This is a genomic window from Achromobacter sp. GbtcB20 (assembly GCF_019091095.1).
GTDB classification, from domain to species: domain Bacteria; phylum Pseudomonadota; class Gammaproteobacteria; order Burkholderiales; family Burkholderiaceae_B; genus Achromobacter; species Achromobacter mucicolens.
Genome location: NZ_JAGXJZ010000003.1, coordinates 208,648 through 263,493, shown reverse-complemented (window position 1 = coordinate 263,493; position 54,846 = coordinate 208,648). Strand labels below are relative to the sequence as shown.

Genomic DNA, 54,846 nt, shown 5'->3' with positions numbered 1-54,846 from the left:
GGTCAGCAACATCCTCGAATGGGACATGCCCAAGCATCCCGTCTACCTGTGGACGCTGCCGCTCTTTCATTGCAATGGCTGGTGCTTCGCCTGGACCATCGCGGCGCGCGCGGGCGTGAACGTCTGCCTGCGCAAGTTCGACCCGAAGACGGTGTTCGACCTGATCCGCGACGAAGGCGTCACGCACTACTGCGGCGCGCCCATCGTGCAGAGCGCGCTGGCCAACGCCCCGGCCGAGCTGCGCGCCGGCATCACCCACACCGTGCGCACCATGGTGGCGGGCGCCGCGCCCGCGCCGGCCGTGATCGACAAGATGCGCGAGATCGGCTTTGAGCTCACCCACGTGTACGGCCTGACCGAAGTCTATGGACCCGCCGCGGTCTGCGCCCACCAGGACGCGTGGGACGCGCTGGACCCCGAGCGCCGCGCGTTGCTGACCGCCCGCCAGGGCGTTCGCTATCACCTGCAGGCCGGCGTCTCGGTGCGCGACCCCGACACCATGCAGGAGGTGCCGGCCGACGAACAGACCATCGGCGAAGTCATGTTCCGCGGCAACATCTGCATGAAGGGCTACCTGAAGAACGCCCGCGCGACCGAGGATGCCTTTGCCGGCGGCTGGTTCCACACCGGCGACCTGGGCGTCATGACGGCCGACGGCTATGTCCGCATCAAGGACCGCAGCAAGGACATCATCATCTCGGGCGGCGAGAACATCTCCAGCATCGAGGTCGAGGACGCGCTCTACCGGCATCCCGCCGTGGCGGCCGTGGCCGTCGTGGCGATGCCGGATCCCAAATGGGGCGAGACGCCCTGCGCCTTCGTCGAGCTCAAGCCCGGCTGCACCGCCACCGCCGAGGAAATCATCGCGCACTGCAAGCTGCTGTTGTCGGGCTTCAAGGTGCCGCGCGCGGTGCGCTTCGGAGAACTGCCCAAGACCTCCACCGGCAAGATCCAGAAATTCGAGCTGCGCGCCGCCGTCGGCGCCACGTCCGCCATCGACGTGGCCGACCCCGGCAAGCCGGCCTGATCCGCTAATTCCATAAAACCAGGAGCGCCTACGCCATGACGTACCAAGCCCCCGTGAAAGACATGCTGTTCGTGTTGAACCATCTGGCCGGCCTGCCGCAAGTGGCAGCCCTGCCCGGTTTCGAGGAGGCCACGCCCGACACCGCCCAGGCCGTGCTGGAAGAATCCGCCCACTTCGCCGCAGAAGTGCTGGCGCCGCTGAACCATCCGGCCGACCGCGAACCCAGCGCCTGGCACGACGGTGCGGTGACCACCGCCCCGGGGTTCAAAGAGGCTTTTCGCCAATACGCCGACGCCGGCTGGCAAGGCCTGGCCCACCCCGCCGAATACGGCGGCCAGGGGCTGCCGGGCCTGATCGGCTCGCCGTGCTCTGAAATGCTGAACGCCGCCAACCTGTCGTTCGCGCTGTGCCCGCTCTTGACCAACGGCGCCATCGAGGCCCTGATGACGGCCGGCTCGCCCGAATTGCGCGAGCGCTTCATCGGCCCCATGATTTCCGGCCAATGGACCGGCACCATGAACCTGACCGAGCCCCGGGCCGGTTCGGACCTGGCCATGATCCGCACGCGCGCCCAGCCGATGGGCGACGGCACGTACCGCCTGTCCGGCACCAAGATCTTCATCACCTACGGCGAGCACGACCTGGCCGAGAACATCCTGCATCTGGTCCTGGCCCGCCTGCCGGACGCGCCCGACGGCGTGAAGGGCATTTCGCTCTTCCTGGTGCCCAAGTTCCTGGTCAACGAAGACGGCTCTTTGGGTGCGCGCAACGACGTGGCCTGCGTGTCCATCGAGCACAAGCTGGGCATCAAGGCCAGCCCCACCTGCACGCTTCAGTTCGGCGACGGCGGCGGCGCGCTGGGCTACCTGGTCGGCCAGGAGAACCGCGGCCTGGACGCGATGTTCATCATGATGAACGCCGCGCGGTATGCCGTCGGCGTGCAAGGCATCGCCATCGCCGACCGCGCCTACCAGCATGCGGTGGCGTACGCCGCCGACCGCGTGCAGAGCCGCCCCGTGGACGGCTCGTCGCGCGAGGCCGTGCCCATCATCCAGCATCCGGACGTGCGCCGCATGCTGGGCACCATGCGCGCCCTGACCGAAGCCGGGCGTGCGCTGGCCTACGTCACCGCGGGCCATGCGGACCTGGCGCATGCCAGCCCGGATGCGGACGAGCGCAAGCGCCACTTGGCGATCCAGGAATTCCTGGTGCCGATCGTCAAGGGCTGGTGCACCGAAATGTCGATCGACGTGGCCAGCCTGGGCGTGCAGGTGCACGGCGGCATGGGCTTCATCGAAGAGACCGGCGCGGCGCAGTACTACCGCGACGCGCGCATCCTGACCATCTATGAAGGCACGACCGCCATCCAGGCCAACGACCTGGTCGGCCGCAAGACGCTGCGCGACGGCGGCGCCGTGGCGCGCGCCCTGCTGGACGCGGTCCGCCAGACCGAGGCCGACCTGCAAGCCCGCAGCGAGCCCGCCGCCGCCCGCATGCTCAAGCCGCTGCGCGAGGCCCGCGAAGCGCTGGCCAGCGCGGTCGAGTTCATTCTTTCCAACGCGGCCGGCAATCCCAACGCGGTCTTTGGCGCGGCGGTGCCCTACCTGCTGCTGGCGGGCACGACCTTCGCCGGCTGGCAGATGGCCCGCGCGCTGCTGGCCAGCCTGGACCTGCAGGCCGAAGACCCGGACTTCCACAACGCCAAGATCGCCACCGCGCAATGCTTTGCGCTGCACAAGCTGACGCAGGCGCCGGGCCTGGCGGCGGTGGTGCTGGGCACGGCGGAGTACGAGGTTCAGCCGTAACACGGCAAGCGGGCGCACACGCCGTCAGACGCCCGCCCGCCCCTGCCCCGCACAGTTGGCGCGCGGCGCCGTTGCCGCCCAGAACACCAACGCCGTCACGCTGATGCCCGCGCCCAACGCGCAAACGCCCAGCCACCCGGCGCGCGCATACACGGCCGTCGCGGCAATCGAGCCCAGGCCGCTGCCCACGGCGTAGAACATCATGTAGCCCGCGACCAGGCGGCTGTGCGCCTGCGCGCTGATGCTGAAGATCATGGCCTGGTTGGTCACGTGCAGCGCCTGCGCCGCCAGGTCCAGCACCAGCACGCCCAGCGCAAGCAGCCACAGGCTGTGGTCCAGCAAGGCAATGGGAACCCAGGCCACGCACAGCAGGGCCAAGCCCAGCGCGGTGGTGCGCTGGCCGTGCCCGGCGTCGGCCAGTCGGCCGGCGCGCGCCGCCATCAGCACGCCCGCGACGCCCACCAATCCGAACGCCCCCACCGCCGTGTGCGACAGCGAATGCGGCGGCGCGCTCAGCGGCAGCACCAGCGCCGTCCAGAACGCGCCGAACGCGGCAAACATCAAGAGCGCGATCATGCCGCGCACCCGCAGCACGCGCTCGGTCGCGAGAAGCGTGAAGACCGAGCGCAGCAATGCGCCATAACCCAGCCCGGCCACGGGCAGGCGCCGCCGCGGCAGCCAGCGGGCCAGCACCAGCGCCAGCACCGCCGAAAGGCAGGCCGACACCACGTAGACCGCGCGCCAGCCCCACAGATCCGCCAGGGCGCCGGCCAGCGTGCGAGCCAGCAACAGGCCGATCACCACCCCGCCCTGTGCCGCGCCCACCACGCGCCCCCGCTCTGCCGGTGCGGCCAGGGCCGCGGACAGCGCAAGCAGACCCTGCGTCATCGCCGTGCCGAGCAAGCCCAACGCCACCATGCCGGCCAGCAGCCAGGGCGAACTTGCCGACGCCGCCACCGCCGCCAGAGCCAGCACCAGCAGTGCCAGCTGCGCCAGCATCAGTCGCCGCCGGTCCAGCAGGTCGCCCAGCGGCACGACGAAGAACAGTGCCAGCGCGCAGCCCAGTTGCGTGGCCGTGACGACGATGCCCACCGCCCCCTCGTCCATGCGGAACTCGCGGCCGATCGCATCGAGCAGCGGCTGTGCGTAATACACGTTGGCAACGCTCAGCGCGCAGGCCGCGGCCAGCAGCAGCACCAGCGCGGGCGGCATCGAGGGTGTCTCGTCGTATCCCGGCGCGCGGGATCTGGCGGTTGGCGTCATGATCTATCTGGTTGTATAACGAAACCAGAATGCTAGTTCATGAGGTTTTATAATGCAACCAACTTCACCCTCAGCCAGCGCAAGGAGTCCGCATGGTCAAACGCACCAGCCTTGAAGGCGCAGCCTGTCCGGTTGCCCGCTCGCTCGACGCCATTGGCGATTGGTGGTCGCTGCTTATCGTGCGGGACGCCTTCGACGGCCTGCGCCGGTTTGGCGAATTCCAGAAGAACCTGGGCATGGCCAAGAACATCCTGAGCGACCGGCTGCGCACGCTGGTCGCGCACGGCATCCTGGCCGTCGCCCCGGCGTCCGACGGCAGCGCGTATCAGGAATACGTGCTGACGGAAAAAGGCGAGGCGCTGTTTCCGGTGATCGTCGGGTTGCGCCAATGGGGCGAGGACCACTACTTCGGGCCGGACGAGGCACACTCGACGTTGATCGATCGCCAGCGCGGCCAGGCGGTGCAACGCATGGAGATCCGCGCGCAGGACGGCCGGCCGCTGCGCCCCGGCGACACGGTCGTGCGCAAGGTGGCGCAAGACAGCCGTTAGGCCGCGGCAGGCCAGCGCCCCGTCGCCAATGCCGTGGGCGACCAGGCATCGAAGCGCCAGCGCAAGGCCAGCGCGCCAGGCCGCCTGACCACCCGGCGCACATGCACGCGCCACAGGCGTTCGGCGCCTTGGAAGGCCGAGATTTCCGGGCTGTCCAGAATCACCTCCGCCCTTCCCGTCAGTTGCAGCACGTCGCCGCGTTCGAAGTCGATGAACAGCAGCCCCGCGACGGGATTGGCGGCCAGATTGCCCAGCGTATTGAAGAACCGGTTGCCCGAGAAGTCCGGAATGGTCAGCACATCGCCATCCACCCGCACGAAGCCGGGCTTGCCGCCCCGGTGCGAGACATCGACGGCGCGTCCGCCCACGCTTTCATCGCGGTCCGCATAGCTGGCCACAAAGAAGGTGTCGGACACCGAGATCAGGGCGCGCGCCGCGTCGTCCTGCCCCGCGCGCTCCTCCCGCGCGGCGGCAAAGCGCAGCGACGGCGAACGCGCAAAGAAAAAATCGCGAGACTGGATGTACTGCGGACAGTTGCCAAACGACTGCGCCACCGCCACGTCAAAGCGCTTGCCGTCCCACGCCGCAATGCGGCCGTTCATGCGGTTGCGCCGGCGGGTGTGCAATTCGATACCCAGCAATCCCACCGGCTTGCCCAGTCCCATTCCTGCGCGCAACGGGTCGTCCGCGTCCGGCATGGCGGCGATGCGCAACGTGTGCGGGTCCGGCGACACGGCAAAGCCGGGCTGCCCTTCCAGGATGCCGGCCCACGGATCGCCGTGGTCGTCGACCGCGCCGGCCACCACGAACGGCAACTGCGCGAAGAATTCGCGGTGTTGATCGGGCATGTAGTCGCGGATGACCTTGCGGCCGACCATGTCCATGCGCGCGGCAACGCCCGCGTGCGCTTGCAGTTGCAATTCACCCTCGTGCCAGGGCGACGGCATGGTGTTTTCGGGAAGGTTCATGGCAATGTCCTCGCGGTCGATTGGCGGGAATCAGGCGGCCAGCAGGCCCACTGGCGACGATTCCATGGGAACGAAGCGCGGCAGGTTCTCGATGCGGCTCAGCCACGCGCGGATCCGCGGATAGTCCGCCAGCGACACGTTGCCTTCAGGCGCATGCGCCACGTAGGCATAGCAGGCCACATCGGCGATGGTGGGCTCGCTGCCAGCCAGGAAGTCGCGCTGCGCAAGTTCGCTTTCCATCACGGCAAGCAGCGCATGCGCGCGCGCCAGCGTGGCGTCGACATCCAGCGGCGCGCCAAACAGCGTCACCAGCCGCGCCGACGCCGGACCACCCGCCAGCGGCCCGGACGCCACCGACAACCAGCGCTGCACGGCCGCGGCGCCCGCCGCATCCTCGGGCAGCCAGGCCCCGCCGCCGTAGCGCTTGGCCAGGTACACCAGGATGGCGGTCGAGTCGGCCACCACCACGCCGTTGTCGTCGATGACCGGCACCTGGCCGAAGGCGTTGAGCGCCAGGAATTCGGGACGCTTCTGCTCACGCTGACGCAGATCCACGTCGATGCGTTGGTGCGGCACGTCCAGCAGCGACAGCATCAGCGCGACACGATGCGCGTGGCCGGAAAGCGCGAAGCTGTAGAACTTGAGCGGAGCGGCGGCTTGCGCCGGGGCGGAGTGCGAGGAGGTGGATGGCATCGGAGGCTCTCAGGTGGATTCGAGCCACCATCTTGAGCCTGCCCGCGCCAATGGAGAACGGCCGGCGCCGGCAAGACACTCTTGCCGGAAATGAAATAAACCGGTCAGGCCGGCAGCGCCGCCAGGTCGCGGCGCAGCGCCTCGACACAGAAATCGACAAAGCTGCGCACCTTGGCCGAGCTTTTGCGCCCTTCCGGATACACCAGATGGACGGGCACGGGCGGCATCTCGAAGTCGCGCAGCACCATCTGCAAGGCGCCGCTGGCCAGGTGCGGGGCCACCTGATAAGACATCACCTGGGTCAGGCCCCACCCTTCCCGGGCAGCCGCCACGGCCGCCTGGAACGAGGTGACGGTCAATTGCGACTGCATGTTCAAGCGAAGGCTCTGGCCGTCCTGCAGGAAGCGCCATTGCGGCCCGCGGCCTTCCATGGCCGCGGTGATGGTGCAGAAGCGATGCAGCGATTCGGGGTCGGCCGGCTCGCCATGGGCGCTCAGGAATCCCGGCGCGGCGCACACCACCCGGCGCACGTGGCCCACCGGCACCGCCGTCAGCGACGAGTCCGGCAGCGCGCCGATGCGCACGGCCACGTCGATGTCCTCGTCCACCAGGTTCACCACGCGGTCCACCAGCAGCGCGCGCAGCGACACCTGGCGATGCCCGCGCAGATAGCCCAGCACCGCCGGCATCACGTGCAGCTCGCCGAACAGCGCGGGCGCGGTGATGGACAGCGCACCGCGCGGCACCGCCATCGCGCCCGCCGCGGCGTCATCGGCCTGCTCGACCTCGTCGAGAATGCGGCGGCAATCGGCGGCGTAGCGCTGGCCGGCCTCGGTCAGGCGCAGGCTGCGTGTCGTGCGCACCAGCAGCAAGGCGCCCAGGCGGCGTTCGAGCGCGGCGACGCTGCGCGTGACGCTGGGCGCGGACATCTCCAGCCGGCGCGCTGCCGCGGCAAAGCCGCCCGCGTCGGCAACCGCAAGAAATACCGTCATTTCGTGGAATCGGTTCACGGCGGGGCGCACTCCGTAGTCTGAAAACGCGAATGCCGCACACGGGCGGCGACGTCAATGTACCCGCTCGTGCGCCTCCTGTCCCGCCGCGCGTACGCGCACCACGGATGCCGCGCGCGGCCGGCCACTAGCCTTGGAAGGCCTTGCGCAACCATGCAAGGAATGCCTTGACGGGCGGATGACGCTCGCGCCCCGGCGCGCACAGCGCAGTGTAGGCCGCGCCCGGCACCCGGACCTCGGGCCGATAAGGCGCGAGCGTGCCCGCGGCCACGCTGTCGGACACCATCACCGAACTGGCCAGCACCAGGCCCTGCCCGGCAATGGCGGCCTGCAGCGCGTAGTGTTCCTCGGTGTAGGCGTGCTCCGCCACCGGCCGCTTCCATGCCGGCAGGCCGGCGGCTTCGCACCACGCCTGCCACCCCTGTTCGTATAAGGGCGAGTCGCGCCAGCGCACCGTCACCAGGGCCGGCGCCCGCCGGCCCGCACGGGCAACCTGCGCCGGCGCGCCGTATACCCCGAACCATTCGGGCAGCGCGCAGGCCGCGTGCAATGCGGGATAGCGCGCCCGGCTGTAGCGGATGGCGACGTCCACGCTGGCGTCCTTCAGCAGGTCCACGGGATCAGGCGACGTATCCAGACGCACTTGATACTGCGGGTAGGCCTCGTGAAAGCGCCCCAGCCGGGGCACGAGCCACAACGCCGCAAAGGAATGCGTCGTGGACACGGTGAGCGCGCCGGATTCCGGCGCGGGCCGCAAGGCGTCCAGCGTCTGCGCCACGTCCAGCAACGCGCCGTGCACGCCGGCAAAGAGGCGCGCCCCCTGGTCCGTCAGCCGCACGCCGCGCGGAACGCGATCGAACAGCGCGCACCCCACATGGCGTTCCAGTGCCTTGACCTGATGCGACACCGCCGTCGGGGTGACGGACAGTTCGGCCGCGGCCAGCTTGAAACTGCGCAGCCGCGCGGCAGCCTCGAACGTGCGCAGCGCAGTGACGGGAAGCGTGGCAAACATGGGCGATTCCTGGGATGAACAGGATTCATCTTAGTGAAGGAATCGTCAGTTGTCGCGGCCCTGCCTGGAGATCAGGATTACCTATCCGAACGTAGTCCCAGCATTTCACCAAGGAGCCAAGAATGAATTCAAATCACCCAAAACAGCGATTGCTGATCCTGGTGGGCAGCCCGCGCCGCAATGGCAACAGCGCGGCGTTGGCCCACGCCGCGCGCCAGGGCGCGCAGGCGGCTGGCATTTCGGCCTCCCTCTTTTTCCTGGATGACTACATCCAGGGCCTGCTGCCCGATCTGCGCCATGCCAAACCGCCCGCCGACCGGTACGCCGAACTCTTCCTGGACCATTTCCTGCCGGCCGATGGCGTGCTGTTCTGCACGCCGATCTACTGGTATGGAATGTCGGCGCAGACCAAGGCGTTCTTTGATCGATCGTTCAGCCACTACGCGGGTTCCGGCCCCGAACCCGAACGCGTCAAGACACGCATGGCCGGCAAGCGGCTCGGACTGACGGTGGCGTCCGAAGAGACCTATCCCGGCGCGGCGCTGGGCATCGTGCATCAAGTGCAGGAGTTTGCGCGCTACACGCATTCCGACTTCGTGGGATATGTGCACGGCGCGGGCAACCGGCGCGGCGAGGTGGCGCTGGATCCGCGGCGCCCGCTGGCCGCCGCGCAGGCGCTGGGCGCGGAATTCTTCACGCGCAAATATTCGGATTACCGGCTTGAAACGCCCCGCAGTCACAACGTCTGGGAGCCCACCGCGCCGGCTCTCACCAGCACGCCGGGCGGACTGCCGTAGACCTGCTTGAACACCCGCGTCAGGTGCGCCTGATCGGCAAAACCCACCGCCTGCGCCGCGTCCGCCAACGGCAAGCCGCCGCGCAGCAGCACCCGCGCGCGCGCCACGCGCCAGTTGCGCAGCCACGCTTGCGGCGGTAATCCGTAACGCCGCGCAAACTGCTTGACCAGCGTGGTCCGATGACGATCCTGCGCCTGCGCCAGCGCTTGCAGGTCGGGCGCGCAGGACGGATCCCCGGCCATGCGCGCAAGCAGCATGGCGCAGACGTCGGTGATGGCGGATAGGTCATCGGAGGGGGGGGCTGCGGGCTTACCGGCTTCGGGCGTACCGGCAGCGGGCGTCCCGCTTTCGTCCAGCGCCTCGCCGTGCGCGGCCAGCGTGCCGAACAGGGCCGCGGACAGGCGTGCGCTGCGTTCGGCGGGCGCGATCTCGTCGGGCGTCAACGCCTCCAGCCATTGCGCGCACAGGGCGGCATCCGCGATCACCGGTCCCGCCAGCCGCGCACCCTGCGCATGCAGCGCGCGAGCATGGTCCTGGAACCAGGCAGGATCGATGTACGCCATGCGATACGCGAGCGGTCCGGCGGCCGTGCCGCCCGTGTGTACCTGTCCCGGCGCGATCACCACCAGTTCGCCCGCGCAGGCGGCGTGGGTCTCCCCCTGCACGGTGAAGTCGCACCGGCCATGCTCGATGGCGCCGATGGACTAGGCGTCGTGAAAATGCGGCGCGTACCGGTAGGCGCGCAGGTCCGCGATCAGCACGTCGCCGGGCAGTCCCGCGCCGCAATGCCAGATGTGTTGAGAAACCGCCATGTTGCGCCAGCCAGTCGCGGCTATCCGAAGTAATGCCCGTCCGAGGTGAGCGAACGGGCCAGGAGCCACGCATTGCGAGGATTTTCGCCGACGCGGCGGATGGCATACGGCCACCAGTCCGCGCCGAACGGAAGATAAACCCTGACGTTATAGCCCAATCCGCGCAGCGCAATCTGCCAGTCCGGACGCACGCCGTAGAGCATTTCGAATTCAAATCCCTCGGCGGGCCAGCCGCGCTCGCGCGCCAGATCGACGATGGCCCCGGCCAGCCGGTCGTCGTGCGTGCCGAACACCGGGTAAAAGCCCGATTCGCGGGCCTCGCGCGACAACATGATGGACGCCGCGTCCAGATAGGCCTGGTCGATGCGCGCGCGCCCGGCGTGGTCCAGCGCACGCTCGGGGAAGGCGCCTTTCACCAGCCGCAGCGATGTGCGCTGGCGGATCGCCCAGACCAGATCCTCGGGCGTGCGCCGGCGCGGCGCCTGCAGCGTAAGGCCCGCCGGCAGGCCCTCGGCCAGCAGTGTCCGGTGCAGCGCGCACGTGCGGTCGCGAATGCCGGAATCTTCCATGTCCAGCACCAGCCAGTCCCGCCCCGTGTCCGAGACGGCCTGCACCGCCCTGCCGATACGTCGCGCGTTTTCCTCGCCCAGGGCATCGGCGTGCATGTAGCCGATGGCCGTGGGGTCGACGGAGACATGCACGTCCAGGCCCGCGCCCGCCAACGCCCGGCAGGCGTCGATGGCTTGCCCGACGTTGTGGTCGATGGCGGCGCGATCCGCCACGTACTCGCCCAGATAGAAGAGCGACGCGCGGATGCCGTGCGCCTCGCGCAGTCTCACGGCGGTGCGCACGGCTTCGTCCACGCCGGCGCCGCCGACGAACCGGCGCGCCAGCGATGTCCGGGCGGCCATCGCCCGCATCGCCTGGCCGACCGCCGGGCTCCGGGCCAGCGCAATCGTGGTCTTTTGAAAAATGCTCATCGCCTCACCGCGCAAAGCGGCCACTATGCGTCGGCGGCGGGCGCCTGTCTTGAACGCCCGTGAACGGCGGCGCTACGCCTTGCCGACCGCCAGCGCGCGCCCGGCGCCAAACAGCGGCCGCTGCACGGTCTGCGCCAGCAGCACGCCCGCCAGCGTGACCGCGCCGCCCAGGACGTGATAGCGCTGCAGGTGCTCGCGCAGCATCACGAAAGCGGCCAGCGCGGTAAAGAGCGGCAGCAGATTGATGAAGATGCTGCAGCGGTTCGGGCCCAAGCGGTGCACGCCTTCGATCCACAGGTACGACAGCAGCACCGACGAGAAAATACCGGCGTACAGGATCAGCGGAATGGTATTGGTGTCCAGCGCGGCCTGGGCGGCCGGCACCCGCAGGTAGAGCGGAAGCATATAGATCAGCGCAAAAATCGACTCCACGAAGGTGGACTGACAGGCGGGCACCGGCACCTTCCAGTGGCGCAGCAGCACGCCGTACAGCGCGTACGACAACGCGGCCAGCAGCATCAGGCCATCGCCCACATGCACGCCATGCTGGAACACGCTCAGCATGTCGCCCTGCCCCACCAAATACAACAGTCCCAGAAACGACAACGCCCCGCCCGCGGCCATGCCGAGCGTCAGCGGATCGCGCAGGATCACGACGCTGCCCAGCATGCTGAGCAGCGGGATCAGCGCAGTCAGAATGGCCATGTTGGTGGCGGTGGTGGTTTCGGCCGCCCGGTACGACAGCGCCTGGAAAACCGCCGACGACAGCGCGCCGTACAGCGCCAGCTTTGGCCAGTGGCGCAGGATGACCCTGCGATTGCGCCACGCGGGACGGGCCGTGAACAGCCCCATGAGGAACAGCGCCAGCAGCAGGCGGTAGAAGGTGATGGCGGTGGGAGAGATGGCGCTGGCGGCCATCTTGGAGACGATGACGTTGCCCGCCCAGAACAGGATGGCGAACAACGGAAACAGATAGGACATGATGGAAGGCTCGAAGGAGGGATCGGCTCCTTCGAGCCCGCAAGAATGCGGTCTGGCGAAGGAGTGATCCTCATCCTATTGAGCCCGCGTCAGCCCGTCTGCCGACGAAATGGCACGCGCTATCGCAAAATGGACATTGCCCTTGCCGGCGCCGCGTTCACGCTTCGAGGTTCAGGGCTTGAACGGCGCCGGATCCAGCGGCAGCTCCAGGCCGCCCATTTGCGCCGTCAGCAACGCCGCGCTGCCGCAGGCCAAGGTAAACCCCAGCGCCCCCTGCCCCACGTTCAGCCACAGATTGTCGGCTGCCGGGCTGCGGCCGATCAGCGGCTTTCCGGTGGGCGTGGCCGGGCGCAGGCCCGCCCACGGAATGGCCTGGCGCAGGTCCAGTTGCGGGAAAGCTTCGAGCACCTGTTTCTTCAGAAGGCCAACGCGAGCGGGGTCGATGTCGGCGTTGTTGCTGCCGATGTCCACCATGGCCGCGATCCGCAGCACGCCGCCGACACGGGCGTAGACGATGCGCCGTTCGTAGTCGGTCACGCTGATGCGCGGCGCCACGGCGTCGTCGTCTGCCAGCGGCACGGTCAGGCTGTAGCCCTTCAGGGGGTACAGCGGCACGTCGTGACCGAGGGGCCCAAGCAAGGCGCGGGTACCGATGCCCGTGGCCAGCACGACGGCGTCGGCGCCGATGTCGCCGTCGCGCGTGTTGACCGCGACGATGCGGCGGCCTTCGCGCTGCAGACCGGACACCGGGTTGGACATGGCGCACTGCACGTTGCCCAAGCCTTGCAGGCGGTCGAACAGCGCTTCGGTGAATTGCCGGCAGTCGCCGGCTTCTTCGCTGGGGGTATAGATGGCGCCCGCCAGGCTGGCGCCCATGCCGGCCAGCGCCGGTTCGCGCGCCACGGTCTGGGCGGCATCGAGCACCTGCTGGTCCGCGCCGTGCGCCGCCTGGTACGCCACCAGCGCGCGCGCCTTTTCCAGCAGGTCGGGGCTGCGATAGGCGATGAGCTTGCCGTTCTTCAGGTGGCCGAAAGCCAGGTCTTCCTGTTCCAGCAGCGAGTGCATGACATCGCGGCTGAGGTAGGACAGGGTCAGCATCTGGGCGGTGGACGCCTTGGCGACCGACGCGCGGCAGGCCAGCGCAAATTGCAGGCACCAGCGCCACTGATGCGGGTCCAGGCGGGGCCGGAACCGCAGCGGCGAATCATGGCGCAGCAGCCAGCCCGGCACGCTGGGCAGCACGCCGGGCCCGGCCAGCGGCGCCACATAGCTGTAGCTGAGCTGACCGCCATTGGCATAGCTGGAGACTTCCGCCGGGCGGGGCTGGCTGTCAACCAGCACCACGTCATGACCCTGGCGCGCCAGGAAATAGGCCGACGTCACACCGACGACGCCGGCGCCAATTACGCAAACGCGCATACCGTTATCCAAGTAGACCGCGAACACGGCCATTCTGTAACGGCCGCCCCCGCGCCGGCAAATGCCAAACGCCGCAGGAGCCATAACCAAACATCATGTCTCCGATTCAGGCGACGCGGTGCAGCTTGATGATCGCGGCGGCGGTCGGTTCCCGGACCAGATCGGCCAGCGTGTAGCCATTGAGGGTGTCGTAGAAGGCCTGCAGCGTCTGCGCCAGCACGCCCGACAGCCGGCACACGCCGTCCAGCGCGCACGGGGGTTCGCGGCAATCGATGAGCGGACCCTGCTGCTCGAGCTCGCGTACCAGATCACCGACGCGGTATTCCGTGGCGGCGCGGGCAAGGCTCAGCCCGCCCCCCTTGCCGCGCGTGGTGCTGACCCAGCCGCGCTGCGACATGAAATGCACGACCTTGACCAGATGATTGCGCGACAGGCCAAAGCGGTCAGCGATCTCGGGGATCGTGACGGCTGCGGACCGGTCGCGGCATTGCGTCAGATACATCAGGACGCGCAGGCCGAAGTCGGTGAATCGGTTCAGTTGCATGGTGGTCAGGACATGTGGACCGGGCGGCCCGGAAACGTCGGGCCGCCAGGATACACCGGTCAGCCGGCGACGCCGCCGGTGCCGAAGGCTTCGGCGTGGATGCGGTCTTCGGTCACGCCCAGCCCCAGCAACGCCTCGCGCTGCGCACGCATGAAGGCCGCCGGGCCACACAAGTAGTAGTCCGCGCCCGGCACGATGGCCTCGTCGCGAATGGCGTGCAGATCGACGCGCCCCTGGTGATCGTAGTCGCGGCCGGCCTGGTCGCCATGGCCCACCTCTTCGTAGAACACCGCCTTGCGCACGTTGGCGCGCTTTGCCGCGATGTCGTTCACGTGGTCGCGCATGGCGTGCACCGAACGATTGCGGCAGCCGTGCACGAAGCGGATCTGGCGCGCGTCATTGGCATGCACCAGATGGTTCAGGATCGACACCATGGGCGTCAGACCCACGCCGCCGCTCAGCAGCACGACGGGCGCATCGCCGTCCTCGCGCAGGTGGAAATCGCCCTGCGGGGGTGCGACGTCCAGCACGCCGCCTTCTTCCAGGCGGTCATGCAGCGCGTTGGACACGCGGCCCGCCGGCGTCTGGTCGCCGGCCGGCTCGCGCTTGACGGAGATGCGCAGGCGATCCTGACCGGGCGCGTCCGATAGGCTGTATTGGCGCGGCTGCATCAGGCCCAGTTCCGGCACGAACACGCGCACGGACACATACTGGCCGGGCCGGTAAGCCGGGACCGTGCCGCCGTCGGCCGGGGCGAGGTAGAACGAGGTGATTTCGGCGCTTTCGGGCTGCTTGCCCACGACGCGGAACGCGCGCCAGCCGGTCCAGCCGCCGGGCTTGTTGGCCGACTCCGCATACAGGCGGGCCTCTTCGGCGATCAGCAGGTCGGCCAGTTGGCCGTACGCCGCGGCCCACGCGTCCACCAGTTCGTCGGTGGCGGCTTCGCCCAGCACCTCACGAATGGAAGCCAGCAGATGCTTGCCCACGATGGCGTAGTGCTCGGGCCGGATGCCCAGGCTGACGTGCTTGTGCACGATCCGCGTCACCACCGGCATCAGCACCGAGGGGTCGTCGATGTGCTCGGCATAGGCGGTGACCGCGCCGGCCAGCGCGTGCTGCTGCGCGCCGCCCGCCTGGTGGGCCTGGTTGAACACGTGCTTGAGTTCCGGGTTGTGCTGGAACATGCGCGCGTAAAAGTGCTTGGTCAAGGCGACGCCATGGACCTTCAGGACGGGGGCCGTGGCTTTGACCAGCTCGCGGATTTGGGGGCTCAACATCAACTGCTCCTTGAATGGCGAACAGGATCGCCTTTAAACATATATTCATAATACATCTTTAAATGCGAGCGGCGAAACGTCAGGGCGGTTTCAAGTCGTATCGGGCGGCCAACAACCTTGTATCAGGACATCAGGCAACTGACAGCCGGCCGCGCCGGTCCACAGGGGTTGCGCCAAGTCCCCTGCTGATCCTTCTGGGGCCTGCCACACCACCGAGGCCATCCAGCCGGCGCCCACCCGATAGGAGCAGGCCCGCCAGCGTCCCGGCGGCGGGCGCAGCGCAAAACCGGACAGCGCCGGACACAAGCCCACCGACGCCATGTCAGCCGGAAAATCCAGGCCGGCGGCCTTGATGAAGGCCTCTTTCAATGTCCATAGCTGGTAGAAGCGGAGCAGGCGCGCCTCGTCGGGCAGTCCCGCCAACAGGTCGCGTTCGGCGGCCGAACACACCCACTGGGCCAGCCCCTGCACGTCGCGCGGGGAGATTGCCTCGAGGTCGGCGCCGATTTTCCAGCCGGCCGGGGCGGTGGCCACGATGGCGTGGCCGTTGCTGTGGCTGAGCGAGGCCGGGCGGGAATCGGGCTGGCGGCTGCGCACGTCATGCAACAGCGCGCGGCTGGCCTTCCAGTCGCGCAGCGCCTTGCCGCTGCGGATCGCAACCGCTCGGGCAGCGTCTTCGGCGGACAGCTGCTCGGGGCTATATAAAGAGGCGGCGCTTTGATCCGCCCACCAGATTAAAAGTTCCTGAATATCCAACGGAGAAAGTAACTATTTAGAAAATAATGCGAGAAATCTAAGCCAATTTGTGTGATGTGTAACTATTCAAAACAGTTTGAGCCGAGTTTGCCATAGTAGAATCGCGCGCTATGTTGACGTTCTCCATCGCGCATTGGCAAGGTTGGACACCAGGATTTCAAGACCCGAGCAGTTGGCAGCACTGGGCGGAACACCCGTATTGCCCCCTCGGAGATCAGGCCGCCGCCCGCCTCGACTTCTTGCCCCCCATGCAGCGCCGCCGCCTCAGCCCTCTGGCTCGCGGGGTGTTTGCGTGCGCGTGGCCGCTTGCCGACGGATACCCGGACATGCCGTTCGTCTTCGCCTCGCGGCACGGAGAAACCACGCGCAACTTCGGACTGCTTGAGTCGCTGGCGGCGGACGAGCCGCTGTCGCCCACGGCATTTGGCCTGTCGGTGCACAACGCGATAGCCGCGCAATGGTCGATCATACGCCGCGAAACGGCCGAGTCCGTGGCGCTGTCCGTCGAGGACGACGGCCTGGAGCACGCCTTCCTCGAAGCCGCCCTGTTGTTCGGCCAGGGGCATGACAACGTGCTGGTGGTGCTGGCCGAGGAAGTGCCGCCGCGCCCGTACGCGCCCTGGGTGGGCGACGCGCCGTTTTCCTACGCCGCCGCGTTCCGCCTGTGCCCGGGCACGGACTGGGCGCTCTCGATGGGTCCGGCTGGCAACAGTGATGCGCCGCCGCAAGTCTGGCCCAATCCGCTGAATCTGGTCCGCCACCTGACGCTGCAGACCCCAAGCTGGCGGCATGCCAACCGCAGCCGCCAATGGACCTGGACACGTAACGCATGACCTCCCCGGCTCAAGTTCGTCAAGATTTCTGGCTTTGGCGCCTGGTCGCCACCGGCATGGCCTTCACCATGTTCGGGGTGGGCGGCGTGCTGCTGCGCCTGATGGTGTTTCCGCCCCAGCGCCTGCTGCCGGGCGACCGCCAGGACCGCCAACGCCGGGCCCGCTGGGCATTGAATGGCACCTTCAGGCTGTTCATCCGGTTCATGGTGCGCGTGGGCATCCTGACCGTGGAATTCAAGGGCGCCGACCGCCTGGGCCGGCCGGGCCAGATGATTCTTGCCAACCATCCGTCGCTGCTGGATGTGGTGTTCCTGGTCGGGCACGTCAAGAACGCCAACTGCATCGTCAAGCATGGCCTTGCCACGAATCCCTTTACCCGCGGCCCCGTGGCCAATGCCGGATACATCACCAATGACGAAAGCTTCGACATGTTCGACCGCGCGGCTGATGTGCTGCGCAATGGCGAAACGCTGATCGTCTTCCCGGAAGGCACGCGCACGCCGCCGGACGCCATGCCGCAGTTTCATCGCGGCGCATGCGCCATTGCGCTGCGCGGCGCGCAGGTCGTGACGCCGGTCGTGATCCGGATGAATCCGCGCAGCCTCACCAAGGGCGAGCCCTGGTACCGGATTCCGCCCTCGCGCATGCGCTATGTCATCGAGGTCGGTGAAGACATCGACCCGGCGACCTGGAGCCAGGCCCATCCGCTGCCGATCGCCGGCCGCAAGATGAATGCCTACCTGCACGCCTATTTCGAAGCCAAGCTGGCGCCGCAGGCGCCGCAGGGCGCCCCAATGAACGCGCCGCCGCCCACGGCGGCGCAAGTGGAGTCAAAGCTGGATGAATCAACTGGAACTTGAGCTCAAGACGCTCGTCATCGAGTCCCTCGGGCTCGAAGACATCACGCCCGACGACATCGACCGCGAAGCCGCGCTGTTCGGAGATGGGCTGGGCCTGGATTCGGTCGACGCGCTGGAGCTGGGCCTGGCGCTGCAAAAGCGCTACGCCATCACCATCGATCCCGAAACGCGCAACATGCGCGAGCATTTCGCCAGCATTGCCAGCCTGGCGGCATTTGTCACTGCGCAACGCCGCGACTGACGCATACGGAGTCACCATGCACACCCGCGACGAAATCTTCAACACGCTGCGCGGCGCCCTCGTCGAACTGTTCGAAATCGAACCGGAACGGATCACGCCCGACGCGCATTTGTATACCGATCTGGAAATCGACAGCATCGACGCGATCGACCTCATCGACCACGTGCGCCGCCAGACCGGCCGCAAGCTGGACGCCAACGACTTCCGCACGGTCCGCACCGTCGAAGACGTCGTGCAGGCCATGTGGCAAAAGCAGGACCCGGCCGCATGAACCGTGGCGTTGCGGCCGCCTTGGCCGCCGCCGCAGTGGCTTACCCCTTCGTCGTGTACGCGATGCTGGGACGCGTGAACGCCGCCTGGCTGGCCTTGCCGCTGGCCCTGTTGTGGCTGGCCCGCGGCCTGACCGCGCGCGCCGCGCAGCCCGGCGACAAGCTGCTGCCCGCCGCCGCACTGGGCTTCTGCCTGATCCTGGCGGTAACCAATTCCGAGAGCTGGCTGCGCTGGTATCCCGTGCTGGTCAACGCCATGATGCTGGCCATTTTCGGCATGAGCCTGCGCGCCGGACAGCCCGTGGTGGAACGCCTGGCGCGCCTGCGCCACCCCGATCTGCCGCCCGAGGGCGTGCGCTACACCCGCAACGTGACCCGCGCCTGGTGCGTGTTTTTCGCCTTGAACGGCACGATCGCCGCCGCGCTGGCGGCCTGGGCGCCGTGGAGCTGGTGGGTGGCCTACAACGGCTGCGCCAGCTACGTGCTGATGGGCATGATGGCCGCCGGCGAATGGCTGGTGCGCCCCGCCGCCGCGAAGGCCGCCTGAAGCCATGGCCTGGACGCCCCTGCCCCGCCTGCTGATGCCCGCCCCTGGCGGCATGGACGCCGCCATCGCGGATGGCCCGGCGATCACCCGTGAGGTCTTTGCGCGGAACGCCCTGTCCGTGGCGGGCGCGTTGCGCGCGCGCCCGGTGCGCCGCGCCGCGCTGTGGTTCGACGACGCGGTGGAACTGGCCTGCGCGCTGCTCGCGTGCTGGCGCGCGGGCGTCGTGGCCGTCCTGCCCGGAGACAACCAGGGCCAGACCTGCAACGGCCTGGACTGCACGGTCGATGCGTGGCTGACCGACACCGATCTGCCCGTGCCTGCCGGGCGGCAATGGCGGCTGGCGGACCTCTTGGACCAGCCGCCGCTCGCGCCGGCCGAACTGGATGCATCGGTGACGCTGGTGCTGTGCACCTCGGGGTCCAGCGGCGCGCCCAAGCACATCGTCAAGCAATGGCGCCAGCTTGCGGCGGAGATCGACGCCTTGCAGCGCCAATGGCCCGACACGCACACGCCCGTGCTGGGCAGCGTGTCCGCCCAGCATATGTACGGCCTACCCTTCCGCGTGCTGTGGCCGCTTTGCGCGGGCCGCCAGATCGACCGCCGCCAGCGGCTGTACCCCGAAGACCTGCAACAGGCCAGCCTGCGCTTTCCCACATTCGCCTGGATCGCCAGCCCCGCGCTGTTGCGCCGGCTGGGCCAGCGCCTGGACGCGGCGCAACTGCGCGGGCGGCTGACGCGCATCCATTCGTCGGGCGGCGCGCTGCCGCTTGACGTATCCGACGACATCGAAAGTTCGCTCGGACTGCGCCCCACCGAGATCTACGGCAGTTCCGAAACGGGCGCGGTCGCCTGGCGCACCGGCGACACCGACTGGCAGCCGCTGCCGGGCGTCAGCGTCGACCTGAACGACGCAGGCGCACTGCGCGTGTCGTCGCCCTGGGTGCAGTCCAGCGAGGCGCAGACCGCCGATGGCGCCGAGCTCACAGCGACGGGTTTCCGGCTGCTCGGCAGGCTGGACCGCATCATGAAGATCGAAGACAAGCGCGTGTCACTCCCCATGATCGAACACGCGCTGATGGAACATGCCTTCGCGACCGACGTCCGGCTCGGCAAGGCCGCCGGCGCCACGCGCCTGGCCGCGCTCGTTGCGCTGTCGGCCCACGGCCTGCATGCACTGCGCAACCAGGGCCGCAAAGCCGTGGTGGACGCGCTTCGCGGCCATCTGGCCGCGCGCTTCGAATCGCTGGCGATTCCGCGCACCTGGCGGCTGCTGCCCCACCTGCCCGCCAACGCCCAAGGCAAATTGCCGCAAGCCGACTTCGAGGCCGCGGCCGGCCCGCGCCCCGTGGCGCCCGCCGCCATCCCGGCTGGCCTGCCCGGCCAACCGGACAACGAACGCCGCTATACGCTCGACATTCCCTACGACCTGGCTTACTTCAGCGGACACTTTCCCGCGGCGCCGGTCGTGCCGGGCGTGGCGCAGATCAGCTGGGCCATGTCGCTTGCCCAGCGCGACCTGCACCCCGGCCTGAACTTCGCGGGCATGGAAGCGCTGAAGTTCCAGCGTCTGCTGCGTCCGGGCGACGCCGCCGTCCTGACGCTGAAATGGGATACCGCCAAACAGAAGCTCTACTTCACGTTCACGGTGAATGACGCGCCGTGCTCGTCCGGGCGCATTCTCCACGGAGCAAGCCATGACGCCGCATAAGCTCTGCGCGGTCGTGCCCGTGTACAACCACGGCGGCACCGTCGCCGCGGTCGTCGCACAGCTTGCCGCGCAAGGCCTGCCTTGCGTTTTGGTGGACGACGGCTCGGCCCCCGCATGCGCCGCCGTGCTGGACGCCTTGGCCGAACGGCCCGACACCCACCTGGTACGCCGCCCCGTCAACGGCGGCAAGGGCGCCGCTGTGCAGGATGGCTTGCGGGCCGCGCTGGCATTGGGATACACGCATGCCCTGCAGGTGGACGCCGACGGCCAGCATGCGCTGCAAGACATCCCGCTATTCGCGCAAGCCTCGCGCGAGCAGCCGGACGCCGTGATCTGCGGCGCGCCCGTGTACGGCGACGACGTGCCGCGCAGCCGTCTCTACGGCCGCTGGCTGACCCGCGTGTGGGTCTGGATCAACACCCTGTCGCTCGACATCCCCGACGCCATGTGCGGGTTTCGCGTCTACCCGCTGGCAGCCGTGCTGCCGGTGATCGACGGCGCCCACGTCGGCCAGCGCATGGACTTCGACATTGCCGTGCTGGTGCGGCTGCACTGGCGCGGCGTGCGCATGGCCTGGCTGCCGACGCGCGTGGTCTACCCCGAGGGCGGCATTTCGCATTTCAAGGGCCTGCAAGACAACGTGCTGATCAGCCGCATGCACGCGCGCCTGTTTTTCGGCATGCTGGCCCGGTCGCCGGCGCTGTTGTGGCGCCGCGTGTCCCGGAGCGCCCAGCCATGAGCGTGGCCGATCCGCATTGGGCCGGGCAGCGCGAACGCGGCAGCCCCGTGCTGATGCGCCTGACGGCCTGGGCCGCGCGCAGGCTGGGACGGCGCGCGGTCGCGCCCGTGGTCTGGGTGGTGGTGCTGTACTTCTACGCGTTTGGCGCCCGCGCGCGGCGCGCGATCGCGGTGTACCAGTCTCGCGTGGCGGCCTCCGGCGAACTGGCCGCGCCGCTGCCGCGCGCCCTGCCCGTGTACCGCCAGTACCTCGCCTTCGCCACCGCCATTCTGGACAAGCTGGACGTATGGCAGGGCAAGATCACGATGGCGCGTCTGGATATCGCGGACCCGGACGGCCTGCATGGCCAGATGGGCCACGGGCGCGGACAGATTCTGGTGGGCTCGCACCTGGGCAACCTCGAAATCTGCCGCGCGCTTGCGGAGCAGACCGGCGCGCTGCGGCTCAATGTGCTGGTGCACAGCAAGCACGCCGTGAACTTCAACCGCCTGCTCGACGAGGCCGGCGGCGGGCTGCGCATGATCCAGGTCAGCGAGCTTGATGCCGCCGTCATGCTGGATCTGGCCGAGCGCCTGGAGCGCGGGGAATGGCTTGCCATCGCCGGCGACCGTGTGCCACTGCGCGGCGACCGCACGGTACCCGTGCAATTCCTGGGCGCCACCGCCCTGTTCCCCCAGGGCCCGTGGCTTCTGGCGGGCCTCTTGGGCTGCCCCGTGAACCTGCTGCGCTGCACCCGGCACGGCGGCCGCTATCGCGTCTCGATGGAGCGCCTGACCGAGCGCGTCGAATGGACGCGCGCGACCCGGCAGGCGCAGATCGCCGTCTGGACCCAGCGCTATGCCGACCGTCTGGCCGCGCATTGCCGCGACGCGCCGCTGCAGTGGTTCAACTTCTACCCCTTCTGGAAAGACGATGCGTAAACGTGGCGCGATCGGCGCGCAAGTCGAAATCCGTGTGCCCTTCTTCGATGTCGATTCAATCAACGTCGTGTGGCACGGCCATTACGTCAAATACCTGGAACAGGCGCGCTGCGAACTGCTGGACCGGATCGGCCACAACTACGACGCGATGCGGGCAAGCGGCTACGCCTGGCCGGTGATCGACCTGCATCTGCGCTACGCCCAGCCCGCGCAGTTCGGCCAACGCCTGGTCGTGCGCGCCGAACTGGTCGAATGGGAGCACCGCCTCAAGATCAACTACCTGATCCAAGACGCGGCCACGGGCCAGCGGCTCACCCGGGCCACCTCCGAGCAGGTCGCCGTGTGCCTGACCAGCCGCGAAATGCAGCTGACCTCGCCCAACGTCTTCGTTGATGCGGTCCAACGCGCCCTTCAATCCCAGGAGGCCGCGACATGCGCCTGATCCGATTTCTCTTTCTGCTGGCGATGGCGCTGCTGCCCCTGAGCGCCCAGGCGTTCGACCTGAACGCCCTGCAACAGCAACTGCGCGCCACGCCGATCGTGCGCGGCCAGTTCGTCCAGCAGAAATTCCTGCGGTCGCTGCCCCAACCCCTGACCAGCCGGGGCGACTTCACGCTGGCGGCGGGCAAGGGCCTGCTTTGGCGCTTGCGTACGCCCATCGCCCAGGACCTGCGCATCAACGCCGACGGCATCGCGCGCCGCGACGAATCGGGCGCCTGGCAGGCGCTGCCCCAGCACACCGGCGCGGGACGCGAGAACCAGCTGTTCCTGTCGGTCCTGGCTGGCGACACGCGCGGGCTCGAAGAGAACTTCGACCTGGCGCTGACGGGCGAGGCGACCGCCTGGAAACTGACGCTGACGCCGCGGTCGGCGCTGCTCAAGCAGATCTTCAGCACGATCCAGATCGACGGCGGCGCGCTGGTCGATCGCATCGAATTGCGCGAGACGCAAGGCGACCGCAGCGTCCTGCAGATGACGGGCGCGGTTGCGGCCGATGCGCTCACGCCCGAGGAACAGCGTGCATTCTCGGACTGAACGCTGGCTGCCCCGCCTCTTCAAGCTGGGGCTGCTGCTGGTGCTGCTTGCCGGCGCCTGGCAATGCCGCAATGGCTGGCCGGTGTCGGCCAACCTGATGGAGCTGGTGCCGCAAAGCGCCAGTGACGCCACGCGCCAGCTGGCCGAGGCCCGCATCCAGGAACCGCTGTCGCGCCAGCTCATCGCGCTGGTGTCTGCTCCGGATGGCGCCGACCCCGCGCAGCCGGCGCGCCTGCTTGCCAAACGCTGGTCGGACAGCGGCCTCTTTTCGGTCGTGCAGGTGGAAGTCAATGTGGACCTGGCCGCCCTGCGCGAACAACTGCTGGCCGGCCGCCTGGCGATGCTGCCGCTGGCGGACCGCCAACTGCTTGAGACGGATCCCGCCGCATTCGCACAGCGCCGCGCGCGCGAGCTGTCCGATCCTTTCTCCTCGTCGGGCCTCGTGCCCGCCGATCAAGACTGGCTGGGGCTCACGCGCCGCGCCGAGCAATCGCTCAGGCCCGGCGGACCCGTGCATTACGACATGGGCTCGGGCACGCTGCAGGCGCAGCAGAACGGCAAACGCTGGGTGCTCGTGCGCGCCGAGACGCGCGGCGACGCGTTCGATGCCGATGCGCCGCAACGCATCGCCACGCAGATCGCCAAGGACCGCGAGGCCCTGGAGGCCGGCGGCGCCCAGATGCTGGTGGCGGGCGGCGCGCTGTACGCGGCGGCCGGCAAAGCGCAGGCGGTCGCCGAAAGCAGCTGGATCGGGTCCGGCGCCACGATCGGCATCGTGCTCGTCCTGCTGCTGGCGCTGCGCCGCTGGCGCGTGCTGCTGGCCTTCGTGCCCGTGGCCGTGGGCCTCGTGACCGGCGCGGTCGCGTGCGTCGCGGTGTTCGGCTCGATCCACGTCCTGACGCTGGTCATCGGCGCCAGCCTGATCGGGGTGGCGGTCGACTTTCCCATGCACTGGCTGGGCAAGCGCTTCGGGATGCCGGACTGGCAAGCGTGGCCCGCGCTGCGCCGCGTGCTGCCCGGTCTGACGATCAGCCTGGCCGCCAGTCTGGTGGGCTATGTCGTGCTGGCGTTCACGCCGTTTCCGGCGCTGACCCAGACCGCCGTGTTCTCGGCGGCCGGCCTGCTTGGCGCGTATGCCTGCACCGTGTGCCAGCTTCCGGCGTGGATGCGGGGCTGGCAGCCGCGCCCCTGGCTGCCGCTGCTTCACTTTGCCCAGGCCGCGCTCGCCACGCGCGAACGGCTGGGCGCCCGGCGCGGCCTTCTGTGGGCCGGGGCGGCCGTCCTGGTGGCGGTGACGGCGGGCGGCATCGCGCGGTTGGGCATCCAGGACGATCTGCGTCAATGGCTGAGCCTGCCGGCGCCGCTGATGCAGCAGGCCCGGCAGATCGGCGAGATCACCGGTTTTGTGCCCACAAGCCAGTTCTTTCTGGTGCGCGCCCCCGATCCCGACGAACTGCTGCGCCGCCAGGCGCGGGTCGCGCAAGCGCTCGACACGCTGGTCCAGCGGGGCGGCCTGGCCACCTACAACGCGCTCAGCCAGCTTGTGTCGCCCGCCGCCGACCAGCAGGCCCTGGGCCGCCGCCTGGCCGAGCTGGCCGGACAACCGCAAGTGTGGAAGCCCATGACGGACCTCGGCATTCCGCTCGAGGCCGTGACACAGGAGCTGCAGTCGCTGGCGGCGCTGCCGGTCGTCACCATCGACGGCGCGCTGCAAGGCCCGCAGGCCGAACGCTGGCGCGCGCTGTGGCTAGGCCAGCACGACGGCGAATACGCCGGCATGATCTCGCTGCTGGGCCTGACCGATCCGGCCGCGCTGCCAACCATCGCGCAGGCCGCGCCGGGCGTCACGCTGGTCGACCGCAGCGGCGAGTTGAACCGCATGTTCGCCGCCACGCGGGTCGAAGCCGCCGAACTCAAGCTGCTGTCCTACGTGGCCGCGGCCGTGCTGCTGCTTCTGACGCTGGGACGCGCCGCCACCTGGCGCATCCTTGCCGTGCCGCTGGCGGCCACCGCCTGCAGCCTGGCCGCGCTGGGTTACCTGGGCCAGCCCTTGACGCTCTTCAGCCTCTTCGGCCTGCTGCTGGTGTCGGCCATCGGCGTGGACTACGCCATCTTCATGTATGAGCGCGTCGCTGGCGCCGCCGCCAGCCTCGTCGGCATTCTGCTGGGCGCCGTCACGACGCTGCTGTCTTTCGGACTGCTTGCCCTCAGCCACACGCCCGCCATCGCCAACTTCGGGCTGGCGGTGGCACTGGGCGTCGCCTTTTCGCTCCTGTGGGCGCCCTGGGTCGGGCCGCCCCGGCGGGCCTGACATCTGCCTCTTTCACCAAGGAATCATGGAAACCTCCAGCATGGAACATCGGGAAGTTGTGGTTATCGGGGCGGGCCCCGCCGGCGCGGTTGCCGCGGCACTGCTCAAGCGGCAGGGCCATGACGTGCTCATGCTGGAGCGCCAGCAGTTCCCCCGGTTCTCCATCGGCGAAAGCCTGCTCGCGCATTGCCTGGAATTCGTGGAAGAGGCCGGCATGCTGCCCGCCGTCCAGGCCGCGGGCTTCCAGGTCAAGAACGGCGCCGCGTTCGCCTGCGGCGACGCCTACACGTACTTCGACTTCCGCGACAAGTTCACCGCCGGGCCGGGCACGACCTTCCAGGTGCAGCGCGCGCATTTCGACAAGGTGCTGGCGGACGACGCCGCGCGCCAGGGCGTCGAGGTGCGTTACCAGCAGGAAGTCACCGCCGCGGACTTCGGCAGCGCCGGGCCCTTGCTGGACGTGCGCCGCGCCGACGGCAGCGCCTACCAGGTCAAGAGCCAGTTCGTGCTGGACGCCAGCGGTTACGGCCGCGTGCTGGCCCGTCTGCTGGACCTGGAACGCCCGTCCGGCCTGCCGCCCCGCAAGGCCATCTTCACGCACATCGAAGACCGCATCGACGATCCCGGCTTTGACCGCGAGAAGATCCTGATCACGGTTCACCCCGAACAGCGCGGCATCTGGTATTGGCTGATTCCCTTCTCCAACGGCCGCTGCTCGTTCGGCGTGGTGGGCGGCGATGACCTTTTTGGCGGCCCCGCCGAGGACCTGATGACCACATTGCGCGCCATGGCCGATGCCGCGCCCAACCTGAAGCGCGTCTTGAAGAACGCCGTCTGGGACACGCCGGCCAACACCATCGGCGGATACTCCGCCAGCGTCACCCGCCTGCACGGCCCCGGCTACGCCCTCTTGGGCAACGCCGCGGAATTCCTGGATCCGGTGTTCTCGTCCGGCGTCACCATCGCACTGCGCTCGTCCAAGCTGGCCGCGGACGCCTTGCACCGGCAACTGGGCGGCGCGCAGGTGGACTGGCAAGCCGAGTTCGCCGACCCGCTGATGATCGGCGTGGAAACCTTCCGAGCCTACGTGCAGGGCTGGTACACCGGCGAATTCCAGGACGTCGTCTTCTATCAGCAGGCGCAACCGGAAATTCGCCGCATGATCAGCTCCATCCTGGCCGGCTACGCCTGGGACACGGCCAATCCCTTCGTCGCCAACCCGCAGCGCCGCCTGCGCATGTTGAGCGAGCTGTGCCGCAGCGGCGACAGGCTCGCCCAGCCCGCCTGAACCCGTCATGACCGCCCATCCCGCCTCCTTCCTGTCCGCCTGCCGCGCCCTGGCGATGACGCTGGCCTTGCTGGCGCTGGCCGGCTGCGCGGGCGCGCCGCCCCTGCCCGCGCGCGACGCCGGCTTTTCGCTGCCGCGCCAGTTGCACGTGGTGCAGGCCGCGCCGGGCCAGCCCGCCCAGGACCTGCTGCTGGTGGTCCAGCGCGAAGACGCCGCCTTGCGGTGGTCGCTGTTCGACCCCATGGGCGTGCCGCAGGCGCGCCAGATGCTGGAGCGCGGGCAATGGCGCAACGATGGTTTCATGCGGCCCAACGCGCAGGCGCGCGATCTGTTCGCGGCGCTGATGTTTGCCTGGACCCCGCAGGCCGAACTTGACGCAGCCTACGGCCAGGCGTCGTGGCGCGCGGCCTCGCAAGGCGGCGCCACGCAACGTCTGCTGCTCGATGGCGGCAAGGTGCGCTGGACGGTCACCTATCCCGCGGACTCGCAGAGCCAGGCGTTGTCGATCGGCAGCGCCAGCGGCGTGACGTGGCGCATCACCCCACTGAAGGAGCAGCCATGACGACCTGGCTTGGCACTCCCGGCATCGTCTGCGCGCTGGGTGCTGGCGTGGACGCCGTCGGCCGCGCCGCTTTCGCGGGCGACACCAGCGGCATGCGCGCCCAGGACGGCTGGGTGAACGGCCGCACACTGACGCTGGGCGCCGTCACCGCCGCGCTGCCGCCGGCGCCCCCGCACATGCCCGTGCATCACCACAGCCGCAATAACCAGTTGCTGCTTGCCGCAGCCCTCCAGATCGAGGACCGGCTGCGCGGCGCCATCGCCCGGTACGGCGCCGCGCGGGTCGCGGTGGTGCTGGGCACCAGCACGTCCGGCGTGAACGACAATGCGCCCGCGTTCCGCCATCTGCGCGCGCACGGCGCCTGGCCGGACGACTACGACTACCGCCGGCAGGCCCTGTCCTCGCCCGCCGCCTTCCTTGCGGACTGGCTGGGCGTGACGGGGCCGGCCTACACCCTGTCCACCGCGTGCACCTCCAGCGCCCGCGCCCTGCTGTCGGCGCGCAGGCTGCTGCAGCTGGGCCTGTGCGACGCAGTGATCTGCGGCGGCGCCGACACGCTCTGCCGCCTGACCATCAATGGCTTCGCGACGCTCGAAGCGGTGGACGAAGCGCTGTGCGCGCCCTTCTCGGCCCATCGCCGCGGCATCAACATCGGCGAAGCCGGCGTGCTGTTCCTGATGGAACCCGATCCGGCCGATGCCAACGCCGTGGCGCTCTTGGGCGGCGGCGCCAGCTCCGACGCCTGGCACATGTCCGCGCCCGACCCGACCGGCGAAGGCGCGCGCCGGGCCATGCAGGCCGCGCTGCAATCGGCCAACGTGGACGCCGCCAGCATCGGCTGGCTCAACCTGCACGGGACCGGCACGCCGCACAACGACGCCATGGAAAGCCACGCCACGCACGCGGTGTTTCCGAACGGCGTGCCCTGCGCGTCGACCAAGGCGCTGACCGGCCACACGCTGGGCGCGGCCGGCGCCCTGGAAGCCGCGCTGGCCTGGATCACGCTGTCCGCCGCCAACACGCAGGGCGCGCTGATGCCCCATGTGTGGGATGGCCAACCGGATCCGGCGCTGCCCGCGCTGGACTTCAGCACGTCAGCGCACCGCTACCCGGCGGGCCAGCGGCGGCTCGCCATGAGCAACTCGTTCGCCTTCGGCGGCAACAATGCCAGCCTGGTGCTGGGAGGCCAGCCATGACGACGTGGCCCATCGCCAGCCTGCTGCCGCACGCAGGCGACATGATCCTGCTCGACGCAGTCACCCACCATGACGCGGACAGCCTTACCGCTCAGGCCGTCGTGCGGCCCGGCCCCTACTCGCTGCCCGACGGCTCCCTGCCGCCCTGGCTTGGCATGGAACTGATGGCGCAGGCCGTCGGCGCCTGGGCGGGTTGCCAGGCCCGCCAGGCCAACGAAGCCGTCAAGCTCGGCTTCCTGCTTGGCACACGGCGCTACGAATGCCACGACGCATCGTTGCCCGCCGGCGCCGCCCTCACCATCCACGTCGAACGCGGCCTGATCGACGCCAGCGGCATGAGCGTCTTCGAATGCGAACTGCGCGAGGGCACGCGCGTGCTGGCCCAAGCCCGGCTCAACGTCTATCAGCCCAGCGACCCCAACACCCTTATGCAGGAACAAGCCCCCCAATGAGCGCCGACCCCATTCTCGTCACCGGCTCGAGCCGCGGCATCGGCCGCGCCATCGCGCTGGCTCTGGCCGACGCGGGCCACGATCTGGTGCTGCATTGCCGCCAACAGCGCGCGCAGGCCGAGGCCGTCCAGGCCGAGGTGCAGGCCCGTGGCCGCCAGGCCCGCATCCTTCAGTTCGACGTGGCCGACCGCGCGCAGTGCGCCGCGGTGCTGCAGGCAGACGTCGACGCGCACGGCGCGTATTACGGCGTGGTGCTCAATGCCGCCCTGACGCGCGATGGCGCGTTCCCCGCCCTGACGGGCGACGATTGGGACCAGGTGCTGCGGACCAACCTGGACGGTTTCTACAACGTGATGAGCCCGCTGGCGATGCCCATGATCCGCCGCCGCGCGGCGGGCCGCGTGGTATGCATGACCTCGGTCTCCGGATTGGTCGGCAACCGCGGACAGGTCAACTACAGCGCCTCGAAGGCCGGCCTCATCGGCGCCGCCAAGGCGCTGGCCGTGGAACTGGCCAAACGCCACATCACCGTCAACTGTGTGGCGCCCGGTCTGATCGATACGGACATGATCGACGAGCAGGTGCCCGTCGAAGAAATCCTGAAGGCCATCCCGGCGCAGCGCATGGGCCGGCCCGAAGAGGTGGCCGCGACCGTGGCATTCCTGATGTCCCCCGGCGCCGCGTACATCACGCGCCAGGTCATCGCTGTAAACGGAGGACTTTGCTGATGAAACGCGTCGTTGTCACCGGCATGGCCGGCATCAGCGCCCTGGGATCGGAATGGCAGGCTATCCAGCAGGCTTTCCAGGAGGGCCGCAGCGCCATTCGCGTCATGCCCGACTGGTCGCGCTACACGGAACTGAACACCCGTCTGGGCGGCCCGGTCGAAAACTTCCAGCCGCCCTCGCACTGGACGCGCAAGCAGCTGCGCAGCATGGGCCGGGTGTCGCAGCTGGCGGTGCGCGCCGCCGAAAACGCCCTGGCCGACGCCGGCCTGCTGGGCGAGCGCAGCATCACCGACGGGCGCATGGGCGTGGCCTGCGGATCGTCGGTCGGCAGCACCGCGGAAATCCGCGCCTTCGGCAACATGCTGCTGAACGGCGTGACGGATGACCTGAACGCCAATTCCTACGTGCGCATGATGCCGCACACCACCGCGGCCAACATCGGCATCTTCTTCGAACTGAAGGGCCGGATCATCCCGACCTCCAGCGCCTGCACGTCCGGCAGCCAGGGCATCGGCTACGCCTACGAGGCCATCCGCTACGGCCGTCAGGACCTGATGCTGGCGGGCGGCGCCGAAGAACTGTGCCCCAGCGAAGCGCTGGTGTTCGACGCGCTGTACGCAACCAGCCAGAAGAACGACACGCCGGAACTGACGCCCCGCCCCTACGACCGCGACCGCGACGGACTGGTCATCGGCGAAGGCAGCGGCATGCTGGTCCTCGAATCGCTGGAACACGCCCAGGCCCGCGGCGCGCGCATCCACGCGGAGATCGTGGGCTTTGGCAGCAATTCGGACGGCACGCACATCACCCGGCCCGAGGCGGCCACCATGCGCATCGCGATGGAGATGGCGCTGGCCGACGCCGGCCTGCCGCCCGAGGCAATCGGCTACGTGAACGGGCACGGCACCGCGACCGAACAGGGCGACGTGGCCGAAACGCAGGCGACTTCCGGCCTCTTTGGCAGCCGCATGCCGATCAGTTCGCAGAAAAGCTACCTGGGCCACACGCTGGGCGCCTGCGGCGCGCTGGAATCGTGGTTCAGCATCGAGATGCTCAGGAACGATTGGTACGCGCCCACGCTGAATCTGCAGAATGTCGATCCGCTATGCGGTGAGCTCGACTATCTGGACGGAGACGGCCGGCGCATGAGCAACGAATACGTGATGAACAACAACTTCGCGTTCGGGGGCATCAACACGTCCCTGATCTTCAAGCGCTGGCCCTGACGCGGGCCAGCGCCGCTGGTACCGCTTCCCCGCTTCCCCGCTTCCCCGCTTTCCCGCTTTTCCAACGTCTCATCAAGGAATGCAAGTCATGACCCTCCATTGCAAGCTCGCTGGCGCGCTGGCCGTGTCGTTTGCCCTGACCGCCCCGGTCCTGGCCGCGGATCGCACCGTCCACCTGCCCCTCGCGGCCGCCATCAAGGCCGCGCAGGACGCCGGCAAGATCGACGGCAGCGTCAAGTTCTACCTGGCGGGCACGGGGCCCAAGGGCAAGGTGCTGGAGGCCGGCGTGGTCACCAACCGCAAGACGAACGCCTTTGCCAAGAAGGACGAAGAGGCTTGCGTGTGGGTGGCCCAGTCCGCCGTGATCGCGCTGCATGAAGCCGCGAAGAAGGCCGGCGCCAATGCCGTCACCAATATCGTCAGCTACTACCGCAAGAACGAATACCGCAGCACCACCGATTACGAGTGCCACGCCGGCGCCATGGTGGCAGGCGTCGCGCTGCGCGGCGACCTCGCCACGGTGAAGTAAGCGCAACGGGCCGGGGCCGCCCGGTGCGCCCCGGCCCGGTTTACACTTCCCGATTACCGCAACACCACAAAGGTTTACCGATGAGCACTGCTACGCTCAAGACCCGCCTGTCTGACGCCGTCAAGGACGCGATGCGCGCCAAGGCCGCCGAGCGCCTGACCACGCTGCGATTCCTGCTGGCTGCCGTCAAGCAGAAGGAAGTGGACGAACGCCGCGATCTGTCCGACGCCGAAATCACCGCCATCATCGAAAAGCAGGTCAAGCAGCGCCGCGAATCGATCGCCGCGTTCGAGCAGGCTGGCCGCACGGAAACCGCCGAGCAGGAAAAGGGCGAACTCGCCGTGCTGCAGGAATTCCTGCCCCAGGCCGCGACGCCCGAGGAAGTGGCTGCCGCCATCGACGCCGCGCTGGCGGAAGTGGCCGCGCAAGGCGTGACCGGCGCGCCCGCGATGGGCAAGGTGATGGCGATCCTCAAGCAGAACCTGGCCGGCCGCGCCGACATGACCGCGCTGTCGCAGCAAGTGAAAGCCCGCCTCGCAAACTAAAACGCCCCCCCAAACAGATCCGGCTGGCGCGACTGCTCCGCCGGGTCTGCGAAGTTGCTCATGCCCACGCCCGCCAGCCGGTACAGCGTGTCCGGCGGCAGTTCGACCCGTTCGCATAGCAGCCGAGCCAGCGCGGCCAGTTCCAGGGCGGATGCTGGCGGCTGCGCGCAGGTCTGGCTGCGCGTCAGAATGCGGAAGCGGTCGGTCTTCAGCTTGAGCACCACCGTGCGTCCCAAGGCGCCCTTCTTCAGCGCCTGATCCCACACTTTTTCCGCCATGCGGTCCAGCGCGTCTCCCACGGCATCCAGCCGGACATCGTTGGAAAACGTGGTTTCCGCGGACACCTGTTGCAGCGGCTGGTCCGTCTGCACCTCGCGTTCGTCGATGCCGCGCGCCAGTTCATACAGGCGCCGGCCATAGCGGCCGAAATAGTGCTCAAGTTCCTGCGCGCTGTGCGTCGCCAGGTCGCCCACCGTCTGGATGCCAAGCTGCTCCAGGCGCGCCTGCGTGACCTTGCCCACGCCCGGCACCTTGCGCACCGGCAAGGCCTCCAGAAACGCCAGCACCTTGTTGGGCCGCACCACGAACAGTCCATCGGGCTTGTTCCAGTCAGACGCGATCTTGGCCAGGAACTTGTTTGGCGCCACGCCCGCCGATGCGGTCAGGCCGGTTTCCTCGCGGATCTGCTGGCGGATCACCTGCGCCACCTCGGTGGCCGACGGCAGCCCGCATTTGTTGACCGTGACGTCCAGGTAGGCCTCGTCCAGCGACAAGGGTTCGATCAAATCGGTATGGCGCGCGAAGATCTGCCGCACCTGGCGCGAGACGTCGCGGTAGCGGTTGAAATCGGGCGGCACGTAGATCGCGTGCGGGCAAAGGCGTTCGGCCTTGATGGCCGACATCGCGGAATGGATGCCGTAGCGCCGCGCCTCGTACGAGGCCGCGCACACGACCGAGCGCGGGCCCGTCCAGGCCACGACCACCGGCTTGCCACGCAGGTCGGGGTTGTCGCGCTGCTCCACGGATGCATAGAAAGCATCCATGTCCACATGCACGATCTTGCGCGCGGACTGCGCGGGCGCCTGCCCCGTCATGGCCTCAATCCCGTGGCAAAAACATATATTATGACCGGCGACAATTCGCTATCCCTTCTTGCCCCCGACGGATCCATGACTGCACCCGCCCGCGCCAACACCGACTACTTCGGCCTGACCATTCCTTTCATGAGTTTCATCGGCCTGGTGCCGGAAAGCATCGCGCCCGCTTACGCCCGCACGACGCTGCCGTGGCGCGAAGACTTGACCAACAGCCGCGGCGATGTGCACGGCGGCACGCTGATGAGCGTGCTGGACTTTACCCTGAGCGCCGCCGCCCGCGGCTCGGCCGACGCCACCGAAGGCATGGCCACCATCGACATGAACACCACGTTCCTGTCGCCCGCCACCGGCGATCTGGTCATCGAGGCGCGGTGCCTGCGCCGCGGCGCTTCCATCGCCTTCTGCGAGGGCGACATCCGCCGCGCTGACGGCGAACTGGTGGCGCGCGCCACCGCCACCTTCAAGATCATCCGCCGCCGTCCGGGCGGCGACTGACCTTACCAGGCTCCCTGTCCTACCTGGGCAGGTCGCGCGACGGCTTGACGGGCGGACGCGGATCCAGCGGCATGTACGTGCTGCACGACACCAGCCCGTAGTACACCGCGTCCTGCATGGCGCGCATCGCGGCGGCATCCCACGTGCCCTTGCCCCACATCACGACGCGCACGTCCGTGGACTTCGGGCCCAGCGACTTCAGGTCCACGCGCGACATTTCCCGATCAGAGTACGGCGCCAGCACGCGCACCACACCGGTTTGCGCGCTTTCGTTCAGGTCGGACACGACACGGTAGGCGTTGTCGGTGCTGCGCAGGCAGGCGTTGGACTGGCGGATGACCGCATCGTAGGCGTCCTTGAACGCCACCGGCGCCTTGAATTCGCTGTGCGGCGACGCGCTGTCCGGCGAAATGCCGAGCGAGCAGCCGGCCAACCCCAGGGCCAGCGCCGAGGCCGCGACCAGATTCCTGTACATGTAAATCTCCAGAAGAATTGCCGCGATTATCCCGCAAACCGCCTGGCGGCATAAGTGGGGCCGGTTCGACACCCCTCGCGCGGCTATGGCATTATCGACCGGCCATTGCAACGCGGATCGACATCACGGAGGTTTCCCTTGTTCTCATTCCTGCGCACCGTCCTGGCGGCCGGCATTGTCGGCGCCTCATTGGGTGCCTGCGCCACGCAGCCGCCTCCTCGCGCCTATCCCCTGAAAGATTTCTTCCGCAACCCGGATCGCGGCTTTTTCCGGATCTCGGACGACGGCCAGACGCTCTCGTTCATGCAGCCGACCAGCGTGGACGGCAATCCGGCCCGCATGAACATTTATGTGCAGCCCCTGCAAGGCAGCGAGCTCATCGGCGAACCGCGCCAACTGACCCGCGAGACCGCGCGCGACATCAGCGCCTACTTCTGGAAAGGCGCGGACGTGGTGCTGTACCAGAAGGATTTTGGCGGTGACGAGAACTTCCACGTCCTGGCCGTCAATGCCAAGACCGGGACGATCACCGACCTGACGCCCTACGAGGGCGTGCGCGCGGGCATCGAGGACGACCTGGAAGACGATCCCGACCACGTGCTGATCAGTCACAACCAGCGCGACCCCGAAGTCTTCGACGTCTACCGCGTCAACGTCCACACCGGCGCGGCCGTGCTGGTGGCGCAGAACCCGGGCGACATCGTCGGCTGGCAGACCGACCACGCCGGCAAGGTGCGCGCCGCCGTCGCCAGCGACGGGCTGAACACCACCCTGCTCTACCGCGACGACGAAGCCTCAGACTTCCGCCCCCTCATCACCACCGACTACCGCACCAGCGTCAGCCCCGCGTTCTTCACGTTCGACGACAAGAAGTTCTACGCGCTCAGCAACCGCGGCCGCGACAAGCTTTCGCTCGTCGTCATTGACCCGGCCACGCCGGACGTTGAAGACGTCATCTTCACGCCCGACGCGGTCGACCTGGACGGCGCGGCATTCTCGCGCAAGCGCCGCGTGCTGACCGTCGCGTCCTACCAGACCGACAAGCCGCAATACAAATTCTTCGACGCCGAAACCGAAGCGCTGTACAAGACCCTCGCCGAGCGCCTGCCCGGCTACGACGTCGTCCTGCAGGGCGGCAACCGCGACGAAAACAAGTTCATCGTCGCCGCCTACAACGACCGCACGCCCGGTTCGCGCTACATCTATGACGCGGTGGCCGGCACGCTGACCAAGCTGGCGGACCTGAATCCGGCGATCCCCGAGGCCGACATGTCGCGGGTGCAGCCCATCAGCTACCAAAGCCGCGACGGCCGCACCATCCACGGCTACCTGACGCTGCCTGCGGGCCGCACGCCCAAGAACCTGGCTTGCGTGGTCAACCCGCACGGCGGCCCCTGGGCCCGCGACGGCTGGGGCTACAACCCCGAAGTGCAATTCCTGGCCAACCGCGGATTCTGCGTCCTGCAGATGAACTTCCGAGGCTCCACCGGCTACGGCCGCGACTTCTGGGAAGCGGGCTTCGGACAATGGGGCCTGGCGATGCAGGACGACATCACCGATGGCGTCGAATGGCTGGTCAAGCAAGGCATCGCCGATCCCAAGCGCATCGGCATCTATGGCGCCAGCTACGGCGGCTACGCCACGCTGGCCGGCGTGGCCTTCACGCCGGACCTGTACGCCGCGGCGGTCGACTACGTGGGCGTGTCCAACCTCTTTACGTTCATGAAGTCGATTCCGCCCTACTGGAAGCCGATGCTGGACAAGATGCAGGACATGGTGGGCGACCCGGTGCGGGACCGCGACCGCCTGACCGCCACGTCGCCGGCGCTGCATGCGGACAAGATCCGCACGCCGCTATTCGTGGCGCAAGGCGCCAAGGATCCGCGCGTGAACAAGGACGAGAGCGATCAGATGGTATCGGCGCTCAAGGCGCGCGGCGTCGATGTGGAATACATGGTCAAGGACAACGAAGGCCACGGCTTTCACAACGACGAGAACAAGTTCGAGTTCTACGAGGCCATGGAGAAATTCCTGACGGAACACCTCAAGCCGTAGTGCCCGCGGCTTCGGCCTCCAGGGCATTCGTGGCGGCGGCCGGCTGGCCGCCGCCTGCCCGAACCATCCCCCGGCCGCTCCAGGCCATTTCCACCCGGTCGCGCCCCTGTTCCTTGGCCCGATACAGCGCCACGTCGGCCCGCGCCAGGATCACGTCGGCGCTATCGCCGGGCTGGTAGGACGCCAGCCCCCCGCTCGTGGTCATCTGCACTTCCAACCCCTGCAGGTAAAGCGGCATGTCGCGCAAGGCGTCGCAGACGCGCTGCGCTTGCACCAGCGCGCTCGCCGGATCACAGTCGTACATCAGCAGCACGAATTCCTCGCCGCCCATGCGTCCGAAGCGGTCGCTCGACCGGACCGCGTTCTGCACCACGCGTGCGAAGTGCCGCAGCGCAGTGTCGCCGCCCGCGTGCCCATAGCGGTCGTTGATGGATTTGAAATGGTCGATGTCCAGCACCAGCACCGCCAGCTTCCCGCCGCTGCGCTCGCAACGTTGCAGCTCGCGTTCCAGCTCGTCCAGGATGCTGCGCCGCGAGTAGGCCTGCGTCAGGCTGTCGAACGTCAGCGCGGCCTGCATCTTTTCCGCCTGGCTGGACTGGATCATGAAAAGCAGCGCCAGAAACAGCCCCGGCACCGTGACGGAGCCGCACACGATGAAGAACAGTCCCCACGCCGACGGCTGCAACAGCGACACCGGCGCTTCCACGCCCGCGCCGTAGACATTCACGCGCAGCGCATGCAATCCCACCAGCCCGAAGAAGGCCAGCAGCAGGTAGAGCACGACGCCTTTGGTCTGGATGCGCCGCCGCTGCCGGAAGATGACCCACCCCGTTGCCGCCATCAGCACGCAGGTGTAGCCGGAATACAGCATCATCCGCGACAGCAGGCTGTCGTTGCGATACAGCAGCAGCGCAAAGCCAAACGTGCACAGCGAGCACAACACGGTGGTGCGCAGGATGTGCGGATGCAAGCCGAAGAACTGGCGCACGCCGATGTACACCAGCGCGGCGGACACGGCCCAGGCCGCGTTGGACACCATCACATAGGCCGCGGGCGGCATCATTTCGGCGCACGCGTAGGCCAGCATCGACAGCACGGCCAGCGCATTGGCCGCCATGAACGCGGGCACGCCTTCGACGCCGCGGCCATGAAACGGCAGCAGCAGCGGCAACGCCAGCGCCGTGGCGAGTCCCCACATCAGGAAAAACAAGCTAGTCGTCATGGTTGTTCCGGCTCAGGCCTTCTGGGCCTGCCCCGCCGTTGGGAATTGCAGTTGCACTGGGTTCGCAATCGATAACGCGTTACACGTCAGCATTTTTGATGCTTTTTGTTACCAGAACGACAAAATGACCCGCTGCGCGTTTGCCCATCGAGGCAACGCGCGCCTGTTCGTTCAGAACCTTTACCGCCCGCGCCAAGACGATCGCACGGCCTGCGACGAAAGAATACGCCAAGGCGCCCGCGCCGTGACGTTCCCTTTGCAGTAATTGACAGTTAACTTACGCAAATATCCGTAAAGTTCCGTGCGTCGACGGCCCAGCCATAAGCGCCGCGACCACGCCCCGCGGGCGTGGCGCGCACGTTTGGCGCCGGCATCCTTGCGATCCTCGCGGGCGCCCCTACACGCGCCGCATCTTCGGCAACAGGATGGCCACGACGCCCAGCAGCGGCAGATAGGCGCATAGCTGATAGACATGGCCAATGCTGGTGGCGTCGGCCAGCCGGCCCAGCACCGCTGCGCCCAGGCCGCCCATGCCGAACGCAAAGCCGAAGAACAGCCCCGCGATCATCCCCACCTTGCCCGGCACCAGTTCCTGGGCATAGACCACGATCGCCGAAAACGCCGAGGCCAGCACCACGCCGATGATGACCACCAGCACGCCCGTCCAGAACAGGTTCGCGTGCGGCAGCATCAGCGTGAAAGGCGCCACGCCCAGGATCGACACCCAGATCACGATCTTGCGGCCGATGCGGTCGCCGACCGGTCCTCCCACCACGGTGCCCACCGCCACGGCGGCCAGGAACAGAAAGAGATACAGCTGCGCCTCGCGCACCGACAGCGCGAACTTGTCGATGAGGTAGAAGGTGAAGTAGCTGTTCAGGCTGGCCAGATAGAAGTACTTCGAGAACACCAGCACGCCCAGTACCGCCAACGCGCCCATCACCTGATGGCGCGTGAGCCCATTGTCCGCGCCCTCGCGCCGCGCGCGCGGCTTGAGCAGCACGCGGTTCGCGCTGTACCAGCGGCCGATCCAGATCAGCACCCCGATGCCGAACAGTGCCGCCACCGAGAACCACGCCACGCTGCCCTGTCCGTGCGGAATGATGACCAGCGCCGCCAGAAGCGGTCCCAGCGCCGATCCCACATTGCCGCCCACCTGGAACAGCGACTGCGCCAGCCCGTGCCGCCCCCCCGACGCCATGCGCGCCACCCGCGACGACTCGGGGTGAAACACCGACGAGCCCGTGCCCACCAGCACCGCCGCCACCAGTAGCCAGCCGAAGGACGGCGCCATCGACAGCAGCAAGAGGCCCACCAGCGTGAACCCCATGCCCACCGGCAGCGAGTACGGTTTCGGATGCCGGTCGGTGTACAAGCCGATGAAGGGCTGCAGCAACGACGCGGCAAGCTGGTAGACCAGCGTGATCAAGCCGATCTGCGTGAACGTCAGGCTGAACGAATCCTTGAGCATCGGATAGATGGCGAGCAGGATCGACTGGATCATGTCGTTCATCAGATGCGCCACGCTGATGGCGCCCAACACCTTGAAGGCGGTGGAGGGATCGGACGAGGCGGCCGGTGCCGCGGGCGGAGTGGCGGCCAGGCCGGCGGCGGGATTCTGGGCGGAGTTCATGGGTCGCGCAAGAAAGATTGAAGGACAGCCGGCCAGACGCCGGAACCAGGCCTCAAGTGTAGAAATCCGGCGTCCGCGCGATCTGCCAATTTTCGTCGCCAAAGTGACAAAATAGGCGCACTGCGCTTTTGGGCGTGCCCTCATTCTTTTGCCGGAAGTGACACCATGGTCGTGCGCCCCGCCCCCGATCCCGCGCGCAGCATCAATGCCCAGGACTACCAGCATCGCCCGCGCGTCGTGACGGCAATGGCCAAGGAATTTCCCGCGGGCGCGCAGACCGGCTCGCATTCGCACCCCCGCGCGCAGCTCATCTACGCCATCGAAGGCGTGATGCGCGTCACCACGCCCAGCGGCTTCTGGGCCCTGCCGCCGCTGCGCGCGCTCTGGGTGCCGGCCGGCGTGCCGCACGGCGTGGACATGGTGGGCGCGGTCTCCATGCGTTCGCTCTACATCCAGGCCGAAGCGGCCGCGGGCTACTGGCCCCAGTGCCAGGTGATCGAGGTAAGCGGCCTGTTGCGCGAACTGATCCTGGCGCTGACGGCCGAGCCCATCGACTACCCGCTCGGGGGACGGATTGAACAGATCGCCGGATTGATCCTGGCCGAACTGGCCGCGGCCCGCGTCGTGCCGATTCAGATCCCCTGGCCGCGCGACCGGCGCCTGCAAGCCATTTGCGCGGCCATCCTGGACCAGCCCGGGCTGCAGCGCGGCATCGACGACTGGGGCAGCGAGATCGGCGCAAGCGGCCGCACATTGATCCGATTGTTTCAAAGCGAACTGGGATTGAACTACCGCCAATGGGTGCAGCAGGTGCGCCTGGCCGACGCCGTGTGCCGCCTGTCGCTGGGCGAACCCGTCTCGCGGATCGCCGCGGACCTTGGCTACCGTAGCGCCAGCGCGTTCTCGGCCATGTTCCACCGAGCGCTGGGCGCGCCGCCGCAGCGCTACCTGCAATCCGTCCCCGGCGCCGGAAGCGCCTGACATAACGCTGAATTCCTCCTGGGCGGGCAGATTTCGTTACCGAAACCTTATTGCGCCCTGGGCGGTCTATAGCGTTCTGACCTAGAATCGCCTGCAATGAGCACCCCCCAGCAATCCTCCGCCAACCCGGGCGGCAAATCGGGCCTCCCCTGGAAACCTCTCCTGGTCAAAGCGGGCATCGCAGCCGCCGGCGCAGCCGTGTGCGGCGCCATCCTGCTCGGCCTCGCGCTGGCCTTGGCGTGGCCCAGCCTGCCCGACCTGCACGCGATGACCGACTACCGGCCGCGCGTGCCGCTGCGCATTTACACGGCGGACAAGGTCTTGATCGGCGAATACGGCGAAGAGCACCGCAACGTGCTGCGTTTCGACGAGATCCCCCCGGTAATGCGCCAAGCCGTGCTGGCGGCCGAGGACGACCGTTTCTACAGCCACGGCGGCGTCGACTGGATGGGCGTTGCGCGCGCCGTGCTGACCAACATCGTCAAGGGCTCCAAGTCCCAGGGCGGCAGCACGATCACGATGCAGGTCGCGCGCAACTTCTATCTGTCGTCGGAGAAGACCTACTCGCGCAAGTTCTACGAACTGCTGCTGACGTTCAAGATTGAATCCGAGCTCACCAAGGACCAGATCCTCGAGCTCTACATGAACCAGATCTACCTGGGCCATCGCGCCTATGGTTTCGCCGCCGCTTCGCGCACGTACTTCGGCAAGCCGCTGTCGGAAGTCACGCCGGCCGAAGCCGCCATGCTGGCCGGCATTCCCAAGGCGCCCTCGCGCTTTAACCCCATCACCAACTTCCCGCGCGCGGAAATCCGCCAGCATTACGTGCTGGGCCGCATGAAGACGCTGGGCTACCTGACGCCGGAGCAAACCGAAGAGGCCCTGAACCAGCGCCTCACGATCCGCGGCTCGGACGGCAGCAGCGCGCGCGGCTTCGCGGTGCATGGCGACTATCCCGCCGAGCTGGCCCGCCAGCTGATGTACGGCGTCTTCCAGGAAAACACGTATTCGCAGGGCATCGACGTCTACACCACGATCGATTCCAAGGCCCAGGAAGCCGCCTACCGCGCCGTGCGCGACGGCATCATCGATTACACGCGCCGCGCCGTCTATCCGGGTCCGGAAGACCAGGTCGACCTGCCCGACGGCGTGGAAAAGGATCCGCAGGCGCTCGACGAGGTCCTGGATGGCGTGCAGGAAAAGTCGCCCGACAGCGAAGACCTGCTCGCCGCCGTCGTGCTGGCCGCCAGCCCCACCGAAGTCACCGTGGCGCGCAGCGGACGCGACATCATCACGATCTCGGACAAGAAGGCCCTGGCGGTTGTCGCCCGCGCGCTCAATCCCAAGGCCAGCGACACCCAGCGCATTCGCCGCGGTTCCGTCGTCTACATCCACAAGAACGGCGACAACTGGGAAATCATCAACATGCCGGCGCTGCAGGCCGCGCTGGTGTCGATGGTGCCGCAGGATGGCGCCATCCGCGCCATGATCGGCGGCTTTGACTTCAATCGCGGCCACTTCAACCGCGTCACGCAGGCCTGGCGCCAGCCCGGTTCGAACATCAAGCCGTTCGTTTACGCGGCCGCGCTGGAACGGGGCCTCACGCCCGCCACGCAGATTTCCGACCAGCCCTTCATGCTGACCGCCGAGCAGACGGGCTCGAAGGCCTGGCAGCCCAAGAACGACGGCAACAAGTACGAACCCATGCTGACCCTGCGTCAGGGCCTCATGCGGTCCAAGAACATGGTGTCCATCCGCATCCTGCAGGCGATCTCCCCGCAATATGCCCAGGACTACCTGACGCGCTTCGGCTTCGACAAGTCGCGCTGGCCGGCCGTGCTGCCGCTTGCCCTGGGCGCGGGCGGCGCCACGCCGCTGCAAGTCGTCAATGGCTACAGCGTGTTCGCCAACGGCGGCTATCGCGTGACGCCCTACCTCATCGACCACGTCACGGACCGCTCCGGCAACGTGCTGATGAAGGCCCAGCCCGTCGTGGCCGGCGATGCGCAGGCGCGCGCCATCGACCCGCGCACCGCCTGGGTCATGGACGACATCCTGCGGGACGTCACCGTCAATGGCACCGCCGCCCGCGCGCACCAGGTGCTCAAGCGCAACGACATCGGCGGCAAGACCGGCACCACGAACGACGCGGTCGACGTCTGGTTCTCGGGCTTCACGCAAACGCTGGCCACCACGGTGTGGATGGGCTTTGACCAGCCCAAGTCGCTGGGCACCAACGAGTTCGGCAGCGGTCTGGCGCTGTCCACCTGGCTGGACTACATGCAGCCCGTGCTCAAGGACGTGCCGCAAGCCAAGCCGGCGCCCCGTCCCGATGGCCTGCTGGTGGACAACGGCGAGTACTACTTCTCCGAATTCCCGCCCGGCCAGGCAGTGGCCTCGCTGGACCTGTCTTCCGGCGACGCGCTGACTGATTTCCTGAACAACAACCGCTCGACGGATGGCGTCGACACCTCGGTCAAGCCGCTGCCTCCGGGCGGCGCCGCGGCCCCGCAAGACAGTCCGATCCAACCGCCGTTGATGCCGATCCCGGTGCCGCGCGCGGACGCCGCGCCTGGCCCGCAGGCGCAGGCCATGCCCGCCGCGGGCGGCGTGCAGCCGCCGGCCCTGCCTGCCGCGGCCGCGCCGGCCGACTCGGCCGGCGTAAGCGCCAGCGCCGTGACCAGCCCCGGCACGGTGACCGCCCGGCCGCTGTAAGCGCCGCGCATCACGCAAAACGGGCGCCTCGGCGCCCGTTTTTCTTTTGGGACCCGCCCCCGCTACTCGGCGGCCGCGGCCTCGGTCACGACCTCGCGCGGCCACGCCTGCAGGGATTCCAGATTCAAAAAGGTGAAGTAGCCGCCGTTCCAGCCTTCGGTGTCGATGTGATACACGTTGCCCAGCGCAAGCGGCGATGCCACCGGGGTATGCCCCGCCACCACCGCCCTGACGCCCAGGATGCCGGTGCGGTCCATCTGGCGCAGGCGGTCGCGCGACCACTGGCACGCCGCGCTGGTGCGTTTGTAGCGGTCCTGCAACGCGGATTCCAGCCGGGGCCAGAACAGCACCGGGCAGTCGGCATGCAGCAGTCCGACCGCGCCCGACGAGGTTTCCACCTCGATGGCAATGGGCAGCCGGGTAAAGGCTTCGGCAAACACCGCTTGCCGCTCGGCAGGCAAATCCAGAAACCAGCCGCCGCCGTAACCGCGCCAGTTCTTCACGTCCACTTGCCCGGTGCGCACATGGCGAATCGCGTAGTCCTCGTGATTGCCTTGCACCGCGTAAAACCACGGCTTTTCCAGCCAGTCCAGCGCGGCTTCGTTCTCGGGCCCGCGGTCGACCAGGTCGCCCACGGAAAAAAGCCGATCGAAGACGGGGTCGAACCCCAGTTCATCCAGCGCCTGTTGCAGACGCGAAAAATGGCCGTGCACGTCGCCCACCGCAAAATCGCGGCCGGCTTCATTGCGCGGGACCTTGAGAAAACGCTGCTCCATGATGCTTCGGGTATGCCGCAAGGAAAAATCTGACCCTTCTTTTTAACCCGCTTTGCTCTGTCCCCACGGCCAGCCCGGACGCCGAAAGGGTCAAATAGCGTTACGAGAATCGCTCTTGTTCGTGATAATGTTTCCTCCTTTCCCGTTCCGTTCTTGAGGGGGTTGCGCCTGGCCGCTCCCCCGCCGCCGCCATGACCGCCGCGTCCACCATCAAAACCTGGTATCTGGTCCATAAATGGACCAGCCTGGTCTGCACGATCTTCTTGCTGATCATCTGTCTCACCGGCCTGCCGCTCGTGTTCCATCACGAGATCGAGCACTGGCTGGACGATGCCAAGCCGCTATCGGAGGTGCCTGCCGGCACGCCGCCCGCCAACCTCGACAAGCTTGTGGCGAGCGCCCGCGAGCTGTACCCGAACGAGGTCGTCGACTACCTGTTCTTCGACCCCGACGAACCGCAGGTCTTCGTCGGCATGGCCAAGACGCCCGGCGACGGGCAGGCCTCGGGCCATGCCATCCGCATGGACGCGCGCACGGGCGATGTGCTGCTCGACGGCCCGCTCTACTCCGAAGACAAGTTTTCGTTCATGGGCGTCATGCTGGCGCTGCATGTGGACCTTTTCGCGGGGCTGGCGGGCGAGCTGTTCCTGGGCTTCATGGGCCTCTTGTTCTGCGTGGCCATCGTGTCGGGCGTCGTGCTGTACGGCCCCTTCATGAAGAAGCTGGAATTCGGCACCGTGCGCGCCACGCGCTCGACACGCCTGAAGTGGCTGGACCTGCACAACTTGCTGGGCATCGTCACGCTGGTCTGGGCGTTCGTGGTGGGCGTCACCGGCGTCGTCAACGAACTGTCCACGCCGCTCTTCCGGCTATGGCAGTCCACCGAACTGCCTCGCGTCCTGGAACCCTACAAGGGCCAGCCCATTCCCACGCAACTGGCATCGGCGCAACTGGCGGCAGACACCGCGCGCAAGGCCATGCCCGGCAACGAGGTTTCGTTCATTTCATTCCCCGGCAACGCCTTCGGCAGCCCGCAACACTTCATCGCCTGGATGCGCGGCGACACGCCGCTGACGTCCAAGCTGAATACGCCCGTTCTGATCGACGGCCGGACCGGCGAACTGACGACGGTCGCGCGGATGCCGTGGTACCTGACCGCGCTGGAAGTCTCGCGGCCGCTGCATTTCGGCGATTACGGCGGCCTGCCGCTCAAGATCATCTGGGCGCTGCTCGACCTGGTCACCATCGTGGTGTTGGTGAGCGGCCTGTACCTGTGGCTGGCCCGCCGCCGCGCCACCGAAGCGCGCATCAACGACCTCATCAAGAAACACCAGGCAGCCGCCGCCCCGCAAAGGACACCCGCATGAGCCAGTTCAAAGGCAAAGGCGGCCGCGGCTTCCTGTTCGTGTGGGGCATGCCGATCCTGCTGGGCGCCCTCAGCATCTTCGGCCTGCTGGCCGCCCTACTGGGCACCGGCGCGTGGCACTGGGCGTCATGGACCGCCCTCACCATTCTGCTCGTGGTGATCCTGCGCTACTGGGTTTTCCCGCTCGATCACTAGCCGGCCGCTTGCCGGCGCAATCGGGCGGCCCAGGACTGCCGCGCGGCCCCGCTCGCCGCGCCCGCCGTGCCCGCTGCCGCTCGTTACGCGAACTTCTCGGGGTCCGGCCCCAGCCGCGGGCCTTCCTTGATGCCGTCGATGGCCGCCATCTCGGCCGGCGACAGTTCGAAGTCGAAGACGTCGATGTTTTCGCGGATCCGCGCCGGCGTGATGGACTTCGGAATCACGACCAGGTCGTGCTGCAGATGCCAGCGCAGCGTCACCTGGGCCGGCGACTTGCCGTGCTTTTGCGCCAGATCCAGGATCACCTTTTCCTTCGTGATGTTGCCCTGCGCAAGCGGGCTCCAGGATTCGGTGACGATGCCATGGCGGGCATGGAAGGCCCGCAGCGCCGCCTGCGTAAATCCGGGATGCAGCTCGATCTGGTTGACGGCGGGCGTGACGCCGGAAGCGTCGATCAGCCGTTCCAGATTCGCTTGCGTGAAGTTCGACACGCCGATCGATCGCGCGCGGCCATCTTCCTTCATCTCGATCATGGCCCGCCAGGCGTCCAGGAACTTCTCGCTGCCGGCCACCGGCCAGTGAATCAGGTACAGGTCCACGTACGCCAGGCCCAGCTTCTCCAGGCTTTCGTCCATCGCCTTGTGCGCGTCGTCGTAGCCATGCCTGTCGTTCCACAGCTTGGTCGTGATGAACAGGTCCTTGCGCGCCACGCCGGCTGACCGCAATCCCACACCCACGCCCGCCTCGTTGCCATAGATGGCTGCCGTATCCACCGACCGGTAACCTGCCGCCAGCGCTTCCTTCACGCTGGAGGCCGCCTGATCGTCAGGCACCTGCCACACGCCCAGGCCCAACTGCGGAATCTTGCCTCCGTCGTTCAATTTCACTGCGGGTACCTTCGCCATAAGACCCTCCATAGCATGCAACGCCACCGCGGCGCGGCGAAAACGCGCCCGGTCGCGCAACCAGGGGAGCAGCCGGCCGGCCCCCCGGTTGGAAGAGAAAGAAACGGGCCCGACGCGCTGCGCCCGTGTCGCGATACCGCCTTGACGCCCCCGGTTAAGGTGCACCCGTGCCCAGGGGTTCTGCCTCAAATAGTACCGCTGGTGCCCCATAATGCCCTGCAAACGGCTTAACTCCCCTGGTGGAGCCCGCCTCAACCACGGCATCCCGACCCATGAATCCTCCTGAAACGCGGCCCGGCAAGGGCGGCGGTCTTGCCACGCTTCGCACCCTCTTTCCCTACCTGTGGCCGCCCGGCAAGACCGGCCTGAAGCTGCGCGTGGTGGCGGCACTGCTGTGCCTGTTTGCCGCCAAGGCCGCGACCGTCTACGTGCCCCTGCTGTACAAGCAGGCGGTGGACGAGCTGGGCAAGGGCGCGCCCGGCACGGTGACCGTGCCGCTCGGGCTGATCCTGGCCTACGGCACCGCGCGCGTTCTGTCGCTGCTGTTCTCCGAACTGCGCGACGCGATCTTCGCGCGGGTCGGCCAGCATGCGATCCGTTCCGTCGGCCTGCAGATCTTCCGTCACCTGCACAGCCTGGCGCTGCGCTTTCACCTGGCGCGCCAGACCGGCGGGCTGAACCGCGCCATCGAACGCGGCACCAAGGGCATCCAGACGCTGCTGTCGTTCCTGCTGTTCAACATCCTGCCCACGTTCTTCGAAATCAGCCTCGTCTGCGTCGTGCTGTGGAAGATGTTCGACGGCTGGCTGGCGCTGGCCACGGGCGCCACGGTCGTCCTCTACATGGCCTACACCCTGGCTGTGACCGAATGGCGCACCAAGTTCCGGCGCCAGATGAACGAAACCGACTCCGAGGCCAACACCAAGGCCATCGAAAGCCTGCTGAACTACGAAACGGTCAAGTATTTCGGCAACGAAGAGCACGAGGCCCGGCGCTACGACGCGTCGCTCACCCGCTACGAACGCGCCGCCGTGCGCAGCCAGGTCAGCCTGTCGATCCTGAACGTGGGCCAGGCCGCCATCATCTCCGTGGGGCTGACGCTCGTGATGTGGATGGCGGCCAACGGCATCGCCGAGGGCCGCTACACGCTGGGCGACTTCGTGCTGGTCAACACCTATCTGTTGCAGCTCTACACGCCGCTTAGTTTCTTCGGCTTCATCTACCGCGAAATCAAGCAGGCGCTGATCGACATGGAGCGCATGTTCGAGCTGCTGGGCCAGGACCGCGAAGTGGCCGACCGCCCGGGCGCCACGCCGCTGCAGGTCTCGGGCGGCGCCGTCGAATTCCGCGACGTGCATTTCGGCTACGACCCGCGCCGCGCCATCCTGAAGGGCGTCAGCTTTTCCATTCCCGCCGGCAAAACAGTGGCCGTGGTCGGCACCTCGGGCGCCGGCAAGTCCACGATCGCGCGCCTGCTGTTCCGCTTCTATGACGCGGACAGCGGCGCCATCCTGATCGACGGCCAGGACGTGCGCGACGTCACGCAGGCCAGCGTGCGCGCCGCGATTGGCGTCGTGCCGCAGGACACCGTGCTGTTCAACGACACTATCCGCTACAACATCGGCTACGGGCGGCCCGGCGCCACGGAAGCGGAAATCGAGGCCGCCGCGCGCCTGGCGCACATTCACGACCTCATCCTGACCATGCCGGACGGCTACGACACCCTGGTGGGCGAGCGCGGCTTGAAGCTGTCAGGCGGCGAAAAGCAACGCGTCGCGATTGCCCGCACCATCCTCAAGAATCCGGCCATCTTCCTGTTCGACGAAGCCACCAGCGCCCTGGACACCCATACCGAACGCGAGATCCAGGCCAACCTGCGCGAGGTCAGCCAGGGCCGCAGTACGCTGATCATTGCGCACCGCCTGTCCACGGTGGCCGACGCGGACGAGATCATCGTGCTGGCAGACGGCCGCATCGTCGAGCGCGGCCGTCATCCGCAACTGCTCGCCCAAGGCGGCATCTACGCCGGCAAGTGGACCCGCCAGCAGGAGAGCGCACGGTCCGCGCCCGCGGATTGACAAGCCGCGCCCCCTGTCCGAACATCGCACCCTTTGATAGCCAGGCCTCCCATGCAGGATTCCCCCACCCTTCCCGAAGTGCTCGTCTGCGCCGCCGGCGACCTGGTCAACGGCGGCCTGGGCGTGAAGGTGCCCGTGACCGATGGCGCGGGCCGCACCACCGCCTTCTTCGTGCGCTACCAGGATCAGGTGCACGGCTACCTGAACCGCTGCGCCCACATCGGCGTGGAGCTCGATTGGGAAGGCAGCTTCTTCACCCGCGCGGGCGACCTCATCATGTGCGCCCGCCACGGCGCCACCTACCAGCCCGACACGGGCGTTTGCGTGGGCGGGCCCTGCAAGAACGGACGCCTGACCACGCTGGCCGTCACCGAGCGCGACGGCAGCGTCTTCTGGCAGCCCGCCGGCAAGATCCAGCCGCTGGACGCAGCCGCCTGACCCCATCGGCCGGCGGCGCGCCGCGCGGGGCCTTACGCCCGGGCCGGCACCGCCGCCGCCGGTTCCTCGCGCTCGGCATAGCGCCGCGCCAGCACCGCGCAGACCATCAGCTGCATCTGGTGAAAGATCATCAGCGGCAACACCACCACGCCCATCTGCGACGTGCCGAACAGCACCGTCGCAAGCGGAATGCCCGACGCCAGCGACTTCTTCGATCCGCAAAACACCAGCGTGATCTCGTTCTCCTTGGTCATCCCCAGCTTGCGGCTGCCCCACGTCGTGATCACCAGCACCGATCCCAGCAGCAAGGCGTTCACCAGCACCATCGTGGCCAGGTCGATGGCCGGAAACGCGTGCCAGATGCCTTGCGCGACGGCTTCGCTGAACGCGGTGTAGACGGCCAGCAGGATCGAGCTGCGGTCGACCTTGGACAGCGTGCGGCTGTTGCGCAGCGCCCACGCCCCGATCCACGGCCGCAGCAGACTGCCCACCGCGAACGGCAGCAACAGCTGCAACAGGATGCGGCCGGCGTCGGCCAGACCATGCCCGCCGCCCTGGCGATGCAGCAAAACGGCCACCAGCAGCGGCGTCAGCACGGTGCCCAACAGGTTGGAGGCCGTCGCCGCGCAGATCGCACCCGGCACGTTGCCCCGCGCCATCGACGTGAACGCAATCGAGGACTGCACGGTGGAAGACAGCGTGCAGACGAACAGCACGCCCAGCCACAGCGACGGCGTCAGCAGCCCGGGAAACAGGGCGCGCAGGCCCAGCCCCAAGGCGGGAAACAGCAGGAAGGTGCAGGCCAGGATCAGCCCGTGCAGGCGCACGTCCTTCACGCCGGACACGATGGCGTCCGTGGACAGCCGCGCTCCGTGCAGGAAGAACAGCAGCGAAATCGCCACATTGCTGGCCACCATCATGAACGTCGCGCCCTTGCCCACCGCCGGGAAAAAGCTGGCGAACGCCACGGTGGCGATCAGGATGAGCGTGAATTGGTCGGGCAGAAAGCGGCGCATGGCAGAGACGTGTCGAAGAAAATGCGCCCACTATAGGCGCGCCCCTTGCCATCGTGAAGGCCACTGGGTACTTTAACTGTCATCGGCATTTCCTATGACCAGACCGCGCCCATGCTCAATCCCCTGTGGCTCAAGACCTTCGCGGCCGCCGCCGGCGCGCCAAGCTTCACCGAGGCCGCGCGCCGGCTGGGCCTGACCCAGCCCACCGTCAGCGAACACATCCGGCAGCTCGAATCGGCCGTGAATCGGCGGCTGTTCCAGCGCGACACGCATTCGCTCGCCCTGACCAGCGATGGCCGCAGCCTGCTCGTGCATGCCGAAATCATCCTGGCCGCCCACGAAAAAGCCGAACGCCTGTTCGATGCGCCACGGCTGCGCGGCCGGATCCGGCTGGGCACCTCGGACGATCTGGCGATGGGTCCCCTACCCGACGTCCTGGCGGCGTTCCGGCTTGCGCATCCCGAAGTGGAGCTGGACCTGACCATCGGCGTCACCAGCGAGCTCTACAAGCTGCTGGACGACAACCGCCTGGATGTGATGATCGGCAAGCGCCGGCGTGGCGACCGCCGCGGCCAGACGCTGCACAAAGAGGCGCTGCTGTGGCGCGCCAAGGAAGGCTTGCGGATCGTGTCCGACGAACCGCTTCCGCTGATCCTGCTGCGCGAACCCAGCGTCACACGCACGCTGACGCTGGACGCGCTGGCGCGCGCCGGACGAAGCTGGCAAATCGTCTGCACCAGCACCAGCTACGCAGGCTGCCAGGCGGCCGCGCGCGCAGGATTGGGCATCACCGTCCAACCCTCGCACCTGTCCACCGCCGGCCTGTCGGCGCCCGCGGGCGCGGCCAACCTGCCCGCGTTGCCGCCGGTGGAGTTCATCGTGATCTCGGCCCCGGCGCCGGGCAAACCCACCCGCGCGCTGATCGACATCCTCATGCGCAGCACCCTGACCTGACCCGCCTGACGGCGCCCTACTCGGGCAACGGGTCCGGCACGCCGTCCGCATCCACGGACTTCACCCGGTCCAGCGCATTGCGCGCCGCCGACATGGCCTCGATCGTGCTGCGAAAGCGCCGCGAAAGGAATATCTCGAAGGCCTGGCTCTCCGGCTCGGGCGCAGCCGCTTCGGCGCCAGGCCCGGCGTCATCGGCAGGCGCAGGCGCTTCGGCGGCCTTCACGGGCAGGCGCCGCGTCTCCAGAAACGCGCGCGCGGGGATGCGCCCCTCGGGCTGGGTCGCATAGGCGACCACTGAAAATCCATCGATGATCTTCTCGGACATTGCGGTTTCCTTGGGCGCGATCGAGCGGGCGCGCCGACACGTTCACAACGGCTTGCCCCAAGAAAACTTAAGCCGGGACCAGCGCGGCATTCCGCCCTGCGCGCCGGTTATTCAAACGACTCTATTTTGTCGACGTGACCACTTGCGCGCGCACGCGCACATAGGCCGCCACCTGTTCCAGCACATGCGACAGATCCTCGCGCAACGCGTCAAAACCCGCGTTGCGTTCGCGCGTGGCTTCGTCCATGTAGAGCGGACGGCGGATCTCAACCTGCAGGCTGTGCCGGTTCAGCGCGGGCTGGCCTATCTGCGCGATGAGCTGCACGCCCTTGTACGGGTCGTTGCGCGCCACCGTGTAGCCCTTGTCGCGCAGCGCCGTCTCGATGAGCGCAATGAACTCCGGCTCGCACGTCGTGCCGTCCCGGTCGCCCAGCACAAAGTCGGCAAGCGGATGTTCGCTCTGGCGTCCCAGCCGCTCGTAGGCGTCGTTCGGCATCGAATGCAGATTCAGGTGCCATACCGCGCCGAAGCGCTCGTGGACGTGCCGGATCGCCGTGGCCAAGGCCGCGTGATAAGGCTCGTAGTACGCCTGGATGCGATGCCGCACCTGCGCCAGCGTCAGCTTGCGGTCGTAGATCGGCGTGGCCTTGTCCATCCGGCGCCAGATCAGGCCCTTGCCCAGGCGCGTCTTTTCGCCGGGGTCCAGCGGCTCGGGCCAGGGCTCGGCCAGCAGCTCCGGATCCAGATCCTGCAAGGTGCGGTTCGGGTCGATGTAGACGCGCGGAAAATTGGCCGCGACCAGCGTGGCGCCCAGCGCGGGCGCCGCCGACCACAACGCGTCCACGTGCGTGTCCTCGCCCTGGCGCAATTGCGCCAGCGTGGCCGAGGCCCCGAAGTCATCGGGATAGCGCTCGCCGCTATGCGGCGAATCACAGACCAGCGGCAACGCGGGCCCGGTGGGTTCATGCACGGAAACAGCGGGGAAGTCGGCGGTCGTCATCGTTCAATCAGCCTGGATGTTGGCGGTCTTGGCCACTTTTGCGTAGCGGGCCAGGGCCTGGTCGATCTGCACCTGGAATTCTTGCGGCGTCGTGGGCATCAGCGTACCACCCACGTCTTCGGCCTTCTTGCGGAATTCCGGATCTTCCATCGCTGCGCGGACGGCCTTGTTCAGGCGCTCCACCACGGCCTGCGGCGTGCCCGCCGGCGCGACCAGCCCGAACCAGCCGCCGGTGCCCATGTCGGGATAGCCCAGCTCGATGTAGGTGGGCACGTCGGGCAGCAGCGGCGAGCGCTCGGCGCCCAGCACCGCCAGCGGACGCAGCTTGCCGCCCAGCACCTGCGGCAGCGTCGACGACAGGTTGTCCGTGATCGCATCCACCTGCCCGCCCATCACATCGTTCAACGCCGGCCCCGCGCCACGGTACGGCACGTGCAGCAGCTTGATGCCGGACAGCATCATGAAATTCTCGATGTTCACGTGCCCCAGCGAACCCACGCCCGGCGACGCGAAGCTGTAGCGCTCGGGCGCGCCCTTGGCCAGCGCGACGAATTCGGCCATGTTCTTGGCCGGGACATTGGGGTTGATCGCAAAGATGCTGGGCACGGCCAGCACGTTGGCCACCGGCACGAAATCCTTGACCGGGTCGTAGTTCATCTTGCGGAACACCGCCGGATTCGACCCGTGCGTGCTCATGGTCGCCATGCCGATCGTGTAGCCGTCCGGCGTGGACCGGGCCACCTGTTCCATGCCCAGCGATCCGCCGGCGCCCGCCTTGTTCTCGACGACGATGGTCTGCTTCAGGTCGCGGCCCGCGTACTCGGCCACAAGCCGCGCCACGATGTCGGTCGACCCGCCCGCGGCAAACGGCACCACCAGCTTGATCGGACGCGCGGGATAGTCGGCGGCATGCGACATGCCGGCAAAGGACAACATGGCAAACATGCCGGCGAGCGCAAAGCGCGCGGACCGGCCAAAAAGACGGCGGGACATGAGGCGACTCCTGGGTTGTAGTGCTGAAGGCCGCCAGTGTCCAAACTTTACGATCCCCTTTCAAACGACTATATTGCACTCCTTCATTACCAAAGGTCATGCTAGATGCGCCTGCATTCGCCCTCGATGTCCGAGCTGCATGCCTTCGTGACCGCGGCCCGGCTGGGCAGCTTCACCCAGGCAGCAGAGGTGCTGTGCGTGACCCAGGGCGCCATCAGCCGCGCCATCTCGCGCCTGGAGGCGCACTTCGGCCAGCCGCTCATGCACCGCAATGCCCACGGCCTCACGCTGACCGAGACCGGCCGCAAGCTGTACGACGGCGCACAGGCGCCTTTGCATGCGATCGAAGCGCTCAGCACGGAATTGCGCGCTGACGACCGCCGGCTGCGCCTGACCCTATCCTCGGTGCCCACGCTGGCCAGCGCGTGGCTCGTGCCGCGTCTGCCGGACTTCCACCAGCGCCACCCGGACATACAGCTCGGCTTCTCGGCCTACCGCCGCAACGAAGACTTCTCGGGCGCCACGCCGGATGCGAGCATTCTGTCGGGCACGCCGGCCCAGTGGCCGGGCTGGCACGCGGACTACGTCATCGGCCGCGAAATGGTCGTGATCTGCCACCCGGGGCGGCTGGCGGCACGCCAGGCCAAGGACCTGTGGAGCACGCCGCAGGGCTTGTTGGGCGAGCCCCTGCTGTATCACACCAACGGCCGGGAAAACTGGGGCCAATGGTTCGCCGCGGCCGGCGTGCCTCGCGCCAGCGTCACGTTGTCGAACGGGTTCGATCAGGTATCGATCCTGATCCGTGCGGTCATGGCCGACATGGGCATCGCTGTGTTGCAACGCTGCCTGGTCCGAGACGAACTGCAGGCCGGCCGCGTCGCCGCCCCCTTCCCGGAACTGGCCATCCGTATCGACCGCGGCTACCACCTCTGCGCGCCCGCGCAGCGGCGCGACCACTACGCCCTGGCGTGTTTCCGCCAATGGCTGCTGGAAACCGCCAGCCTGGATCCTGACGTCATGGCGACCGGCGCTCCCGCCTGAGACTCAAGCGCCATGGTGCGGGGAATGCCCGCGCATGCAACCAAAAGCAACGGGCCCCATAAAGGGGCCCGTGTCGTACGAGCTGCCGGCGGATCCGGTCAGGGCGCGAGCTTGAAGCCCAGGTCCACGCCCCACTTGTCGGTCTCGCGCAGCCATTTCGCGCCGCAATTCAGGCAGCGGAAGTGGTCTTCGCGGCTTTCCTCCCGGCCCTTCTGCGTTGGGTTGGTAAATCCTTGATGTCCCAGGTGCGAATGCGGCGCAACACCGGCAAGGCCTGGATTAATGCGTTGGCAAGCCAAGCACATAACGCTCATTGATGCTTCCCCACAAACAGTGTTAGCAAATTGTAAGGGATTTCACCAATGTCTTTCTATTAATTCGCCCTGAACTTGGGAATAAAAATTGTTAACGTGATTAGGATACAACGTTTTGTAACGCGGTCAGGCAGGTCGCCAAGTGATAAGGCGAGGTCGACGGCATGTCGGCCCGCGTCACGTTGCCCTTCGCATCCAGGCATTCGTGCCAGCCGCCCGGATGCAGAAACCGCTCGCGAAAGCTTGCCAGGGCCGTTTGCAGGGCCGGCAGATCGCCCATCACGGCCAAGACCCTCAGGTATTCCGTCTGCGCCCAGATCCGGCGCGTATCGTCCGCCACGGCCCCCGATTCATCCAGCGACGCGATCACCCCCGCGGCATCCACGCCATGGGCGCGTGACCATTGCACGGCGCGCGGCAATGTTTCAGCGAGATCCAGGCCTTCGAACACCTGCGCCGATTCGTGCACGAGGGACAGCCATTCAAATTGATGACCCGGCTCCAGCCGGTTGCCCACGCTGCCCTGCAACGCCTCGGACACGCATTGCGTGGGCGCGTGGACGAAAAACTGGCTGACGCCTTGCGCAAGCTCGCGCAGATGCTGTGCAAACCCCGCCGGTTCGGCAACCTGCGCCGCCGCCAGATAGGCTTCGGTCAGGTGCATCATGGGGTTTTGCGCCGGCGGCTTCAAAGGTTGGGAAAAGTCCGCGCTCAGCGCCGCGTGGTACAGCGAATCCGTGGTCTTGAAACGCGCCTCGATCGTGCGCGCCGTGGCCAGCATCAGCTTGCGCGCCTGCGCATTGCGGCTGCGCTGGAAATACGCCGACGCGGCCAACACGATGAACGCGTGCGTGTACAGGTCCTGGGTGTCATCCAGCGGCCGAG

At 67.8% G+C, this 54,846-nt stretch carries 57 protein-coding genes (2 of these 57 cut by a window edge); 33 read left to right on the top strand and 24 right to left on the bottom strand.

Annotation, left to right across the window (positions count from 1 at the left end; genetic code table 11):
• Positions 1-1,027 carry the 3' portion of an acyl-CoA synthetase gene (locus KVT32_RS06460; RefSeq protein WP_217617853.1) on the top strand. The gene continues 629 nt to the left of window position 1, outside the view, so the window shows 1,027 of its 1,656 coding nt (coding positions 630-1,656); its start codon lies beyond the left edge, outside the window; its stop codon occupies positions 1,025-1,027.
• A gap of 35 nt (positions 1,028-1,062) precedes the next feature.
• Entirely contained in the window at positions 1,063-2,832 is a 1,770-nt protein-coding gene (locus tag KVT32_RS06455) for an acyl-CoA dehydrogenase (protein WP_217617852.1), read from the top strand.
• A 24-nt stretch (positions 2,833-2,856) separates the two neighbouring features.
• Here the strand turns inward: KVT32_RS06455 and KVT32_RS06450 are convergent, their stop codons facing one another.
• Positions 2,857-4,095, bottom strand: a complete 1,239-nt coding sequence (locus KVT32_RS06450) for an MFS transporter (protein WP_227741209.1) — start codon at positions 4,093-4,095, stop codon at positions 2,857-2,859.
• Between the two features lie 92 nt (positions 4,096-4,187).
• Between KVT32_RS06450 and KVT32_RS06445 the strand changes: the two genes are divergently transcribed.
• Positions 4,188-4,646, top strand: a complete 459-nt coding sequence (locus KVT32_RS06445; protein ID WP_152384011.1) for a helix-turn-helix domain-containing protein — start codon at positions 4,188-4,190, stop codon at positions 4,644-4,646.
• Here KVT32_RS06445 and KVT32_RS06440 read toward each other — a convergent pair.
• The 4 genes from KVT32_RS06440 to KVT32_RS06425 all read right to left on the bottom strand — a co-directional run bounded on the left by KVT32_RS06440 (position 4,643) and on the right by KVT32_RS06425 (position 8,329).
• Positions 4,643-5,614 carry a pyridoxamine 5'-phosphate oxidase family protein gene (locus KVT32_RS06440; RefSeq protein WP_175156715.1) on the bottom strand — a complete coding sequence of 324 codons (972 nt, stop codon included), beginning with the start codon at positions 5,612-5,614 and terminating at the stop codon, positions 4,643-4,645. The two genes, KVT32_RS06445 and KVT32_RS06440, sit on opposite strands and share 4 nt — an antisense overlap.
• 30 nt (positions 5,615-5,644) lie before the next feature.
• Positions 5,645-6,307 (bottom strand): glutathione S-transferase family protein, encoded by a 663-nt coding sequence (locus KVT32_RS06435; RefSeq protein ID WP_152384009.1) that lies wholly within the window; start codon positions 6,305-6,307, stop codon positions 5,645-5,647.
• 104 nt (positions 6,308-6,411) lie between these two features.
• Positions 6,412-7,317 carry a LysR family transcriptional regulator gene (locus KVT32_RS06430; protein ID WP_217617851.1) on the bottom strand — a complete coding sequence of 302 codons (906 nt, stop codon included), beginning with the start codon at positions 7,315-7,317 and terminating at the stop codon, positions 6,412-6,414.
• Positions 7,318-7,444: 127 nt separating this feature from the next.
• Positions 7,445-8,329, bottom strand: coding sequence for a LysR substrate-binding domain-containing protein (locus tag KVT32_RS06425; RefSeq protein WP_062841832.1), 885 nt, complete (start codon positions 8,327-8,329; stop codon positions 7,445-7,447).
• A gap of 122 nt (positions 8,330-8,451) precedes the next feature.
• Between KVT32_RS06425 and KVT32_RS06420 the strand changes: the two genes are divergently transcribed.
• A complete protein-coding gene (locus KVT32_RS06420; protein ID WP_175236186.1) occupies positions 8,452-9,126 on the top strand; it encodes a flavodoxin family protein in 675 nt (224 codons plus the stop codon).
• On the opposite strand, the gene KVT32_RS32600 is transcribed toward KVT32_RS06420, so the two are convergent.
• The 7 genes from KVT32_RS32600 to KVT32_RS06385 form a co-directional block, all read right to left on the bottom strand.
• Positions 9,066-9,791, bottom strand: coding sequence for an AraC family transcriptional regulator (locus tag KVT32_RS32600; protein ID WP_371825569.1), 726 nt, complete (start codon positions 9,789-9,791; stop codon positions 9,066-9,068). The genes KVT32_RS06420 and KVT32_RS32600 overlap by 61 nt on opposite strands.
• Before the next feature lie 167 nt (positions 9,792-9,958).
• Positions 9,959-10,918 (bottom strand): proline dehydrogenase family protein, encoded by a 960-nt coding sequence (locus KVT32_RS06410; RefSeq protein ID WP_217617850.1) that lies wholly within the window; start codon positions 10,916-10,918, stop codon positions 9,959-9,961.
• Between the two features lie 72 nt (positions 10,919-10,990).
• Positions 10,991-11,899, bottom strand: coding sequence for a DMT family transporter (locus KVT32_RS06405; RefSeq protein ID WP_217617849.1), 909 nt, complete (start codon positions 11,897-11,899; stop codon positions 10,991-10,993).
• A 171-nt stretch (positions 11,900-12,070) separates the two neighbouring features.
• Positions 12,071-13,318 carry a D-amino acid dehydrogenase gene (locus tag KVT32_RS06400; RefSeq protein WP_217617848.1) on the bottom strand — a complete coding sequence of 416 codons (1,248 nt, stop codon included), beginning with the start codon at positions 13,316-13,318 and terminating at the stop codon, positions 12,071-12,073.
• A 106-nt stretch (positions 13,319-13,424) separates the two neighbouring features.
• Complete coding sequence (locus tag KVT32_RS06395; protein ID WP_217617847.1) at positions 13,425-13,862, bottom strand: Rrf2 family transcriptional regulator; 438 nt, start codon at positions 13,860-13,862, stop codon at positions 13,425-13,427.
• 59 nt (positions 13,863-13,921) lie between these two features.
• Positions 13,922-15,139 carry an NO-inducible flavohemoprotein gene (gene hmpA / locus KVT32_RS06390; RefSeq protein ID WP_062841836.1) on the bottom strand — a complete coding sequence of 406 codons (1,218 nt, stop codon included), beginning with the start codon at positions 15,137-15,139 and terminating at the stop codon, positions 13,922-13,924.
• A gap of 90 nt (positions 15,140-15,229) precedes the next feature.
• Complete coding sequence (locus tag KVT32_RS06385) at positions 15,230-15,895, bottom strand: 4'-phosphopantetheinyl transferase superfamily protein (RefSeq protein ID WP_217617846.1); 666 nt, start codon at positions 15,893-15,895, stop codon at positions 15,230-15,232.
• A gap of 110 nt (positions 15,896-16,005) precedes the next feature.
• Between KVT32_RS06385 and KVT32_RS06380 the strand changes: the two genes are divergently transcribed.
• The 19 genes from KVT32_RS06380 to KVT32_RS06290 all read left to right on the top strand — a co-directional run bounded on the left by KVT32_RS06380 (position 16,006) and on the right by KVT32_RS06290 (position 31,884).
• Positions 16,006-16,728 (top strand): beta-ketoacyl synthase chain length factor, encoded by a 723-nt coding sequence (locus KVT32_RS06380; RefSeq protein ID WP_152384002.1) that lies wholly within the window; start codon positions 16,006-16,008, stop codon positions 16,726-16,728.
• On the top strand, positions 16,725-17,588 hold the full coding sequence (locus tag KVT32_RS06375; RefSeq protein WP_152384001.1) for a 1-acyl-sn-glycerol-3-phosphate acyltransferase: 864 nt from the start codon (positions 16,725-16,727) through the stop codon (positions 17,586-17,588). Before KVT32_RS06380 ends, KVT32_RS06375 begins: the two co-directional genes overlap by 4 nt.
• A complete protein-coding gene (locus KVT32_RS06370; RefSeq protein WP_056316022.1) occupies positions 17,569-17,829 on the top strand; it encodes a phosphopantetheine-binding protein in 261 nt (86 codons plus the stop codon). The genes KVT32_RS06375 and KVT32_RS06370 overlap by 20 nt, the downstream gene beginning before the upstream one ends.
• Positions 17,830-17,845: 16 nt before the next feature.
• On the top strand, positions 17,846-18,100 hold the full coding sequence (locus KVT32_RS06365) for an acyl carrier protein (protein ID WP_056316019.1): 255 nt from the start codon (positions 17,846-17,848) through the stop codon (positions 18,098-18,100).
• Positions 18,097-18,645 (top strand): hypothetical protein, encoded by a 549-nt coding sequence (locus KVT32_RS06360; RefSeq protein ID WP_152384000.1) that lies wholly within the window; start codon positions 18,097-18,099, stop codon positions 18,643-18,645. The genes KVT32_RS06365 and KVT32_RS06360 overlap by 4 nt, the downstream gene beginning before the upstream one ends.
• Positions 18,646-18,649: 4 nt before the next feature.
• Positions 18,650-20,353 (top strand): AMP-binding protein, encoded by a 1,704-nt coding sequence (locus KVT32_RS06355; RefSeq protein ID WP_152383999.1) that lies wholly within the window; start codon positions 18,650-18,652, stop codon positions 20,351-20,353.
• Positions 20,340-21,092 carry a glycosyltransferase family 2 protein gene (locus tag KVT32_RS06350; protein ID WP_152383998.1) on the top strand — a complete coding sequence of 251 codons (753 nt, stop codon included), beginning with the start codon at positions 20,340-20,342 and terminating at the stop codon, positions 21,090-21,092. The genes KVT32_RS06355 and KVT32_RS06350 overlap by 14 nt, the downstream gene beginning before the upstream one ends.
• Positions 21,089-22,012 carry a glycosyl transferase gene (locus KVT32_RS06345; protein ID WP_056316011.1) on the top strand — a complete coding sequence of 308 codons (924 nt, stop codon included), beginning with the start codon at positions 21,089-21,091 and terminating at the stop codon, positions 22,010-22,012. The genes KVT32_RS06350 and KVT32_RS06345 overlap by 4 nt, the downstream gene beginning before the upstream one ends.
• Positions 22,005-22,454, top strand: a complete 450-nt coding sequence (locus KVT32_RS06340) for a thioesterase family protein (RefSeq protein ID WP_175156708.1) — start codon at positions 22,005-22,007, stop codon at positions 22,452-22,454. Before KVT32_RS06345 ends, KVT32_RS06340 begins: the two co-directional genes overlap by 8 nt.
• Positions 22,445-23,047 (top strand): outer membrane lipoprotein carrier protein LolA, encoded by a 603-nt coding sequence (locus KVT32_RS06335; protein WP_217617845.1) that lies wholly within the window; start codon positions 22,445-22,447, stop codon positions 23,045-23,047. The genes KVT32_RS06340 and KVT32_RS06335 overlap by 10 nt, the downstream gene beginning before the upstream one ends.
• The gene (locus KVT32_RS06330) at positions 23,031-25,358 is read left to right on the top strand and encodes a hypothetical protein (RefSeq protein ID WP_217617844.1); all 2,328 of its coding nucleotides are present in this window, start codon (positions 23,031-23,033) and stop codon (positions 25,356-25,358) included. The genes KVT32_RS06335 and KVT32_RS06330 overlap by 17 nt, the downstream gene beginning before the upstream one ends.
• Before the next feature lie 25 nt (positions 25,359-25,383).
• The gene (locus KVT32_RS06325) at positions 25,384-26,646 is read left to right on the top strand and encodes an NAD(P)/FAD-dependent oxidoreductase (protein ID WP_254636782.1); all 1,263 of its coding nucleotides are present in this window, start codon (positions 25,384-25,386) and stop codon (positions 26,644-26,646) included.
• A 7-nt stretch (positions 26,647-26,653) separates the two neighbouring features.
• Positions 26,654-27,208: a DUF3261 domain-containing protein gene (locus KVT32_RS06320; RefSeq protein WP_056316002.1), complete on the top strand. Its 555-nt coding sequence runs from the start codon at positions 26,654-26,656 to the stop codon at positions 27,206-27,208.
• Complete coding sequence (locus KVT32_RS06315; protein ID WP_217617843.1) at positions 27,205-28,404, top strand: beta-ketoacyl-[acyl-carrier-protein] synthase family protein; 1,200 nt, start codon at positions 27,205-27,207, stop codon at positions 28,402-28,404. The genes KVT32_RS06320 and KVT32_RS06315 overlap by 4 nt, the downstream gene beginning before the upstream one ends.
• Positions 28,401-28,856, top strand: a complete 456-nt coding sequence (locus KVT32_RS06310) for a hotdog family protein (protein ID WP_056315998.1) — start codon at positions 28,401-28,403, stop codon at positions 28,854-28,856. Before KVT32_RS06315 ends, KVT32_RS06310 begins: the two co-directional genes overlap by 4 nt.
• Positions 28,853-29,584, top strand: coding sequence for a 3-oxoacyl-ACP reductase FabG (gene fabG, locus KVT32_RS06305; protein ID WP_217617842.1), 732 nt, complete (start codon positions 28,853-28,855; stop codon positions 29,582-29,584). Before KVT32_RS06310 ends, fabG begins: the two co-directional genes overlap by 4 nt.
• Positions 29,584-30,810, top strand: a complete 1,227-nt coding sequence (locus KVT32_RS06300; protein ID WP_217617841.1) for a beta-ketoacyl-ACP synthase — start codon at positions 29,584-29,586, stop codon at positions 30,808-30,810. Before fabG ends, KVT32_RS06300 begins: the two co-directional genes overlap by 1 nt.
• 88 nt (positions 30,811-30,898) lie before the next feature.
• On the top strand, positions 30,899-31,339 hold the full coding sequence (locus KVT32_RS06295; protein ID WP_128828003.1) for an excinuclease: 441 nt from the start codon (positions 30,899-30,901) through the stop codon (positions 31,337-31,339).
• Between the two features lie 80 nt (positions 31,340-31,419).
• A complete protein-coding gene (locus tag KVT32_RS06290) occupies positions 31,420-31,884 on the top strand; it encodes a GatB/YqeY domain-containing protein (protein ID WP_217617840.1) in 465 nt (154 codons plus the stop codon).
• On the opposite strand, the gene dinB is transcribed toward KVT32_RS06290, so the two are convergent.
• A complete protein-coding gene (dinB, locus tag KVT32_RS06285) occupies positions 31,881-32,978 on the bottom strand; it encodes a DNA polymerase IV (protein ID WP_152383987.1) in 1,098 nt (365 codons plus the stop codon). The genes KVT32_RS06290 and dinB overlap by 4 nt on opposite strands.
• 75 nt (positions 32,979-33,053) lie before the next feature.
• Between dinB and KVT32_RS06280 the strand changes: the two genes are divergently transcribed.
• On the top strand, positions 33,054-33,476 hold the full coding sequence (locus KVT32_RS06280; protein ID WP_152383986.1) for a PaaI family thioesterase: 423 nt from the start codon (positions 33,054-33,056) through the stop codon (positions 33,474-33,476).
• 19 nt (positions 33,477-33,495) lie between these two features.
• Here KVT32_RS06280 and KVT32_RS06275 read toward each other — a convergent pair whose 3' ends face one another.
• A complete protein-coding gene (locus tag KVT32_RS06275; RefSeq protein ID WP_056315981.1) occupies positions 33,496-33,951 on the bottom strand; it encodes a BPTD_2524 family lipoprotein in 456 nt (151 codons plus the stop codon).
• Between the two features lie 138 nt (positions 33,952-34,089).
• On the opposite strand from KVT32_RS06275, the gene KVT32_RS06270 reads away from it, so the two are divergent.
• Positions 34,090-36,006, top strand: a complete 1,917-nt coding sequence (locus KVT32_RS06270) for a S9 family peptidase (RefSeq protein WP_217617839.1) — start codon at positions 34,090-34,092, stop codon at positions 36,004-36,006.
• On the opposite strand, the gene KVT32_RS06265 is transcribed toward KVT32_RS06270, so the two are convergent.
• Both KVT32_RS06265 and KVT32_RS06260 read right to left on the bottom strand, forming a co-directional pair.
• On the bottom strand, positions 35,996-37,228 hold the full coding sequence (locus tag KVT32_RS06265) for a GGDEF domain-containing protein (RefSeq protein ID WP_217617838.1): 1,233 nt from the start codon (positions 37,226-37,228) through the stop codon (positions 35,996-35,998). The genes KVT32_RS06270 and KVT32_RS06265 overlap by 11 nt on opposite strands.
• 397 nt (positions 37,229-37,625) lie before the next feature.
• Positions 37,626-38,861 (bottom strand): MFS transporter, encoded by a 1,236-nt coding sequence (locus KVT32_RS06260; RefSeq protein WP_056315973.1) that lies wholly within the window; start codon positions 38,859-38,861, stop codon positions 37,626-37,628.
• A 165-nt stretch (positions 38,862-39,026) separates the two neighbouring features.
• On the opposite strand from KVT32_RS06260, the gene KVT32_RS06255 reads away from it, so the two are divergent.
• Both KVT32_RS06255 and KVT32_RS06250 read left to right on the top strand, forming a co-directional pair.
• On the top strand, positions 39,027-39,842 hold the full coding sequence (locus KVT32_RS06255) for a helix-turn-helix domain-containing protein (protein ID WP_217617837.1): 816 nt from the start codon (positions 39,027-39,029) through the stop codon (positions 39,840-39,842).
• Positions 39,843-39,938: 96 nt separating this feature from the next.
• Complete coding sequence (locus KVT32_RS06250) at positions 39,939-42,557, top strand: penicillin-binding protein 1A (RefSeq protein WP_062841860.1); 2,619 nt, start codon at positions 39,939-39,941, stop codon at positions 42,555-42,557.
• Positions 42,558-42,619: 62 nt separating this feature from the next.
• Here the strand turns inward: KVT32_RS06250 and KVT32_RS06245 are convergent, their stop codons facing one another.
• Positions 42,620-43,333, bottom strand: a complete 714-nt coding sequence (locus tag KVT32_RS06245; RefSeq protein WP_217617836.1) for a metallophosphoesterase — start codon at positions 43,331-43,333, stop codon at positions 42,620-42,622.
• Positions 43,334-43,524: 191 nt separating this feature from the next.
• Here KVT32_RS06245 and KVT32_RS06240 point away from each other — a divergent pair, with 191 nt between their 5' ends.
• Positions 43,525-44,700 (top strand): PepSY domain-containing protein, encoded by a 1,176-nt coding sequence (locus KVT32_RS06240; RefSeq protein ID WP_217617835.1) that lies wholly within the window; start codon positions 43,525-43,527, stop codon positions 44,698-44,700.
• Entirely contained in the window at positions 44,697-44,894 is a 198-nt protein-coding gene (locus KVT32_RS06235) for a hypothetical protein (protein ID WP_056315961.1), read from the top strand. Before KVT32_RS06240 ends, KVT32_RS06235 begins: the two co-directional genes overlap by 4 nt.
• An 83-nt stretch (positions 44,895-44,977) precedes the next feature.
• Here the strand turns inward: KVT32_RS06235 and KVT32_RS06230 are convergent, their stop codons facing one another.
• Positions 44,978-45,802 (bottom strand): aldo/keto reductase, encoded by an 825-nt coding sequence (locus KVT32_RS06230; RefSeq protein ID WP_175156697.1) that lies wholly within the window; start codon positions 45,800-45,802, stop codon positions 44,978-44,980.
• Positions 45,803-46,074: 272 nt separating this feature from the next.
• Between KVT32_RS06230 and KVT32_RS06225 the strand changes: the two genes are divergently transcribed.
• Complete coding sequence (locus tag KVT32_RS06225; RefSeq protein ID WP_217617834.1) at positions 46,075-47,880, top strand: ABC transporter ATP-binding protein/permease; 1,806 nt, start codon at positions 46,075-46,077, stop codon at positions 47,878-47,880.
• Positions 47,881-47,931: 51 nt separating this feature from the next.
• Positions 47,932-48,318 (top strand): Rieske 2Fe-2S domain-containing protein, encoded by a 387-nt coding sequence (locus KVT32_RS06220; RefSeq protein ID WP_175156695.1) that lies wholly within the window; start codon positions 47,932-47,934, stop codon positions 48,316-48,318.
• Positions 48,319-48,350: 32 nt separating this feature from the next.
• On the opposite strand, the gene KVT32_RS06215 is transcribed toward KVT32_RS06220, so the two are convergent.
• On the bottom strand, positions 48,351-49,334 hold the full coding sequence (locus tag KVT32_RS06215; protein WP_056315950.1) for a bile acid:sodium symporter family protein: 984 nt from the start codon (positions 49,332-49,334) through the stop codon (positions 48,351-48,353).
• 111 nt (positions 49,335-49,445) lie between these two features.
• On the opposite strand from KVT32_RS06215, the gene KVT32_RS06210 reads away from it, so the two are divergent.
• On the top strand, positions 49,446-50,288 hold the full coding sequence (locus tag KVT32_RS06210; protein WP_062841866.1) for a LysR family transcriptional regulator: 843 nt from the start codon (positions 49,446-49,448) through the stop codon (positions 50,286-50,288).
• A 16-nt stretch (positions 50,289-50,304) separates the two neighbouring features.
• Here KVT32_RS06210 and KVT32_RS06205 read toward each other — a convergent pair whose 3' ends face one another.
• From KVT32_RS06205 to KVT32_RS06195, 3 genes are all read right to left on the bottom strand, one after another.
• Positions 50,305-50,613 (bottom strand): hypothetical protein, encoded by a 309-nt coding sequence (locus tag KVT32_RS06205; protein WP_217617833.1) that lies wholly within the window; start codon positions 50,611-50,613, stop codon positions 50,305-50,307.
• A gap of 121 nt (positions 50,614-50,734) precedes the next feature.
• Entirely contained in the window at positions 50,735-51,613 is an 879-nt protein-coding gene (locus tag KVT32_RS06200) for an N-formylglutamate amidohydrolase (RefSeq protein ID WP_217617832.1), read from the bottom strand.
• Positions 51,614-51,616: 3 nt separating this feature from the next.
• Complete coding sequence (locus tag KVT32_RS06195; protein WP_217617831.1) at positions 51,617-52,606, bottom strand: tripartite tricarboxylate transporter substrate binding protein; 990 nt, start codon at positions 52,604-52,606, stop codon at positions 51,617-51,619.
• Positions 52,607-52,711: 105 nt separating this feature from the next.
• Between KVT32_RS06195 and KVT32_RS06190 the strand changes: the two genes are divergently transcribed.
• A complete protein-coding gene (locus KVT32_RS06190; protein ID WP_217617830.1) occupies positions 52,712-53,647 on the top strand; it encodes a LysR substrate-binding domain-containing protein in 936 nt (311 codons plus the stop codon).
• A gap of 98 nt (positions 53,648-53,745) precedes the next feature.
• On the opposite strand, the gene KVT32_RS32595 is transcribed toward KVT32_RS06190, so the two are convergent.
• Together KVT32_RS32595 and KVT32_RS06185 are read right to left on the bottom strand one after the other, a co-directional pair.
• The gene (locus KVT32_RS32595) at positions 53,746-53,961 is read right to left on the bottom strand and encodes a hypothetical protein (RefSeq protein WP_006388022.1); all 216 of its coding nucleotides are present in this window, start codon (positions 53,959-53,961) and stop codon (positions 53,746-53,748) included.
• Between the two features lie 100 nt (positions 53,962-54,061).
• Positions 54,062-54,846 carry the 3' portion of an AGE family epimerase/isomerase gene (locus KVT32_RS06185; protein ID WP_217617829.1) on the bottom strand. Its footprint extends 322 nt past the window's final position, so only the last 785 of its 1,107 coding nucleotides appear in the window; the start codon falls outside the window, past its right edge; the stop codon is at positions 54,062-54,064.

What these genes read in the sequence shown, in the direction of transcription:
- KVT32_RS06455 (WP_217617852.1), top strand. Translation starts at nt 1,063, where the DNA reads ATGACGTACCAAGCCCCCGTGAAAGACATGCTGTTCGTGTTGAACCAT.
- KVT32_RS06450 (WP_227741209.1), bottom strand. Translation starts at nt 4,095, where the DNA reads ATGACGCCAACCGCCAGATCCCGCGCGCCGGGATACGACGAGACACCC.
- KVT32_RS06445 (WP_152384011.1), top strand. Translation starts at nt 4,188, where the DNA reads ATGGTCAAACGCACCAGCCTTGAAGGCGCAGCCTGTCCGGTTGCCCGC.
- KVT32_RS06440 (WP_175156715.1), bottom strand. Translation starts at nt 5,614, where the DNA reads ATGAACCTTCCCGAAAACACCATGCCGTCGCCCTGGCACGAGGGTGAA.
- KVT32_RS06435 (WP_152384009.1), bottom strand. Translation starts at nt 6,307, where the DNA reads ATGCCATCCACCTCCTCGCACTCCGCCCCGGCGCAAGCCGCCGCTCCG.
- KVT32_RS06425 (WP_062841832.1), bottom strand. Translation starts at nt 8,329, where the DNA reads ATGTTTGCCACGCTTCCCGTCACTGCGCTGCGCACGTTCGAGGCTGCC.
- KVT32_RS06420 (WP_175236186.1), top strand. Translation starts at nt 8,452, where the DNA reads ATGAATTCAAATCACCCAAAACAGCGATTGCTGATCCTGGTGGGCAGC.
- KVT32_RS06410 (WP_217617850.1), bottom strand. Translation starts at nt 10,918, where the DNA reads ATGAGCATTTTTCAAAAGACCACGATTGCGCTGGCCCGGAGCCCGGCG.
- KVT32_RS06405 (WP_217617849.1), bottom strand. Translation starts at nt 11,899, where the DNA reads ATGTCCTATCTGTTTCCGTTGTTCGCCATCCTGTTCTGGGCGGGCAAC.
- KVT32_RS06400 (WP_217617848.1), bottom strand. Translation starts at nt 13,318, where the DNA reads ATGCGCGTTTGCGTAATTGGCGCCGGCGTCGTCGGTGTGACGTCGGCC.
- KVT32_RS06395 (WP_217617847.1), bottom strand. Translation starts at nt 13,862, where the DNA reads ATGCAACTGAACCGATTCACCGACTTCGGCCTGCGCGTCCTGATGTAT.
- hmpA (WP_062841836.1), bottom strand. Translation starts at nt 15,139, where the DNA reads ATGTTGAGCCCCCAAATCCGCGAGCTGGTCAAAGCCACGGCCCCCGTC.
- KVT32_RS06380 (WP_152384002.1), top strand. Translation starts at nt 16,006, where the DNA reads ATGTTGACGTTCTCCATCGCGCATTGGCAAGGTTGGACACCAGGATTT.
- KVT32_RS06375 (WP_152384001.1), top strand. Translation starts at nt 16,725, where the DNA reads ATGACCTCCCCGGCTCAAGTTCGTCAAGATTTCTGGCTTTGGCGCCTG.
- KVT32_RS06370 (WP_056316022.1), top strand. Translation starts at nt 17,569, where the DNA reads ATGAATCAACTGGAACTTGAGCTCAAGACGCTCGTCATCGAGTCCCTC.
- KVT32_RS06365 (WP_056316019.1), top strand. Translation starts at nt 17,846, where the DNA reads ATGCACACCCGCGACGAAATCTTCAACACGCTGCGCGGCGCCCTCGTC.
- KVT32_RS06360 (WP_152384000.1), top strand. Translation starts at nt 18,097, where the DNA reads ATGAACCGTGGCGTTGCGGCCGCCTTGGCCGCCGCCGCAGTGGCTTAC.
- KVT32_RS06355 (WP_152383999.1), top strand. Translation starts at nt 18,650, where the DNA reads ATGGCCTGGACGCCCCTGCCCCGCCTGCTGATGCCCGCCCCTGGCGGC.
- KVT32_RS06350 (WP_152383998.1), top strand. Translation starts at nt 20,340, where the DNA reads ATGACGCCGCATAAGCTCTGCGCGGTCGTGCCCGTGTACAACCACGGC.
- KVT32_RS06345 (WP_056316011.1), top strand. Translation starts at nt 21,089, where the DNA reads ATGAGCGTGGCCGATCCGCATTGGGCCGGGCAGCGCGAACGCGGCAGC.
- KVT32_RS06340 (WP_175156708.1), top strand. Translation starts at nt 22,005, where the DNA reads ATGCGTAAACGTGGCGCGATCGGCGCGCAAGTCGAAATCCGTGTGCCC.
- KVT32_RS06335 (WP_217617845.1), top strand. Translation starts at nt 22,445, where the DNA reads ATGCGCCTGATCCGATTTCTCTTTCTGCTGGCGATGGCGCTGCTGCCC.
- KVT32_RS06325 (WP_254636782.1), top strand. Translation starts at nt 25,384, where the DNA reads ATGGAAACCTCCAGCATGGAACATCGGGAAGTTGTGGTTATCGGGGCG.
- KVT32_RS06320 (WP_056316002.1), top strand. Translation starts at nt 26,654, where the DNA reads ATGACCGCCCATCCCGCCTCCTTCCTGTCCGCCTGCCGCGCCCTGGCG.
- KVT32_RS06315 (WP_217617843.1), top strand. Translation starts at nt 27,205, where the DNA reads ATGACGACCTGGCTTGGCACTCCCGGCATCGTCTGCGCGCTGGGTGCT.
- KVT32_RS06310 (WP_056315998.1), top strand. Translation starts at nt 28,401, where the DNA reads ATGACGACGTGGCCCATCGCCAGCCTGCTGCCGCACGCAGGCGACATG.
- fabG (WP_217617842.1), top strand. Translation starts at nt 28,853, where the DNA reads ATGAGCGCCGACCCCATTCTCGTCACCGGCTCGAGCCGCGGCATCGGC.
- KVT32_RS06300 (WP_217617841.1), top strand. Translation starts at nt 29,584, where the DNA reads ATGAAACGCGTCGTTGTCACCGGCATGGCCGGCATCAGCGCCCTGGGA.
- KVT32_RS06295 (WP_128828003.1), top strand. Translation starts at nt 30,899, where the DNA reads ATGACCCTCCATTGCAAGCTCGCTGGCGCGCTGGCCGTGTCGTTTGCC.
- KVT32_RS06290 (WP_217617840.1), top strand. Translation starts at nt 31,420, where the DNA reads ATGAGCACTGCTACGCTCAAGACCCGCCTGTCTGACGCCGTCAAGGAC.
- dinB (WP_152383987.1), bottom strand. Translation starts at nt 32,978, where the DNA reads ATGACGGGGCAGGCGCCCGCGCAGTCCGCGCGCAAGATCGTGCATGTG.
- KVT32_RS06280 (WP_152383986.1), top strand. Translation starts at nt 33,054, where the DNA reads ATGACTGCACCCGCCCGCGCCAACACCGACTACTTCGGCCTGACCATT.
- KVT32_RS06275 (WP_056315981.1), bottom strand. Translation starts at nt 33,951, where the DNA reads ATGTACAGGAATCTGGTCGCGGCCTCGGCGCTGGCCCTGGGGTTGGCC.
- KVT32_RS06265 (WP_217617838.1), bottom strand. Translation starts at nt 37,228, where the DNA reads ATGACGACTAGCTTGTTTTTCCTGATGTGGGGACTCGCCACGGCGCTG.
- KVT32_RS06260 (WP_056315973.1), bottom strand. Translation starts at nt 38,861, where the DNA reads ATGAACTCCGCCCAGAATCCCGCCGCCGGCCTGGCCGCCACTCCGCCC.
- KVT32_RS06255 (WP_217617837.1), top strand. Translation starts at nt 39,027, where the DNA reads ATGGTCGTGCGCCCCGCCCCCGATCCCGCGCGCAGCATCAATGCCCAG.
- KVT32_RS06250 (WP_062841860.1), top strand. Translation starts at nt 39,939, where the DNA reads ATGAGCACCCCCCAGCAATCCTCCGCCAACCCGGGCGGCAAATCGGGC.
- KVT32_RS06245 (WP_217617836.1), bottom strand. Translation starts at nt 43,333, where the DNA reads ATGGAGCAGCGTTTTCTCAAGGTCCCGCGCAATGAAGCCGGCCGCGAT.
- KVT32_RS06240 (WP_217617835.1), top strand. Translation starts at nt 43,525, where the DNA reads ATGACCGCCGCGTCCACCATCAAAACCTGGTATCTGGTCCATAAATGG.
- KVT32_RS06235 (WP_056315961.1), top strand. Translation starts at nt 44,697, where the DNA reads ATGAGCCAGTTCAAAGGCAAAGGCGGCCGCGGCTTCCTGTTCGTGTGG.
- KVT32_RS06230 (WP_175156697.1), bottom strand. Translation starts at nt 45,802, where the DNA reads ATGGCGAAGGTACCCGCAGTGAAATTGAACGACGGAGGCAAGATTCCG.
- KVT32_RS06225 (WP_217617834.1), top strand. Translation starts at nt 46,075, where the DNA reads ATGAATCCTCCTGAAACGCGGCCCGGCAAGGGCGGCGGTCTTGCCACG.
- KVT32_RS06220 (WP_175156695.1), top strand. Translation starts at nt 47,932, where the DNA reads ATGCAGGATTCCCCCACCCTTCCCGAAGTGCTCGTCTGCGCCGCCGGC.
- KVT32_RS06215 (WP_056315950.1), bottom strand. Translation starts at nt 49,334, where the DNA reads ATGCGCCGCTTTCTGCCCGACCAATTCACGCTCATCCTGATCGCCACC.
- KVT32_RS06210 (WP_062841866.1), top strand. Translation starts at nt 49,446, where the DNA reads ATGCTCAATCCCCTGTGGCTCAAGACCTTCGCGGCCGCCGCCGGCGCG.
- KVT32_RS06205 (WP_217617833.1), bottom strand. Translation starts at nt 50,613, where the DNA reads ATGTCCGAGAAGATCATCGATGGATTTTCAGTGGTCGCCTATGCGACC.
- KVT32_RS06200 (WP_217617832.1), bottom strand. Translation starts at nt 51,613, where the DNA reads ATGACGACCGCCGACTTCCCCGCTGTTTCCGTGCATGAACCCACCGGG.
- KVT32_RS06195 (WP_217617831.1), bottom strand. Translation starts at nt 52,606, where the DNA reads ATGTCCCGCCGTCTTTTTGGCCGGTCCGCGCGCTTTGCGCTCGCCGGC.
- KVT32_RS06190 (WP_217617830.1), top strand. Translation starts at nt 52,712, where the DNA reads ATGCGCCTGCATTCGCCCTCGATGTCCGAGCTGCATGCCTTCGTGACC.
- KVT32_RS32595 (WP_006388022.1), bottom strand. Translation starts at nt 53,961, where the DNA reads ATGAGCGTTATGTGCTTGGCTTGCCAACGCATTAATCCAGGCCTTGCC.